Here is a 57409-nt window from a genome sequence, read left to right on the forward strand (position 1 = left end):
GCGGCGGTGGCGAGCGGCGTAGGCGGCGTCGCGCGCGCGGGCGGCTCGGCTGCCGTGCAGGCGATCAGCAGCCCGCTGCGGCGAGCGCCGGCGGCGATGGGCGAAAGCTACCGCTCCGGCGCGGGTAGCGCGTCCGGCGCCGCGCCGGCCGCAGCAGCGGCTGACTCCATTGCCTCCTCCGGTGAACCCGGCTGGGCGCGCGCCATGCGCCGGCGCCAGTCCGTCCACCAGGGCGCTTCCACCGCCGCTCACGCCGTTCGCGCAGGCGACGGCTCCGGCTCCGGCTCCTCCGTTTCTGTCAGCGAAGGCGAGTGATGTTCTTCAAGCGATCCGACGTGCGCTACGGGCGCACCCCCGAACCCGAAACGCCCTACCAGCGCGCCGCTCAAGCGTGGGACGACCGCATCGGGTCCGCTCGCGTTCAAGCCAAGAACTGGCGCCTGATGGCGTTCGGCTCCCTGTTCCTTTCCGGCGGCCTCGCCGCCGGACTCGTCTGGCAGTCGGCAACAGGCTCGATCGTGCCCTGGGTCGTGCAGGTCGACCGCCTCGGCCAGGCGCAGGCCGTCGCGCCCGCCGACGCGGCCTACCAGCCGACCGATCCGCAGGTGGCATGGCATTTGGCCCGGTTCGTCGAGGAAGTCCGCTCCGTTCCGGCGGATCCCATCGTCCTGCGGCAGAACTGGCTTCGCGCGTACGATTACACGACGAGCTCAGGCGCCTTGGCACTGAGCGATTACGCCCGCACCAACGACCCGTTCGCCAAGCTCGGGCACAGCCAAGTCTCGGTCGAGATCGGCAGCGTCATTCGGGCCTCGCCCGCGAGCTTCCGGGTCGCATGGACCGAGCGCCGCTTCCAAGACGGCGCTCTCGCCGCGACCGAACGCTGGACGGCCATCCTGACGGTCGCGGTCCAGACCCCCCGCGACGCCGAGACGCTCAAGAAGAACCCCCTCGGTGTCTACGTCACCGCCCTCAACTGGTCCAAGGAGCTCGGCTGATGCGCTTGCCGTTACTCGGGGGCGTGCTGCTTGCCTCCGCTTCGCTGTCCGCCTGCGCGCACAAGTTCACGCCGCCGGAAATTACCTACGACGAAGCGCCAAAGGCGGCGGTGCTCGAGCCCGACCCGCCACCGCCGGTGCAGATCGTGGCGGTGCCCCAGCCTTTGCCCTTGCCCGGCCAGCTGAAGCCATTGCCAGGACCCGGCCGCACCGCGCTGTCCGAGCGGGCCGATCCCCGTGCGCGGGTCGAGGCGGCGAACGGCGCCGCGCGCATCCAGCCGACCCGCGCCGGCTACCTCAACGCCGTCCAGGTCTACCCCTTCACGGACGGGGCGCTCTACCAGCTCTACGCCGCGCCGGGGCAGATCACTGACATCGCCTTGGAGCCCGGCGAGCAGCTCGCGGGAACGGGGCCGGTTGCCGCCGGCGACACGGTGCGCTGGATCATCGGCGACACCGAGAGCGGGTCGGGCGCGTCCAAGCGCGTCCACATCCTGGTCAAGCCGTCGCGCGCCGATCTCCTCACCAACCTCGTCATCAACACCGACCGCCGCACCTATCATGTCGAGATGCGCTCGACCGAGCGGACGTACATGGCCTCGGTCTCCTGGTCCTACGCCGCCGATCAGCTCATCGCCTTGCGCCAGCAAACCGTCCGGGCAGAGGCGGCGCAGCCTGTGGCGAGCGGGATCGATGTCGACGCGCTCAACTTCCGTTACCGGGTCGAGGGCGACACCCCGGCGTGGCGTCCGCTGCGCGCCTATGACGACGGCCGGCAGGTGTTCGTCGAATTCCCCCGTGGGATCGCCCAGGGCGAGATGCCGCCCTTGTGGGTCATCGGCGCAGCCGGCGGCGCCGAGCTGGTCAACTACCGCGTTCGCGGCCGCTTCATGATCGTCGACCGCCTGTTCGCCGCCGCCGAACTGCGGCTGGGTAGCGACCACCAGAAGAAGGTGCGGATCGTCCGGACCGACGGAAGGCCGGCCTCGTGAGCGGCCCGGACGGCGAGCTCGAGCCTGACCACGAAGAGGAAGGTCAGGATCCGTTTCCATCCGCAGCGTCCGGTCGCCTGGACGGTGTGCGGACGGACCGGGAGATCGCGGCCGAGCTCCGGCTCCGCCCGGAACGGCCGCGCGTGATGCGCCTGTCCCGGCGGGTTCTCGCGACACTCGCCGGAGTGTCGGCGATCGCCGTGGCGGGCGCGCTCAGCTTCGCATTGTGGCCGCACGGGGCGAAGGCACCGACGCAGGAGCTCTACAGCACCGGCACCAGGCAGACGCCCGATGGGCTGAACGGCCTGCCACGCGACTATAGCGGGCTGCCGAAGCCGGTCCCGCAGCTTGGGCCGCCGCTGCCGGGCGATCTCGGCAAGCCGATCCTGAACGCGGGTGCGTCGGCCCCGGGGATGCCCGCGCCCGCTCAGCCCAACCCTGAGGCGCAGCGCCTCGCGCAGGAACGGCAACGGCTCGTCCAGGAGATCGAGGCCGCGCGGACCAGCCGGCTGTTTGCGAGCGAGGCACGCGCCGCCACGCAACCTGCCGCGGCTGCTGGCTCTGGTCCGCCGGGCGGAACGGCGCCGCTGGTCGACCAAGCCGCGCTCGGCTCCATAGTCGGTGGTGCTTCCCAGCCAACGGAGAGCGACCGCAAGCTTGCCTTCCTGAATGGTCCCGTCGACCGCCGCGTGACCAGCGCAGATGCCGTTCAAGCTCCTGCCGCCAACAGCGTTCTTCAAGCCGGCGCGGTCATCCCCGCCGCGCTGTTGACCGGACTGCGCTCCGATCTCCCCGGCCAGATAACCGCGCAGGTGACCGAGGCCGTCTACGACAGCCCGACCGGCAAAATGCTGCTCATCCCCCAAGGTGCGCGGCTGATCGGGCAGTACGACGCCGAGGTGACATTCGGTCAGAACCGGGCGCTGCTTGTATGGAACAGGATCGTCATGCCGAACGGGCGGTCCGTCGTCCTGGAACGCCAGCCCGGCGCCGATGCCGAGGGGTATGCCGGACTGCAGGACCGGATCGACAATCATTGGGGCGCGCTGTTCAAGGCGGCGCTCCTCTCGACCATCCTGTCTGCGGGATCGGAGGCCGGAACGTCGAACGACGAGAACAGTCTCGTCGACGCGATCCGGCGCGGCGCGTCGGACTCCATCAGCCAGACAGGCCGGCAAGTGGTCGGGCGTTCGCTGCAGGTTCAGCCGACGATCACCGTGCGGCCAGGGTTCCCGGTTCGCGTAATCGTGACACGCGACCTTGTGATGGAGCCCTACGCGGGCTGACGGGGGAAATATGTCGAAGCTCAAGCTCGGTGCGATTGCGGACGAAAAGCCGGTACGGGTCACCCACGAGCTGCCGCCTGTCGTGCATCGCGACCTCGTCGCGTACTCAGAGGCGCTGGCGCGCGAGACCGGCGCCTTTGTCGAGCCGGTCAAGCTTATCGCTCCGATGCTCGAGCGGTTCATGGCGACCGATCGCGCATTCGCCAAAGCCCGGAGGACCTTGCCGGCCGCGCCAGCTACGACGATGGGTGTGTCGCCCGGCGCTCCGCGGCCCGCAGGCGAGCCGAACTCAGAAAGCGCCTGAATCCCGGATTGTCGTTCGATTGCGACCAGACGAGGCTGAACGGAATCTCCTCGTGGTCCAGAGGTCGGAACGCCACTCCAGGGTAGGTCACGCCGGCTTCAGCCTCTCCGACAAGGCTGAGCCCTTGGGCGAGACCGACCAGCGCCAGCAGCGTCTCCCGTTGTACCGAGAGCTGTTCTACATTGGGGTGCCTCCCGAGGTCGGCCAAGCTGCGGATGATATAGTCCTGGATCTCCGGGCCGGGGTCCACGTGGCTGACGATGAACCGCTCATTCTCCAGCTGCTTCCAAAAGATCAGCTTCGCCGTGGCCAGATGATGATGGTCCGGCAGCGCGACCATGACGCGCTCGCGCCAGAGTTCTTCGAGCTCGCAGCGTGGAGAGAGCGGCGCCCCGGCGACGAAGGCGAAATCGAGCGTGAGCGCCCGGACGGCGGCGATGTTCTCTGCAGACGAGCCCTCCACCACCTCGAGCTCCAGCCCCGGATGATCACGGACGAAAGACGCCAACAGATGCCGCGAGAACCCGCACGCGATTGAGGCAACGACTCCGAGGCGCAGGCGGCCTTCAGCCCCTGTGCTGTTCTGCAGCGCCGTCCGCTTCAGCGCCCCGACGTCCGACAGGATCGAACGTGCCCGCTTCAGCACCCGCAATCCCGCAGTCGTCGCCTGCACGCCCCGGCGCGTCCGATGGAACAGGGATACGCCGAGCGTATCCTCCAGCGAACGGACGCGACGACTGACAGCTGAGGTGCGAACGCCGAGCATCTGCCCCGCCAGGCGGAAACTCCCGTTCTCCGAAACCAGAACGGCATAGGCCAGCGACGTCAGGTCGAGCGTGTCTTCGGACACTGAAGCTTTGGGCATCCCGCTCCTGACCTATTGCACCGTTGATCGCTCAACGCATTGAGGGCACGTGCGTATGCCGGTGAGCGTGCCGTTAGGCACCTTTGTGCAAGCCACGGAGGTTCGGCGGCGGCTCCACTCTTCAGCTGACCGGAGACGGCCCAGCTGTTCGTATAGCGTCACTTGACACCGCACGGTGGAATGCTTAGCTGATCCCGTGCGAATTCGAAACGTCATCCACAAGGGATTGCGGCGCTTCATCGCGGACGAGGACGCCAGCGGGTTGCAACCGGCTGTGGTGGAGAAGGTCCGCCGCATGGTGTCCTTCCTCCAGGACATGGAGCGCGAGGACGAACTGCGGACGGTTCTGAGCTGGAAGGCTCACCAGCTCACCGGCGACCGCAAGGGCGTCTGGAGCCTGTTCGTGACGAAGAACTGGCGGATGACGTTCCGGATCGACAGGCGAGAGATCGAGATCATCGACCTGGACTATGAGGATTACCACTAGGAGGTGGCCATGAACGCGAGCGCAGGCATCCGCATGAAGCGGCCCGCCCACCCCGGCGGGTTCGTCAAACACGAGATCATCGACCCGCTGGGCCTTTCGGTGACCCGCGCGGCGGAGGTGCTGGGCGTAACCCGCGCAACGCTCTCCACCCTGCTCAACGAGCGTGCCCACCTTTCGTCCGACATGGCGGTGCGGATCGAGAAGGCGTTCGGCGTGTCGATGGACACGCTGATGCGAATGCAGAACAGCTACGACATCGCCCAGGCCCGCGAACGGGCAGGGCAGATCAACGTAGCGCCTTTCAACGCTGCCGCCGAGCCACCGCGCGCAGCTGCGGTTTGATGCGCCCTGATAAGTCGGCTGTGAAATACTGGTACTGGGCTGACCGGCTGATTTCGAGGTTAAGCTGGTGCTGGGCAGACCGTCTGCTCTTGAGGTGATTCTGGTGGATAGCCGCCCGTCCGCTTTGGAGTTGCGATTGGCGTAAACGGACTTTCATTCAGGAGGCGGGGCAGGGGCCTGCTCAACCGCTCTAACGGTGATAACGGCCTGCCTACTATCGCACGCCAGCAAGCTCAAAAACCGGACCATTGTTCATTTGGCGAATTAGCCTGAATCGATATCACCAAGTCTACCGACCGTTCGCCATTGCCGGTTGAGCGTGCCAGCGTTCTGAGCTTGTCCCGTCACCACCCGCGCAGTTTCGAATGACGAGCAACGTCGCTGTTCGACGGTGGGCGGTCGTCCAGTCGGAACGTCGTCCGCGCGGGATCGTCGGGATCGTTGGGCACGCCGTCGAACACGCCCAGCCGGACGCGGATGCTCCGGTCGGTATCGTCCAGCCAGCCGACCGCGCCCAGGCCGCTGTTGGGATAGATCGAGGGGCCGTTGAGACCGCTGTGCGACAGGCTGGGGCCGACGCCGAACGACGAGTTGACGAACAGCGCCGCCACATTGTGCACGTCGAACTGCGAGTTGAGGTCGATCACGCCCGCCTCGACCCCGCCCAGGCTGCCGCTCGCGCTGATCCAGGCGTTGTAGATGCGGAAGCCCCGTACGCCCTCGATGTTGTCGATGCCCTGGATGTCGCTGACCAGGTCGCCGCTGATCTTGCGTCCGTTGGTCAATCCGACGTCGGCGCGGGCGGCGAGCCACGGCGCGCCGAGCCGCGTGCCATCGAACTCCGCCACGCCCTCCAGCTTGTCCAGCAGCCGGTTGCCGCGCGCGATGCCGCCCGACACGTCGGCCACCTCGTCGAGCGTCAGCTGCGCGCTCGCCGTCACCAGCGGCGGCGTCGGATCGGCCTGCGCCGCTGCCGAAGGTGCGGTCACCGCCAGCGACGCCAGCAGCGCGCCACAGGCGAGCAGCGGCCGGCTAGAGACCCGAGCCTTCCGGATCGGACTGGGAGGCGGCCGGATTGTGCGATAGGCAAGGATCATGATCGCTCCCGAAACACTCGCCGCCGTCGTCGCCGCGCTGGGGGTGCTTGTAGCGCCGACGGGCCGGACGTCACCCTCCGCCGTGCCGGCGATCGCCGCGCCGCGATGCGAGAGCGGCTATGCGAGCGGCGCCGACCTCGACGAGCGGCTGTCCCGCGCGACACGCGACCTCCTCGCCTGCCTCCGGCGTGACGCGATCGAGCCGCGGGTCGCCCGCCGGGCACTGGCGGCGATCGCGACGTTGCGCGACACGTCGGCGTACGACCAGCGGCGCGGCTGGGGCAATCTGACGATCGGTCGCGAGCGACGGGGCTCGGCTCGGCTCGCGAGCATCATGCGCTCGGCCGGGCTGTGATGACGTCGACCCGGCACGTGAGCGATGGCGCGGACGCCAAGCGCCGCGCAGGCGCCGCATCCACCCGGTCGTGAGCCGTCATACCAGCCGATCGGAAAGCAAACCGGAATGGAAAACCTCTTGCGCTCGACCAGCCTCCTCGCCGTCGCGCTCCTCCTCTTCGTCCTCCTGCTGGTCGCGACCCAGGCGGGGCGGTTGATCGGCAGGCGCCAGCGCAGCAAGGGGGAGGACAAGGACTCGAGTTCGCTCGCGACCGGGATGCTCGGCATCTTTGCGCTGCTGATTGCGTTCACCTACTCGCTGTCGCTCGCGCGCTACGACGCGCGCCGGGGAATGGTGCTTCAGGAGGCGAACGCGATCGGAACGACCGCGAATTACGCACTGATGCTGCCGCCGCAGCATCGCTCACCGGTCATGGCGATGCTCAGAGACTATACGAAGCTTCGGATCGGCCTGGGCGCGCCGTTCGACGATGCGAAGTTCGCGCGCGACATCGCGACATCCAACGCCGTGCTGACCCGGCTGTGGGGGCAGGCGACCGCGATCACCGCCGAACAGCCCCAGTCGCTGCCCGCCTACCGGTTCGTCTCCGCGCTCAACGAGCAGACCAACATCGCCGAGGCGCGGCTGACGGCGCTGCGCAACCACGTGCCGGTCACCGTCCTCGTCGTGCTGACCGCGATCGCGATGCTGTCGCTCGGATTCGCGGGCTACAGCGCGACGTTGGGCGGGTTCGACCGTTACGTCGGGCTGACGATCATGGCCGCCGCGATCACGATGCTGATCGCGCTGACGATCGATCTCGACCGGCCTGACCGGGGCTCGATCGAGATATCCGTCCAGCCGCTGACCGATGCGCTGGCCGCGCTGCCCGACGGGAACCAGACCGCTCCCTAGCTTCGACCGATCGGCCGCGCTGCCGGCGGCGACTTGCCCGCCGGCCAGCCCTCGCGCTGTTTCGTGCGATCGCCGTCGTTCGCGTCGGTCTGGTCGTGGAGCAGCACGACCTGGGTCGGGAACGGCAGGTCGATGCCCGCGCCGGCCAGCGCCTGCGCCACCGCCTCCAGCACGCGGCCTCGAAGTTCGACAACGCCGGCGCGGTGCGGCTTGCTCCACCAGCGCACGCGCAGGTTCTGCGAAAAGTCCGCAAGCTCCCACAGGACGACGTCGGGTGCCGGATCGGCGAGCACGCCGTCCACGCCCTTCAACGCGTCGAGGATCAGGCCGCGGGCCGCGGCAACGTCGTCGCTGTTGCCGATCCCGAAATCATAGTCGCTGCGCAGCCGGCCGTAGGCGGTGATGACGGTGACGGGCTGGGTATAGACGATGCTGTTGGGGACGATGATTCGCTGGCCGTCATAGGTGCGGATGTAGGTCGCGCGGGTCTCGATCGATTCCACCACGCCGGTGAAGCCGCCGCTGGTGATCTCGTCGCCGGCGCGGAAGGGATGACGGATCAGCAGCAGGATGCCGGCGACGAGATTCTGGAAAATGTCCTTGAACGCAAAGCCGATCGCGACGCCGCCGACGCCCAGTACGGAGAACAGCTTGGCAGGCGTGACCGACGGGAACGCGACCGTCACCGCGATCAGCAGCCCCAGCAGCATCATCGCGATATAGGCGAGCCGCCCGAATGCCTTGCCCGCGCCGGGATATTCCGATCGCTGCGACGTGACGCGCTCGATCGCATTGCGCGTGCCGACCGCCGCCCCCCAGAAGATCAGGAACACCACCAGCGCGGCACCCAGCAGCGGCAGCATGGCGAGGAACCCGTTGATCATGCCGTCCACCGTCGCCCAGATCGCGGACGGGTTGATCGACGGGGCGGCGGGAGTGGTCGTCGTCATGGGGTCTCCTGTGGCATCAGGCGGTGCCGCCGAGCCATGCCGTGCCGTCGCGCAGCCGTCGCTTGTAATCGGGTTCGGCCAGCGCGTGGCGAAGCTGCGCCGATCGCCGCGACACCTGCGCCAGGTTATAGGCGTCGAGATACTTTGTCGCGAGTGCCTCCAGACGATCGACATAGGCCGTGATCGCCGCGAGCCGGCCCGGATCGTCGCAGTCCAGCGACACCTCGCCGAGCGCGGTCAGGAAGCGCAACGCGGCGATCATGTCCGCCGCGCAATATTGGATCAGCGCGCCGAACGAGCGGTCGAGAAACGTCGCGAACGTCTGCGAATGCGCGATCACCCGCAGCGCGCCGTCCTCGTCGACCCGCAGGTGCGACGGCAGATCGCGCGCGACGAGGTCTGACAGCGCGGCGCTCAGCCAGTCGAGGCAGGTCAGCGCGGTGAAGGGGTCGTTGACGCCCGGCGACATCGCACGCGCCGCGATCTCGACGAGCTCGTCGATCGGAAAGCGCAGGTCCTGAAGCGTCGAGCGGCTCTGCCCCGTGGCAAAGGCGTCGCGCAGCGCGTCGACGGTATCGTCGTCGCACCGCTCGGCCGGCCATGCCTCGATCATCGTGCGGCCGATATGAACGAAGTCGCCCGGCTGATACTGCATCCGCAGCACCAGATCGCGGTCGCGCGCGATCTGCAGGATATCGTCGTTGTCGACCGTCTGGATGTAGCCGGTCGAGCGGGAGTCTATCAGCCGCCGGCTTTCGGCCTCTTGCCGGGTGCAGTCACGCCGAAAGGTGGCGGGCACGCGCTGTTCGTCCGACAGGTCATCGTCCGGCCGGGCGGAGCCGACGTGGCGGGGAAAACGGTGCCCGATTTCGCGCAGCAGCCGCGCGCCGATATCCTCGATCACGCTGTTGATGTGGATCTTGCTTGGCACGTGATGGATGAAAAAGATCAGCACGCCGATCGAACACACCGCCAGGACGACCGCGACGAGAAGCGACAGGTTCGGGACGAAGCTGTAGCCGCCGTTTTCCTCGGCCGAGCGGATCGTCCGCAGGATCAGCAGGCAGTAGAGATAGGTGGCGATGAAGGTCCCGAGCGTGAACTGGTTGCCGCGATCCTTCATGAAGTTGGTCAGCAGCCGCGGGCCATACTGGCCCGACGCATACACGACGGCGGCGATCGTCACGGAGAACACGGTGCCGGCGACGGTTATCATCGATCCGCCGATCGACGACAGGAGGCTGCGCGCGCCGCTGGGCCGGGCGGCGTAGAGCCACGGCACGCTGTCCATCCACTGCGAACCCTCGTTCGTGTCGAGGACGATCATGCCGCCGGCTAGCAGGACGGCCAGGAACGCCATCACCGTCGGCACAAACCAGTAGCTAGCGCCCAGCTTCTCGGCGAACCGTTTCAATCCGATGGTCAAGACGTGATCCTGTCGACTACCGGCCCGTCGATGACCGGCATCGGTGGTGAGAGACGCTGGCGGCGACCGGGGCGCTACCCCACACGGCGCCTCGGCCGGCAGGAGGAACGCACATCCTTGGTTGCGCCCTGTCCTGCCTCAGGCTGCCTTAGCGACACCGCGCGTCGTTACGACCGATCGCCCGTCCTGCAAGTCCGCCACCGCCAGCTCCGAGCAGCGTGCCAAGCGTCTTGGATCCACCCGGTGCGATGATGTTGCCGAGGACGCCGCCAGCGAGCGCACCCACGATCAGACCGGTGGTGCCATCGTTGCGCTTGCAGTAATAGCGGCCGTCCCGACCGCGATACACCGCATCGTTACGCCGCAGCCGCCGCTCGCGATAGGACGGCCCGTCGCGATAATATTGGTCGGCGTAATAAGGCTGGCCCGACGGCGGGCCATAGCCTGCTGACGGCCCCTGGCCATAGCCGGCACAACCCGACACAAGCGTGGCCCCGGTCATTGCGCAAAGCCCGATCATCCGTCGCGAAACGCTTTTCATGATATTATTCCTGCCCGAACATGCCGTATCGGCGGAGCCGCTCAACGAACCGCCGGCGCCGCACCGTTGACGATCGCATCCTTATGATCGCCGCTCATCTGCGCGGTGTTGAGGTTGGCGGCATCGATCGCATCGCCACGCTGTTCGCCAGTCTTGCGAACCTGCTTGGCCTGCGCCTGCAGCGCATCGGCCCGGTTCTCCATCATGTCGGCCTGCGCATCGGCATGATTCTCGACGCGGTCGGCGAGCTTCTCGTCACCGCTCTTGCTGCAAGCGGCGAGCGGCATCATCGCGCAAAGGGCCAGTGCCCCGATCATCATCTTCATCGATCGATCACCTTAGTAATGGAAGTTGAGCGATCCGCCGCATCAGGCGGCGGGTCGGCGGGGGTGGCTCAGTAGAAATTGGCAACGCGCGGCGTCGGCGCCTTGCACGCGCGATGGTCGCCGTGATGACACGCGTTCACCTGGCGCCGCCACGACGCCATCGCGGCGGCATAGGCGTTCTGCTGGTGCATGACACGCCGGTCGTACCGGTTCACGGCGCGCCGATGATTGCGACGCATCGCCTCGCGCATGTAGAAACGTTGGTCGCTGCGATACTGCGCCCGATCGTCCCGCCGATCCTGCCGCATCCGGACATGGTTCATCGACGCGCGGTTAGCGTCACGCGCGGCCGAGCCGTTCTGGTCCGTCATCGGGCGTCCGTCCTGCGGGCGATCGCCCCGCCCCGACATGCCCGGCTGCATCTGGCCCGGCTGCATCTGGCCACTCTGCGCCGGCGATGCGTTCGCCGCCGGGATCGCGGCGATCAGGGGCGCACCCAGGAGCGCCAGAGCGGCCGCACTGATGGTTGTTCTCATCGACATGATCGTGGTCCTACGCTGCGAGCACCGGGATCGTGGTGCATCGACATGTCGCCAGACATAGCCGCACCGACCCAGGCACTCTTAACCACAATCAAGACGCCGCCGCCCTCCCGTGGTCGACCCCATCACAACACGGGCGCGATGAAGAAGAACGACAGCGCGAACAGCGCGTACACGCCGATCAGCAGCAACCCCTCGAACCAGTTCGTCTCCCCGTCCGCGGCGATCGAGCGCGCGACGAAGGCGGCGGCCGCGATCGCGAACAGGTCGAGCAGGCTGGTGAACACCAGGCTCAGCGGCGTTCCCATCGCCCATGAGATCAACACGAGCAGGGGCGCGACGACCAGCCCGACCTGGATCGACGAGCCGACGCAGATGCTCATCACCAGGTCCATCCGGTCCTTGCGCGCAAAGCTCACCGCCGCGAACAGGTCGGCCGCGGTGCCGACGAGCGCCAGCGGGATCACACCCACGAACAACAGCGGCAGCCCGAGCGTGCCGGCCGCGTCCTGCAGCACGCCGGAGACGGTCTCCGCGCAGAAGGCCACGGCGGCCGTTGCGGCGATCAGGACCGCGATCGAGCGCGGCAGGCCCCAGCTGTCCGTTCGCGGTTCATCGCGCGCGCTGGCGAACACGTCGCGGTGGGTGACCAGCGTGAAGACGAGATTGCCGGCATACAGCAGCAGCAGGACGATCGAGACGCCGATGCTGAGCGCCTGTTCGCCGGCCAGCCGCACCGCGCGTCCCGCGCCACGCGCCAGGTCGGCATGATCGAACACCGCCGGCAGCAGCAGCGCCACGACCACCAGCAGGAAGAGCGTGGACAGCAGGCCTGCCTTGTCGCGCGAGAAGGTCTGCTGCTCGCGCGCCCAGCCGCCGATCAGCGCCGCCAGCCCGAGGCCCAGCAGGCTGGTGCCGATGATCGAGCCGGTGATCTGCGCCCGGACGATCTCGCCGTGGCCGCTCGCGATGACGAACAGCGCCAGGATGAGCTCGGCGGCACTGCCGAAGCTGACGGTAAGCAGTCCGCCGATCGCCGATCCCGCGCGCGATGCGATATGCTCAGTCGCGCGTCGCATCCATTCGGCCAGGATCGCGACCGCGACGCCACCGACCGCGAAGATCACCAGCGCCGGCGCGTGCAGGCCATAGCGGAGCAGCGCCAGCAACGGCACGATCAACGTCAGCAGAATCATCGTCATCGACCGGCTCCGTATCGGCGCCCGCCGCCGCGATCTTGACCACGGTTAATAGCCGGGTGCTGCCGCGATGCTAGCCGACGATCTTGGCGTCGTTCGGCGACCGGAGCGATCGGACCACCATGACTGGCGTGCATGCCACCTTCATCTCGATCGCGATCCTGACCATGGTGCCGTCCGCGGCATCGGCCGAGGGTCGCGCCACCGCCACCGCCGTCCCTGCAGAGACCGCCGCGTTGAAGTCAGCCGTCCACGACGATGCGGTAAGGGCGTTCTACCGGAACGCCGGATGGCGTCCGGTCTGGTCGGCCGCAACGTCGGGGGCGCTGGACGAGGCACTGGCCGGTCGGGCCGACCACGGGCTCGAGCGGGTCGCGTTCCTTCCCAACGACCTCGCGTCGATGTCTGCTGCCGGGCAGGATGTTGCGCGTACCGGCGCTGCGCTCGACTATGCGCAGGCACTTGCGCAGGGCCGTGTGGATCCAGCAGCGCTGCACCAGGTCTACACGCTGCCGCGTCCGGCGTCGGACCTCGCGAACGGCCTCGCCGCCGCGCTCGCCAAGGGCGATCTGCCCGGCTGGTTCGCGGGGCTTGCGCCGCAGGATGCGGCCTATCGCCAGCTGTCGCAGGCGTATCGGCACGAAAGCGCGCAGACGCAGCAACCCGCGCCCGCGATGATCGGGACGGATCGATCAATCCATGTCGGCGACAGCGATCCGCGGGTGGCCGACATCGCCCGGCAGCTGACCGACGGCGGTTATCTGAGCATCAGCGTGGCGTCAGGCTCGGATCAGGCAATCTATACGCAGCCTGTCGCCGATGCCGTCGAGCATCTGCAGCGCGACTATGGCATCGTCGCCGACGGGATTGTCGGGGCCGACACGCTGGAGGTGCTCAACCTGCGCCCCGGCGATCGTGCCCGGTCGCTGGCGGTGGCGCTGGAGCGACGGCGCTGGCTGTCGCGAACGCCGCCTGCGACGCGCATCGACGTCAACACCGCGGCGGCCCGTCTGCAGTATTTCCGCGACGGCAAGCTGGTCGACGAGCGCAAGGTGATCGCGGGCAAGCCGGGCAAGGAGACGCCACCGCTTTCCGCGCCGATCTATCGCCTCGTCGCCAATCCCACCTGGACGGTGCCCAAATCGATCCAGAACGGCGATCTCGCGCATGTCGGCTCGGCCTACCTTCGGTCGCACAACATGAAGATGCACGGCGGCTGGATCGTTCAGCAGCCCGGGCCGGACAATGCGCTCGGCGTAGTCAAGTTCGACATGAAAGACGACCAGGCGATCTATCTTCACGACACGTCCAACCGGACGTTGTTCGATCGAAGCCAGCGCCACCTCAGCCACGGCTGCGTGCGCGTGCAGGACGCGCCCGGCTTCGCGCAGCGACTGGCGAGCGACGAGGGGATCGCCGACAAATGGCAGACCGCGACGGCGACGGGCAAGCAGACGTTCGTGCCCCTGCCAACGCAGATCCCGGTCCGGCTGCTCTACCAGAACGTCTTCGTTGACGATGGCGGCAAGGTCGCGTTTCGCACCGATCCCTATGGCTGGAACGAAGCAGTTGCCGAGCGGCTGGGCTTCGCTAAGAGCGGCGGCAAGACGGCCAAGGCCGATGACGTGGATGTAGGGCCGTGAGGTCAGCCGTCACAGCTTTGCGCATGGATGACAATCGACCAGTTTAATGCAATGGCGCTCACGCGCCGATCAGGGGAGTAAAAAGATGCTTTGGTTACTGGCTGTCATTCTGGTCGTTCTGTGGGTCCTGGGCTTCGCGATATTTCACATCGCGGGCGGCCTCATTCATATCCTGATCGTAATCGCCGTCATCGTGGTCGTCTACAAGCTGTTCTTCGGCCGGGGTTAGCGGCAATCCCGCCCGAGCTTTGGTTTCAAAGGGCGGGAGTGGGCATCTGGCTTTCCTCGGAGGCCAGGCGCCGCTGGAGATAGGCATCGTCGAAGCCGGCGATCCGCATCAGCTGCGCAATGTCCGAAATGACGAGATCGCCCTGACGCAGCGCCATGATTCCGGCCGCCTTGAACCGTCGCAACACGCGATTGACATGTACCGGCGTCAGCCCGAGCGCGTCGGCGAGCAGGATCTGGCTGAGCGGCAGCGCGCATTGCCCGTCCTCGACGGGACGCAAGGCGCGTGCACGCAGATACAGTTCGCACATCAGATGGGCCACCCGCTCAGTGCTGCCGCGCCGGCCGATGCTGGCAATCCACGATCGCGCCACACCCAGATCGACGAGCTGCATCAGCCAGAACGCCCGCGTGATGCCGGGCCGAAGGTCGAGCAACTCCTGCATCCGCGGACGCGGGATCGTGGCGACCAGCGCCGGCGTCACCGTCGCGATCGTATGGTCCATCTCGTTCAGGACCGAGGTATGCATGTCGCAGAAGTCACCCGGCATCATGATCGCCAACACCTGCCGACCGCCTTCGGGCATGATCTTGTACCGGCAGCCCCAGCCTTCCAGGAACACGAACACCGGCCCGGGATCGTCGCCTTCGCGTATCAGATCGTGCTTCGCCGGATAGCGACGCCCGGGCCCGCAGGCCGCCTTTAGGATCGCGATGTCCTCAGGTGATAGAGCGACGCGGTGGCTAATCTTGCTGATGAAGGCGTTTGGCACGCGTGTGTCCCCCAACGGTTGATCGTGCAGGCCTATACACGGGCGACCCCGATCTTGATCGTGGTTGTGACACGTCGCCGCGTCCGCGCTACGGCAGCGCATCGTCGGCATGCGGTCCCAGGCCGCCGACGACCGGGAGATGCCCGTTCTCCCGCCTGCGACGAAGGCGATGCCCGTGCAGTCAGGCGACAATGATCCGAACCGCCGGCGCGAGGCCGCCCGGCCGGATCCCGATGCGCATGGACAGGCGGCGCTCCTGCTGGTCGAGAGCCTGCTGCACGGCCTGCTGGAGAAGGGCGTGCTGAGTAACGGCGAGGCGATCGCGATCGTGACCGCGGCGGCGGAGGTGAAGGAAGAGATCGCGGCGACCGCGTCCGAGGCGCAGGACACGGCACGACAATCGCTCGACCTGATCGGCCGCATCGTCGCCACGCTGGAGTTGGACGACGACGGCGACCCGCAGGACCGGCCGATCGCCGGCCTGGCCGACGAATAGCGGGTCGCGCACGGAGGAGGAAGACGCATGATCCCTAGGATCGACCTGAGATGACGAGCGGGACGATACGCGATGCGGTGAGCGGCGCGATCCTCGCCCTTGCCTGTGCCGCGCTCGGCGAGACGCTGGTCAGCCTGATCGACTCGAACCAGTGGTGGATCCGGGTTCGATTTTCCGCGCTGGCTGAGCCTGATCGCGATCGGCGTGATCGCGCTCGCGGGCATCGTGCTCGCCCGGCGCTGGCGCCCGGCGATCCTGCTCGTCCTCGCGGCGGCGACGAGCGCCCAGTTCTGGCGTATCTATCCGTACGTCCCGTTCGCAGCCGTCGAGGTAGCCGATGACGCCACGACGCCCGGCGTCGATCCGGCGTCGTGCTTCAAGGTGCTCGGCCTGAACGTCCTGCAGCATAACCGCGACTACGCCGCGACGATCGCGACGATCGCGACGATCGACCGCGAGCGCCCCGACGTGCTACTGCTGATGGAGACCGACCAGCCGTGGGCCAAGGCGCTCGCACCCGTCCTCGCGCGCTATCCCCACCGGCTGCTCCGCCCGATCGACAACACCTATGGCCTGATCTTCGCGACCACACTGCCGGTCGACCAGGCGCGGACCAAGAACATCACCGACCAGAACACGCCCACGGTCTATGCGCGCCTGCGCACCCGCGGCGGCCAGCCGTTCGACTATATCGGCCTGCATCCCAGGCCTCCTATCGCGGGGGAGGACACGAACCTGCGCGATCGCAAGATCGAACACGCGGCGCTGCGCATCGCGGGAGCCAAGGTTCCGGCGATGGCTATGGGCGATTTTAACGACGTCGCCTGGTCGCGCACCACTCAATTGTTCAAGCGGGTCGGCGGCTATCTCGATCCCCGGATCGGGCGTGGCAGCTACCCAAGCTTCCCGGCCCAATACGCAGCCGTCGGCTGGCCGCTCGACCAGCTGTTCGTCTCGAAGGCCTTCACTTCCGGTCGCTGCGGATACTGGCAAACGTCGGCTCCGATCATCGGCCGCTCGCCGCGGACCTGTGCCTGGCGCCGGTGACGGCTGCTGCCGCAAACACGGCGGCCCCCGATGCGACCGCGGCGGCACGCCGCGCCGCGCGCCGCGCCGCCCGGCCGCCGGCCGCGCGATGATCGCCGGGAGCCTGTATGGCCTGCTCCGCATCCTGGTGGTGGGGCCGCTTGCGTACCTACTGCTGATCGCGATGCTGCGGATCAGTGGCAAGCGGACGCTCGCCAAAATGAACGCGTTCGATTTCGTGGTCACGATCGCCCTCGGGTCCACGCTCGCGACGGTGCTGCTCTCCAAGGATGTGCCGCTGCTGGAGGGCGTGCTGGGCTTCGTGGTTCTCGCGGCGCTGCAGTTCGTGATCGCGTGGAGCGCACTCCGGCTCGAGCCGGTCGAAGCGGCGATCAAGTCGCAGCCGCGCATCCTGCTGCGGGATGGTCGCATCGATCATGCCGCGCTGCTCGATGAACGCGTGACGCAGGAGGAGCGCAGGTCCGCGGTGCGCAAGGGCGGTCTGGGCGATATCGCGATGGCCGCCATCGTCGTTCTCGAAACCGACGGCAGCTTCAGCGTGATCGCCAGGGACGCTGCCGGTGATCGTTCCGCCTACCCGGACGGAGACCGCGACCCGCGGCCGTGAGGGATCAGGCCGCGCGTCAGGTCGTGGACGGCGGCACCTGACTGCGGATGTGGATGTCGCGTTGCGGGAACGGAATCTCGATCCCATTTTCCCGGAACGACAGCCAGAGCCGGTTGAGCACATCGGACCGTACGTTGCCGACCCCGGCCTCGGGATCGGTGATCCAGACGAGGATCTCGTGGTCGACGGAGCTGTCGCCGAAGCCGGTCAGCCAGACGGCGGGTTTGGGTTCCTTCAGCGCGCGCGGCGAGGCGAGCGCCGCCTCAATCATCAGCCGCTGTGCGAGCGGAAGATCGCTGTCGTAGCCGATGCCAACCTTGATGTGGATGCGCACGTTGCGGCTTGAATACGACCAGTTCTCGACCGGCTGCGTCATCAGCTGCTCGTTGGGGATGAGGTGCTCCTTGCCGTCGCGGGTGACGACGGACACCGCCCGCACGCCGATCTTGGTCACCGCGCCGAACGTTTCGCCAACGACGATCACGTCGCCCGGCTTCACCGATCGATCCATCAGCAGGATCAGGCCGGCGATGAGATTGCCGAACGTCTTTTGCAGCCCGAACCCCACCGCGATTCCGACCGCGCCCGAAAAGACCGTCAGCGCGGTGAGGTCGATGCCTAGGACGTCGACCCCCAGCAGCACGGCGACGACGATAACCAGGATGCTCGCCAATTTCTGCACCAGCGCGCGCTGCGAGATGTCCAGCGCCTTCATCCGACTGATCGAGTGGAGCGTGATGCGGTTGGTGAGCCGCGCCGCCACATAGAGCACCGCCACCACGACGATGAAATTGGCGACGCCGAGCACCGTGATGCGGTGCGTGCCGACATCGAGGCCGACGCCCCTCATGCCCGTGAGCAGCGGTTGCATCCCGCCCAGCGTGCCGGCCGTCGTGCCGACGAACGCCAGCATGGCGATCACGCACGCGATGCCGCTGCCCACCCCCATCGCCCTGGCGATCCGCTGAACGATGACCGCGACCGCGCCGCCGAGCGCGATAGCGACGATCAGCGATCCCAGCGGGCTGAACCGGGCGGCGTTCCCCGCGACCAGCAACAGCAGCGCGACGAGGCCGTAGTTGGTGATGGTGTCGGCGAGATGGTCGCCAAACTGATCGACGCGACCCATCCAGTGCCGGACGATCCGTGCAATGCGCGGGCCCAGTCGCTTCCCCAGGAACCAGCCGATCGCATAGGCGCCGATCACCACGACGAGTGCCAGCACGATCGAGCTGAAATCGGGTGACCGCGGCACCGGAAGGCCCCAGTCCTGCAACAACTGCTGCCAGTTCATCGGCCTGTCTCCCCGTCGTGACGCGCCTCATGCCGTACCCTCGCGGTGGATGTCCGCCGCCGGGCGATCATGCCACCGATCGGCAGCACGCTGGTAGCGGCAAGCGTCGGGAGAAGGAAAGCCCGGGACGTGGTCGATGGGCGACGATCAGGCGACGATTAAGCGTGATGGACCCAAGCGAACGAGTTAGCGGGTTTGGTCGCCTGCGAGCGGCGGCTGATCTGGCCCCGGTGATGCCGGGAGCATTACGCGGGCAGGGATGATGACGGACGTGGTCTTGCGGTTTTTTTCGCTTTTGTGCTTCGTCTTCATTGCGGGCTGCGGCAGTCGGCCGATCCGTGATCCGTTGTCGATCCGTTCGCCCAATGGCCGGGTGACGGTTGTCGCAGGGCTGCTGCCCGGCGGTCAGCTGGCGGTGCGGGTGCGCCATGAAGGCTCCGACGTGATCGCGCCGTCGCCAGTCGGCCTGCGGCTGGCCGACGATCCGCTCGGACCAGTGCGGATCGTGACGACGCGCGTCGAGGCTCCCGCCGTCGCGCCGGATCGACGGACACCGCGCTATGGCGGATTGGCGGTGCACGTTCGCGAGCGCGGCGGCGCCCGAAGATCCTTTGACCTGCGGCTGCGCGCCTATGACGGCGGCGCAGCCTTCCGGCTCGTCCTGCCGCGCCGGCCGGGCGCTTCCTATCGCATCGCGGCGGAAACCACCGAGCTGCGCTTCCCGCGTGATTATGACTGCCTGGCGGTGGCGCACAGCGAGTACCTCAACAGTCATGAGGGCGACTATGCGCCCGTGCGCGCCAGTGCTCTACGCGCCGGCGCGCTGTACGACCTGCCGCTCAGCTGCCGCACGGGCCGGAGCGGCGAGGCGATCGCGCTGGCCGAGAGCGACGTGGAGCATTATCCCGGCGCCTATTTGGTAAAGGCCGGGTCGCTAGGCGCCGCCATCCGGCTGACGCCGCTGCCGGCCAACGATGCGTTGGCGGCGGTCATCGACGGCCCGGTCGTCACGCCCTGGCGCGTCGTGATGATCGCGAACCGGCCCGAGCAGCTGATCGCGAACACGCTGGTCGACGATCTCGCCACCCCGTCGCGGATCGGCGACGCACGCTGGGTCCGGCCGGGCAAGGCGGCCTGGGGCTGGTGGGCGGGGCTGAAGGCGTCCGGCGTGCCCGATGCGGGCTACAACAACGCGACGTACCGCGCCTATGTCGATTTTGCTGGCCGGTTCGGGTTGCTGTATTTCGTCATCGACTGGGGCTGGGCGGCACGGCCGGACGGCGACAAGCACCTGGCGGACATCACCCAATTTCGCTCCGGCGTCGATATCCCGGCGCTCGCCCGCTATGCGGCGCAACGGCACGTTCGCCTGTGGCTATGGACCAACTGGGACGCGCTCGGCCGGCGAATGGACGAGGTGTTCGCGCTCTACGAGCGGTGGGGCATCGCCGGCGTCAAGGTGGACTACGTCTATCGGCAGGACCAGATTGCGATCGGCTATTACCACCGGCTGCTGGCGACGGCAGCGCGGCATCATTTGATGGTAAATATTCACGGCGCGCCGGTGCCGCGCGGACTGGAGCGAACCTACCCCAACTTCATTACCGAGGAAGGCGTAATGGGCGCCGAATACAACAAGTGGAGCCGCAAGGTGACCGCCGGGTACAACGTCCGATCGGCCTACAGCCGCGCCGTCATCGGCCCAATGGACTATACGCCGGGCGGCTTCCGCAACGTCGCGCCGGGCGCGTTCGTCGCCCGCCATGCCTTGCCCGAGGTCATGACCACGCGCGCGCAGCAGCTGGCGATGTTCGTCGTCTATCCAAGCCCGCTCCAGTCGCTGTGCGATTCGCCCGGCGCGTATCTCAACGCCGCCGGGCGGCCTATGAAGGGTGCCGCGTTCCTGCGCATCGTTCCCGCCACTTGGGACGAGACGCGCGGGATCGCGGGCGACTGGGGCCGGTGGATCGCCGTCGCCCGGCGAAGCGGGGGGCGCTGGTTCGTCGGCGTGATGGGGGACGAGGCACCGCGCACCGTCGCCCTGCCGCTCGGCTTTCTGGGGAATGGCCGCTGGCGTGTGCGGGCGCTAGTCGACGGATCGCAGCCGACCGATGTCGCCGGGCATAAGGGCGTCGTCGACGGCGGCGGCACCCTGTGGGTGCCACTCGCCGCGCGTGGTGGTGCGGTTCTGGTGCTTGATCGCGCGCACTGATCCGGGTTGGTATAGCAGGCCCGCTTGCTTAAGAAGAACGGGCGCCGCCCGGACCGTTCCGCACCGGATCCTCTGAGTGACGGATTTCGGGAGAACCGCGCGGATGAACGACCACCCCGTTTCCGGCACGCTGCGTAGCGATGGCGCGTTCGTGGCAGCGTGGCGGCAAGCGTTCGTGTCGGGCGTCGACCACGATAGCGTGATCGCGCGCGTCAACGCTGAAAGTGGCTGGAGCGGGCGCTACCTGTTTATGATCGCGATGTCGGCCGGCATCGCCGTGCTTGGCCTGCTGTTGTCGTCGCCGGCGGTGGTGATCGGCGCGATGCTGATCTCGCCGCTGATGAGCCCGATACTAGGGCTGGGCTTCGGATTGACGCTGTTCGATTTCGTGGAGGTTCGCCGGGCGGGGGCGGCGCTGCTCGGCGGGGCGGTACTGGGCGTCGCATTTGCCGCGCTGATCGTGCTGGTCTCCCCGCTCAAGGAGCCGACGGCGGAGATCCTGGCACGCACGCGGCCGAACCTGTTCGATCTGCTGGTCGCGCTGTTTGCGGCGCTGGCGGGCAGCTTCGCCATCATCCGCGGGCGCGGCGAGACGATCACCGGCGTGGCGATCGCGACCGCGCTAATGCCGCCGCTGGCGACCGTCGGGTATGGCCTGGCGACCTGGAACATGCCAGTGCTGGGCGGCGCGCTGGCGTTGTTCGTCACCAACTTCGTGACGATCGCGCTGTCAGCGACGGTGATGGCGCGGCTCTATGGCTTCGGCCACACGCTGTCCCCGCGGCAGAGCTGGGCGCAGGTGATGGTATTAGTGACGGTGTTCGTCGCGATGGCGATCCCGCTTGGCTATGCGCTGGCGCGGATCGGGCGCGAGGCGGTGACGGTGACGCAGGTCCGCGCGCTGCTCGGCGACCGTTTCGGCGCGCAGTCGCGGGTGACGCAACTCGATGTCGATTTCGCGGCCCGGCCGATCGCGGTGCGGGCGGTGGTGATCGCCCCGCGCGACCGGTCGGTGCCCACACCGAAGGTGCGCGACGAACTGGCGACGGCCCTCGGCGAACCGGTGACGCTCCAACTCGATCAAGTGCTGCTCCAGCCCGGCAGCAGCGCGCTGGACGCCCAGCTCGTTGAACTCGCGCAGGCCAAGGCAGCCGAGGCGAGCGCCGGCCGCGAGACCGAGATCGCGCATCTCGTCGCGCTGGTCGCGGGCGTCGCGGACGATCAGGTGACGATCGACCGAGGTCACCAGCGTGCACAGGTTACCGCGCATCCGCTGCCGGGTGCGAGCGTCGTCAGCTATCGGGCGCTGGAGGCGCGCGTCCGGGCGGTGGAGGACGGATGGGACATCACTGTCGTACCGCCGCTCCAACCGCTGCCCGAGATCACGTTTGCCGACGAGATCGATGCGCTCGACGATGCGGGACGGCAGTCGGTAGAGACGTCGGCCTGGGCGGCGCACCGGTGGAACGTGAGGGCGCTGGGCGTCCCCGGAATGTCGGCCGGGGCGACGCCTGCCCGGCCGGGCCTCGCCGAGCGACGCGCGCTGGCCATCGCCGCGGTTCTGAACCGGAACGGCATCCGGGCGCAGCCGCAGCCCGCGGCCGGCCAGCATTTTCGTCTGGCGCTCGTCGATGATCAGGCAGGAGATCAGTAGATGCTCATTATCGTCGTCGCCGTGCTGGTGTCCGTCGTCATGACGGCGTTCCTGAGCTTCGCGCGCTTCACGCACCGGGACGCCTGGCGCGCGACGGTGACGCCGCTCGCCTCGATCATTGGCAGCGGGTTCCTGATCGCGGGGCCATTGCTGGCGAAGGATTTTGGCGGCGCGGCGATCGGCGCGATGGCCGTGCTGCTGCTGCTCGCCTATGCCGTCGGCGCGGTGGTGCGGTTCAATATCGTCCATGTTGAGGATTTTGTCGCCAGCGCGCGCCTGCACGATCCGGTGCAATGGCTCGGCCGGGTCACGCAGGTGGTGCTGTCGGTGGCCTATGCGATCTCCGTCGCCTATTATCTGAAGCTGCTGGCCGAGTTCGCGCTGAAGCCGCTCGCGATCGACGGGGCGTGGCACGTCGTGATCGCCAACGGGATGGTCACCGCGATCCTGCTGCTGCTCACCGGCCTGGCGTTCGGCGGCGATCTGCGGCGGGTGGAGCATGTCGCGCACGGCACCGTGTCGCTCAAGATCGGCATCATCGCCGGGCTACTCGTCGCGCTCGCATTGTGGTGGGCAATATACGCCGGCGCTACCGCCCCGCTACCGCCGGTGCGCGTGTCGCTCGGCAGCGTGCCGATGCTGCTCGGCCTGCTCATCACCGTGCAGGGGTTCGAGACGTCGCGCTATCTCGGCCACGCCTATCCACAGGACATGCGGATCGCCACGATGCGGCGGGCGCAAATCATCGCGTCGATCATCTATCTCGCCTTTCTGGGCCTGCTGACTCCGCTGCTCGGCCGCGCGGCGCACACGCAGGGCGTGGCGGGCATCCTCGATGTGATGGCGCTTGTCGCGCCGGGCCTGTCGGTGCTGGTGCTTGTCGCGGCGCTGGCTAGCCAGCTCAGCGCGGCCGTTGCGGACTCGATCGGTTCGGGTGGGCTGATGAGCGAGGTGACGCGGCGCACGCTGAGCGTGCCGGCCGCGTTTGCGCTCGCCAACGCGCTGTCGGTGGCGGTCGTGTGGCTGACCGATCCGCTGCAGGTCGTGGCGATCTCCTCGCGAGCCTTTGCCATCTATTATGCGCTCCAGTGCGCACTGGCGGTCGCGGTCTCGCGGCGGTCGGGGGCGGCATCAATGGCGCGACAGGCGGGCTTCGTCGCCATCGGAATCGTCTGTGTCGTCGCTGCGCTTGTCGGCGCGCCGGCGGAATAGAGCCAGCGCGCGCCACCCGCTTCACCGCACCAGCACGACGACCGCCATCGCGACCATCATGAGGTTCTCCGTCATCGACACGAAACCCAGCGGCACCTTGCCCGATCCTCCGACGCAGGCGCATTTAATCTCGCGCTTGTCGACATACACCGCCTTGAACACGGAGACCGCGCCGATCCCGCCGATGACCAGCGCCACTGGCACCGACAGCCAGGTGAGGACGCCGGCCGCCATCAACACCCCCGCCAGTGCTTCCGCGAACGGATAGATGTAGGCATAAGGGCACTCACCGCCTCGCCAGCATGTCGTACCCCACGAACATGCTCGAGAAGGTCTCGATATCCTGCAACTTCAGGATCGCCAGCACGCACATGCTGAACGAGACGAGCCACAGCGCGGCGAGCACCGTGAACGGGCTACGCAGCATCGCCGTACTCGTAGCCAGCGCCATCAGTGCAGTCATCGCGAACACCGCGATCACCGGGCGATAGCTGTCGCGCCGGGATCGCGCACCGGTTTGCCGAAGAAGCGTCGTACGTCGTCATATCCGCCGATCCGCTCGCCACCCACGAAGGTCTGCGGCGTCGTCTTCACATCGTGCGCGGCCTTGAAGGCGTCAGTCTGCTCGCGCGTCTCCAGCCAGCGATCGTCGACTTGGTAGCCTTGGCTGTGCAGCAGGTGCAGCGCCTTCAGCCCAAATGGGCAGACATGCTCAGGCATAATCATCCGATAAGAATGGCGCACTTCACATGACGTTCGCTTGAGGCGAGCTTTTCGTTTGTTGTCTGGATCATACTGCCCAAATGGGGTCTGTACCATAGTACGGAGTCAAGGCGTGGCGACGATGACGATTGCGGGGCTCGCGCGCGAGGGCGGTGTGGGCGTCGAGACTATCCGCTACTACCAGCGTCGCGGCTTGCTGGCGCAACCGCCGCGGACGGCTGGATCGGGCGTGGCTGGCGGGATCCGCCGCTATGACGCCGAGGCGGTTCGGCAGCTTAAGTTCGTCCGCTCGGCGCAAGCTGCCGGGTTCACGCTTGAGGAGGTTAGCGAACTCCTGAAGCTCGACGCCACAGACAACCGTAGCAAAGCGCGCGCGATGGCTAGGTCCCGGATAGCTGCGCTCGATCGGAAAATACACGAACTCGAGACCGCGAAGGTTTGGCTTACCCGACTTGCCGACGAATGCGGCGCGTCCGACGTCGGTCGCTGCCCAATATTGCGGGCTTTCGAAGCAAGCTAAGCGATGGTCATTGCGCGAAATTCTTGCGAGGCTGATATGAACGATAGTCCGCTTTCGGCGCGCGCGAGCTTGGCCCTTAATGACGGCATCTGGGTCATCCAGGTCGTGATGAAGCAAAACCGAGCCATCGGCGCGCGCCAGGCAGGGCTCGCAAGGCAGTCGCATCGACAAGCAGGACAAGAAGCAGCGTTAGCCCGAACAACGGCATATATAGCGCTAGCGTGCAGATCGTCACGACAAGTCCCGCACCGAACCGTGGCCGGGACAGCGGCAACGGTGCGCCAAGCAAGCCCTGAGGGCGCCTTCGCCACCACAGCACCGTTCCTGAAACAGCGAGGACAAAAAGCAGCAGTGCGGTCGCTGTCCCGATCAGCTGATTGGCGATCCCGAACAAGGCGCCCTCGTGCACCGCGATGCCGTAACCGACGATCCGATCGATCCAGTGACGCTGCGCGAAGTCGGTCCGGCCAATCAACTGTCCCGTGGCACCGTCGATTTGCAGGTCTGACCGAAGCGGTCGATCGGCGGCATCCGACGCGATCGACCACGGTGCGCCGCGCGTCTTCGGTGGTGAAATGAGCACCGGCGGCGCGACCCGAAGCGGTCGGACGGCTGCAACCACCCGATTCAGCTCGCCAGGAACGACGGCGGGGGCCGGCATCATCATGCCCTCATGCCCGGCGTGGACGCCCAGCATCGCGTCGGCCTTGGGTGCCGGTGCCTTGCCACCAATCGTCCAGTCAACCGGACCCTGTTCGGCGCTCGTGAGGTGGCGCACCTGTGCGAGATAGCCGCCCCATCCCGAGGCCCAGGGCAGCCCGGTAAGGATCAGCCCGAGCGCGAAGACGGACACCCAGATGCCCGCGACCGCGTGGATGTCGCGCCAGAAGAGGCGGCGCCCGCCACGCAACCGAGGATAGAGGATACCGGCAAGCCCACGCCCCCCCCGGGGCAACCAGAGGTACAGTCCGGTCAGCAGCATCACAACCGCCCAGCACGCCGCAATCTCGACCACATAGCTGCCGATGTCGCCCAAGAGCAGCTGGCCGTGGAGGCGGGACACTACCGGTTCGAATCGCTGATCTTCGAGGGCAACATGCAACACCGCCAGCGAATGGGGATCGACATAGACACGTCGGTCGACGCCGTCCGCCATCACCAGCACGCGGGTCGCTTGGTTGGCGCTTTGGGACACGATGTAGCGGTCGAGGTGCGACCCCGGCACGGCGCGCAGCGACGCCGCGACCTGTGCCTCCGGCGAGGTGACGGGACCCGCGGTCACGAGACGGTCGTAGGGCCGATCGAGCCAAGCCTCGACCTGTGGGCGCCAGAGATAGATTGTGCCGGTAATCGCGAGCCAGACGACGAACGGCACGCAGATCAGGCCAGCATAGAAGTGCCAGCGCCAGACGGCGTTGTACCAGCGGGTGCCCGGCGCTTGGACGCTCATCGCCGGTTCTCCACGGGGGCAGGATGCGACTGCGGCATCAGTCGACCCTCACCCTGATGCCGCCGGTCGCGGTGAAAGGCTTGCCATACAGCGGCGCGGTGAAGCCGTCGTTGGTGCCGATATAGCGTCGGTCGAACAGATTCTCGATCTGCACGAACGCTTCAATGCCCTTTCGCAGCGGGGCGCTGGCGGCGAGGTCGGCGATGAAGTGCGCGTCAGTGCGATAGATCGAATCCGGGTCGCCGTTGGTTGCCGAGACGTAGCGGATACGAGGGCTGAACTTCAGCCGGAGCGGACCCGTCCAGTCCAGCCCGGCACTGACCCGGTGCCGCGGGATGCCGGCCTGTTGGACGCCGATGCTGGCGGGGTCCTCGGGGTTCTGCGTCACGATCGAATCAGCGAAGGTGTAGGCGAGCGTGCCGTTGAGCCGCGGGGTTGCCCGCCACGTCAGCTCTGCCTCGACGCCGCGGCTGCGCGCGGTGCCGGCGTTGATGAGCCGGGCGCCGATGTCGAACCCGGCCGGCAGCGTCGCCGGGTCCAGATAGCGATAGGTCAGGAAATCGCGGATCGTGCTGCTGTAGGCGGTGGCCTGCACGCGGACGCCGCCGCGAACATAGTCGAACCCGACTTCGCCGCCCTCGAGCGTCTCGGGCTTGAGCGCAGCGTTGGCGTAGAGGATGTAGCCCGGCACCGACGCCGGGCGGTAGAGGTTGTCGAGCGTCGGCGCGCGGAACGCGCGATAATAGGCGCCGCGCAACGCGAAACCTGCGGGAAGCTGGTAGCGGATCGACAGGCGCGGATCGATATCGCTGTCGTGGCGGCTTGCGACCCGGCCGAGGCCACCGGGTGAAGCATCCAGCCCGTTGAAGTTCAGGAAGTCCTGGTAGCGCAGGCTCGCGAGCACCTGAAACTGCTCGACCGGACGCAGATCGGCCTGTGCGAAACCGCCCAGGAAGCGTTGGTCGCCTGAACCGATGTCCGTCCGGATGTAGGCGCCGGTCTGAGCGAAGATCGAGGCGCGATCGCTGCCGCCGACGCCATGATAGTCCGCCCCTGCGGATAACGAGCGAAGCAACCCGTCGAAGCGCTGCGTCCAGACCAGCGACGCCCCCCAGTCGTTGGCGCGGGTGAGGTGCCGGTTCTGGACGAACTCGGCCTCGTTGGGGTCGGCGCCGTCGGGTGCGCCGGTGTTGTTGGTGACGAAACGCTCGTCGACGTGGAAGCCGGTCAGGTCGACGCTGCTCCGCTCGGTTGGCGTCCAGCTGAGCGTGCCGGTGTAGCGCCAGTTGCGCTGGGTGTTGGTCTGAAGCCGCGTCAGGAAGTTCTGGTCGTTGTCGTAATAGCTCACCCGTGCGCGAGCGGTCAGATCGGGCGCGATGTCGGCGTTGCCCGACACCGCTGCCGTTCGCGCGGTGAACGAGGTGGGCACATCGATCGAGCCGCGATAGCCCAGAGCCTGCTCGAGATAGCCGTCGCTGTGGCTGATCCCGCCATCGACGCCGATACCGTAGCCGCTGCCCGCCAGTGCTGCCGTGCCGTCCACTCGGTAACTGCCGCGGCTGCCGCCCGCCGCCTCCGCATCGAGCTCGGTCTTGGCAATGGGTCTGGTCAGGACGTTTATGACGCCGCCCATCGCGTAATTGCCCCATAGCGTCGCGCCACCGCCGCGCACCACCTCGACGCGGTCGATGGTGGCGACCGGCACCTCGCTCCACTGCACATAGCCGAAGAAGCTGTCGTTGAGCGGCACGCCGTCGAGCAGCACCAGCGAGCGGATACCCGATAGGCCGCGCATCGACACGATGGTGTCGGTGGGATGCTGCTCGTTGGTGCTGGCGATCGGCAGGTCCACGGAGGGCACCCGCCGCAACACGTCGTCGATCGAGCGTGCGGGGATATCGGCGATCTGATCGGCGGTGACGACGCTGACGCTGGCCGGCACGTCGGCAAGAGGCAGGGCGGAGCGTGTGGCGGTGACAACGATGTCGCCGCCCGGAGCGGCGGTCTGGGCGACGGCGGGAAACGCCCATAGGAGGCCGGGCGCGACAGCACCCGCCAGCAAGAAAGATCGGAACATGATGATACCTTCGATCGGCCCGGCATCCACGATGCGGGCCACAATTCACGGGGGCGGCGACGAAGCCAGCGCGCGATCTCGGATCAAAGGAAAGCTGGAGGTCCCCTCAGCGGCGGCCGAAAGCGGCGGCAGCGAAGAGGGTCGGGCAGCAGAAAGCCGACGAACCCCAGCGCCATGACGAAGGCAATCAGGGCGTCGAGTTGGATCGGATCAATCGCACTCAGCGCAGCGGCTGACAGACTGGAGAAGGCGCAGGGCATCTCGGCCTTGCCATGGTCCTTCGATTTGCGGGGATCCGACCCGTCGCCGTGCATGGCCGGCATGTCCCTCATCGGGCCGGTGCCCGAGCACATGATGATGCCCATGCGGCCACCATCGCTATCGATCATGTAGCCGGTCGGAACGAGCAGCTTCAGGAGCAATGCCGCCGCGCAGATAACCAAGGCGATATGGCGTTGCGCAATGAGGTGCCGGACGGAATGCACGGCTCGCCAGATAGCCGCTGTAGCTGGAAATGTCACCCAGGCATGCCGGTCAGAGAGTGTTCAGTCGACCTGAACGAATGGCGAGAAATGGAAAGCAATTAGAAGGCCGTAAACGGCCGGAACTGGGTCGTCGCCGACGTGAACAGAAGGGCAGCTGAGCCATCAGGCTACCGTTAGGCATGCGTTCAGCGCTGGCCTGTAAGTCGTTGGAGCGAATTTGGGGATACCGCGCCCCCGCGGTCAATGCTGGAGGTGAGCTATGTTTCCGGTTTAAGGTTGCGCCGGAGAGGTCTGGCTTGGGGCCCCGCCGCTCAAATTCAATCCAGCTCGTTTACTTCGGATTGAAATATCGACGCCTACCACAGGGCTAGACCTGCGCCTGCAGGGTTCGGTCGGTACCGGCAGGGGGTAAACGGGATGGCAGCTTATCACGGGTCGCCAGCTCCAACCGTGCTGGAACAACAGGGTAGACTAGTTCGACGTTTTGGGAGGCATGGCTTGGCGCAAGCGAAAGGCTCGTCTTTTTATGGCGGGCTCGCGTGGTTCATCATCAGCATCGTGACGTTGAGCTATCTTGCCAGCCTGAGCGATCAGTGGCTGGAACTGGCGCAGACGAGATCAGGTTCTTCTGCGCTTTATTTTCGACCGGGCAGTCCTGATACGATCACGTTCTGGATACCAACGATCTTGGCTATGATCGTGCTCAACCTCAGAATGGAAGCGGTCACTAAGCTGGCGGTACTGATCCTGCTGTTCGCCGCAATGATTGGCTCATCAGCGATGGCGATGACCGGCTACGACGTGGTGACGGGTGATCGCGTGCTAATCCACTCACCGGTGCCTTGGCATCGCGATGTTCGTTTCTTCCTTGCTGATGCGCGGGTGACGGCAAAGGGATGTCACTACTGGCATACTAGAAGCGGCACGCACCGTCGCATTATCTTCCAGGTACAAGGTGGTCCGGGCGGTGAGCAGACGGTAGATTTGGGCGATGCCGTCGAGGGCAACCTCGGTAATTGGCTAGCTGTGATGCGAGGCTACGATGATGGATCACTGCCACTGGCAGCGGCGGCGGGCACCAACACGCCCCACGATCCTGACTGCTTGCGATTCTGGTCCACCGACCTTGATCAACAGCAGCAAGCGGAACTGTCCCGCCTGTTGAGCTAGGTGGCATGCCGTTGGCGGGTAGCGATGGGACTCTCGCATGCCGCGATAACGCGCGGGCAGTCAAAGGGAAGTTCGCTTCGTCATCCGCTATGAAACTCCAGGTGTTCAATCGGCAGTTCCGTCCCCTGTGATCGGCTTCAAGCCGATCCTGAACAAACGGCAGATGTTGGGGGTTCGGCAAGATAGTCTGAGTGGCTGAATCTGGGTCGACGCGGCGGTGAGCAGCGTCGGCAGATTTCGACGCGAGCGGGACGTTGGCATTCAGCGGGCAAAGGTAAGTATCGTTGGCTTGAACCCGCCTCAGGGTTGGGACACGATAGTCCATCGGGCAAGATCCGAGAGCGTTCTCGTGGAGCGTGGCATGGAAGAGCTTAACCAGGTGGCGGGCGAAGGCTTGTGTCGGGAGTCTAGTCTCTATCCCGCCGTGTTCGGGTCAATGCTCGCCGCAACGATCGCGCTCGTGCTCGCGCTCTGCCTGGGCTATCTCTGAGCGGCGACTGTAGAGGTTACGGCGCTGTCCGCGTTGCCGGTCCAGCCCCCCGCGGTCGCGACATACAGACGCGCGACGTTTAGGAACTGACGCGCACGCGACTCGACCAGGTTCGAGGTGGCCCGCTGGTAGAGCCGTTCCGAGTCGAGCGTCTGCAGGATGCCGGTGTTGCCGACTTGGAAACTCCGCCGCGACAGACCGAGCGAGCGGCTCGCGACGTGGACGGCCTCGCGCTGGTTGGCGACCGAACGCGCATCGCTGTCGAGCGACTGCAACAGGTCGGCGACCTGGCGGAAGGCATCGAGCACGGTCTGGCGGTATGTCGCGTCCGCTGCCCGCGCACGCTCGACGGCGGCTTGCTTCTCGGCCTTCAGCGTCCCGCCGTGGAAAATCGGCGCGGCCAGCCCGGCGAACAGATCGAAGCCGCGCGTCGCGCCCGAGAAGAGGTCGCCGATCCTCGGTGTGCCCTGCGTAATCGTCGCGCCGAGCGTGATGTCGGGATACAGGTTCGCGCTGGCGACACCGACCGCGGCGGTCGACGCATGGAGGTTCGCCTCCGCCTGCAGGATATCGGGCCGCTGATGGACCAGCGCGGACGGCAGCGTGACCGGGACGGAGCGCGGTAGCGTGAAGCCGTTCAGGTCGAACTCGGTCGCGCCGAGATCCGCCGGTGGGGTGCCGGTAAGCGTCGCGAGCAGGTGGCGCGCCTCGGCAAGCTGTTGCCCGAGCTGCGGAATGTCCGATCGATCGGCTTCGTACTGCGCCTGCGCGTTGAGCACCTCGACCAGCGTTCCTTCGCCCGCATCCTTGCGCTTCTGCGTCAGGTCGACGTTGCGGCGATCCTCGGCCAGCAGCTGGTTTGCGGTCTCGATACGCGTACGGATCGCGGCGATAAGGAGGACCTGATTGACCACCTGGCCCGCGATCGAGAGATGTGCGGCCTGCGTCTGGCGGAGTTGCGCGTCCGCTTCGGCACCGACCTGCTCGGTCTCGCGGCGGCGCCGGCCGAACAGGTCGAGCGGATACGAGATGCCGCCGCCAACCGAATAGAGATCAAATTCCGGATTGTTCCCGGGGAAGCCGAACGCCTGGAGATTGACCTGCTCGTGCTCGACGCGGGCGTTGGCATCGACCTGAGGCAGTTGTCGTCCGCGCGCGGCCGTCAATTCCTGCCGCGCCGCCGCTAGCGTCGCGTTGCTGGCTTCCAGCGAGGCGTTGTGTGCGATCGCCCGATCGACGAACGCATCGAGCTGGGACGATCCGAACGCGCGCCACCAGGCGAGTTGCGGTCCCTGTCCGGGCATAGCGGACGGGCCCTCGGTATCGCGCGGTGCAGGATCCGCGGGCGATACATAGCCGGTCTGGCCAGGGGCGGCGGGGCGCGTGAAATGCGGGCCGACGGTGCAGCCGGCAAGTGCGAGTGCGGCGCTCGCCACAAGGAATGGAGTGCGACACGTCATTGGCTCAGTCCATGTGCATGGTCGGCGCCGCAGCCCCTTTTCGAGGCGGGCGCATGAGGAAGATCAGCGGGGCGGTGATCAGCGTCACCACGAACAGCGCGTAGAAGGCATCGATATAGGACACCATGCTGGCCTGGCGGGTGATCTCGCCGTTGAGCCGGGCGAGGTCCGACAGCGAAGTGAAGTCGAAATCGGGCATGGCGGCGGTCATCGCCGGGTTGTCGGGTCGCACACCCTCGACGAGCCGTGCGTGCACCGTGTCGGTGTTGCGGATCGTCATGAACTGCAGCACCGAGATGCCGATCGCCGAGCCGATGTTGCGGATCAGCGTGAACATCGCCGCGCCTTCGTTGCGCAGACGGCTGTCGAGCGTGGCGAACGCGACCGTCGACAGCGGCACGAACACGAGGCCCGTGCCCAGCCCCTGGATGAACCCGGTACTGACGATCAGGCGCTCGTCCATGCCCAGCGAGAAGCCGCTCATCCGCCACGTCGAATAGGCGGCGATCATCAGCCCGGTGCCGATCAGCAGGCGCGGATCGACCCGCTTGATGAGTTGCCCGACGGTGATCATCGAGATCATCGTCCCGAGGCCGCGCGGCGCGGTGACGAGCCCGGTCAGGACGACGGGATACCCCATCAGCCCCTCCAGCATCGGCGGGAGCAGCGCGAGTACCGAAAAGATCAGCACGCCGAGAAAGAAGCCGAGGACCGAACTGGCGACGAAATTGCGGTCCGCAAACAGCGCGATGTCGATGAACGGCTTTTTCGCGGTGAGCGTCTGGACGATGAAAAGATAGAAGAAGAAGACCGCCAGGGCCGCCTCGATGATGATCTCGCGGCTGGAGAACCAGTCGAGCTGTTGCCCGCGATCGAGCATCACCTGGAACGAGGCGATCGCCAACGCCAGCATCGCAAAACCGAACAGGTCGAGCTTGATCTTCTCGATCGACTTTGTCTCGGACAAGAAGAAATACAGCCCTGCAAAGGCGAGCACGCCGATCGGCAGGTTGATGAAGAACACCCAGCGCCAGTCGTAATTGTCGGTCAGCCAGCCGCCGAGCGCAGGGCCGACGATCGGCCCGAGGATCGCGCCCATCCCCCAGATCGACATTGCCGAACCGTGATCCTCGGGCTTGTTGATGTCGAGCAGGATCGCCTGGCTCATCGGTACCAGCGCCGCGCCGAATACGCCCTGGAGCAGGCGGAAGCCGACCAGTTCGCCGAGGCTGGTGGCCACGCCGCACAGCCCGCTGGCGATCGTGAAACCGATGATCGAATAGAGCATCAACCGCTTGCGCCCGAACCGCCCCGCCATCCAGCCGGTCAGCGGCGTCACGATCGCGGCGGCGACGATATAGCTCGTCAGTACCCAGGTGATCTGGTCGGCGGAGGCCGAGACGCTGCCCTGCATGTGCGGGAGCGCGACGTTGGCGATTGTCGAATCGAGCGAGTTCATGACCGTAGCCGCCATCACCGACGCGGTGATGAACTTGCGCGTCGTCGGGTCGGGAAGGCCCGTATCGGCTACGGTGTTTGCCACGACATTCGTCACCGGACAGCGTTGCCCGGCGGGGCGGAGGGCTGTGCGGGGGGCGGTGCCGAGGGCGGCGTATCGGCGCCGAACAGGTGACGGACATGCCCGGTATCGACATCGACCTCGACGCTGAGCCCGGCATGGAGCGGCACGTCGGTCGGAATGCGGTCCAATGTCAGCTCGACCGGCAGCCGCTGGACGACCTTCACCCAGTTACCCGTCGCATTCTCCGCGGGCAGCACCGAAAAACTGTTGCCCGTACCGGGGCTGAAGCTCGTCACGCGCGCGGTCAGATGCTGGTCTGGAAACGCGTCGATCTTCACGGTCGCCGGCTGGCCGAGCCGCATGTACCGCAGCTGATCCTCCTTGAAGTTCGCCTCGACCCAGATGCGCGTGCCGGCCAGGCTGAATACGGGGCGGGCGACAGTGACGTAGTCGCCGACCTGAAGCTGATCCACCTTGGCGACGATCCCGTCCTGTGCGGCACGGATGACCGTGTAGCCCAGGTTGAGCCGTGCGCGGTCGAGCGCCGCCTGCGCACGCTGCACGCCAGGCTGTCGGCCGAGCGGCGCATTGACGTCGCCGGACAGCTGCGCCTGCACGCTCGCATTCTGTTGCTGCGTCGTCTGGATCGCCTGGCGCGCGGTCTGCGCGGCGAGCTGTGCCTGGTCATATTGCGCCTGACTGGAGATGCCCTCGCCGACGAGCTGCTTCTGTCGCGCCGCCTCGCGTTCGGCAAAGAGGACGCGAGTACGCGCCGTCGCCAGCTCGGAGGCGCCTTGCGCATAATTGGCACGCAGCGATCCCACTGCGGTGACCGCCGCCGCCAGCTGCGCCTGCGCCTCGGCGACCTCCGCCTTGAACGGGGCGGGATCGAGTTGGAACAGCAGGTCACCTTTGCGCACATGCTGGTTGTTGCGCACCGCGACCGCGACCACGCGGCCCGGCACGTTGGGGCTAACCGACACCAGCCCCGACTGGAGATAGGCGTTGTCCGTCGTTTCGTAGCGACCCCCGTGCAGGTAAAATGCAAGCGCGCCGACGATCAGGATGATCGGCGCGATCAACAGCAGCGGCTTGCGCCACCGCCGCCGCGCAGGTTCGGTGGAAACCGCGGGCCCCGTCTCGGGCGCGGTATCCTCCGATACGGTCTCGCCCGGAACGAACTCGTCGCCCATGAGGCCGTGGCCCTCGGCATTACGGTCAATCTCAATGCGGGAAGCGTCGTCCGCCATCGGCTGCCTCGTCTCAAAGCACCGTATCGACAGCTACCTGGTTCATCGGCACGGCATACATATTACGTATGGTAGCCTGACCTAATTAATGCTGATGGGCGTAATGTAAATGAGAGGTGGCTCGGGAAAACTGAACAGCGTGGATAAGTGGATTGTCGATCTGACAGCGGCCATGCTGGCCGCGAGCAGGAGGCAAGATGAGCAAGCGACCCCGCCGGAACCACAGCCCGGCGTTCAAGGCGAAGGTGGCCCTGGCCGCCGTGAAGGGCGAGAAGACGCTGGCCGAGCTGGCGCAGCAGTATGACGTGCATCCGAACCTCATCAACCAGTGGCGGGCGCGGCTGCTGGAGGGCGCCGCGGACGTGTTCGGCGCGGAACCCGCCCCGGCCGAGCCGGCGATCGACGTAACGGTGCTGCACGCCAAGATCGGCGAGCTGACGCTGGCGAACGATTTTTTGGCTGGTGCGCTCGGGAAGGCCGGTCTGTTGCCGAGCGCAAAGCGATGATCGACCGTGACCATGCGATGCTGCTGGCCCGTCAGGCGCAGCAGCTCGGGATCAGCCGCGGCAGCATCTACTACCTACCTCGGCCCGTGGCGGACGCCGACCTGGCGATCATGCGGCGGATCGACGAGCTGCACCTGCTGTACCCGTTCGCCGGCAGCCGGATGCTGCGCGATCTGCTCCGGCAGGAGGGCGTGAGCGTCGGCCGGCTGCATGTCGCGATGCTGATGAAGCGGATGCGGATCAAGGCGATCTATCGCCGGCCGAACACGTCGAAGCCGGCACCTGGGCACAAGATCTACCCGTACCTGCTGCGCAACCTCGCGGTGACGAAGCCCAACCAGGTCTGGGCGACAGACATCACCTATATCCCTATGGCCCGCGGCTTCGTCTACCTCGTCGCCATCGTCGACTGGTTCACCCGGCGCGTGCTGGCGTGGCGAATGTCCATCTCGCTCAATGCCGGGTTCTGCATCGAGGCGCTGGAGGAAGCGCTGGCACGCTGGGGCAAGCCGACGATCTTCAACAGCGATCAAGGCTCGCAATTTACGAGCACCGCGTTCACCGCCGTCCTCCTGCGCGAGAAGATCGCCATCAGCATGGATGGCAAAGGGTGCTGGCGTGACAACGTGTTCGTGGAGCGCTTCTGGCGCTCGGTGAAATACGAGGAGGTCTACCTCAACGCCTACGCCTCGGTCCTCGAAGCCCGCGCTGGCATCGGCCGCTACATCGCTTTCTATAATGCCGTCCGGCCGCACTCCGCGCTTGGCGGCCGCATGCCTGACCAGATATACTTCCACCAACCGCTTCTCGCAGCGGCATGATCAACCAGCGGCAATCCACTTATCCGAGCCGCGAGCCTGTTCAGACGAACCGAGCCACTTCTATGGGACGCTTAAATTGTTGGGAACTCACGCAAACTCGATGATCGGCATGTCGTTATGGGCGTCAGTCACCTAGCCGGTTACCTCGCTGACCAGACATGCTCGCGTGTGATGTAGGGACGGGAACCCGGTCGATCTCGCACGTTAACGAATGTCGGAAGTCGGGGAGGCGAAACAGCCTCCTGGATGGCGGCTTATGGGTCATCTGGTGATAGTGCATCGCCGTAGAAGAATGATTTAATGCAGCGCCAGATTAAATGAATTTCACTGGCCTTCTCGAAGGAAAATACGACGACTCCTATCGTTCTACCGCAGTAACAAGAGGAGAAGTCGCGTGAACAAGGTAGCCGTATCGTTAATCGTCGGTGGTGCTCTGGCGATTGCGGGAGCGGGAGTGGCCGATGCCCAGATGAAGACGAGGACCGTCGAGTCGACGACGGTCACCAGGCCGAGCGGTACTATGAGCAAGGTCGAGCTGCTCAAGACCGGCAAGCGTCTGGATACGGTGAGCTGCCGCGACTACAACATGCTTGAGGAGACCTATCGTCCGCAGGCGATCGTGTACGGCGCCAACTACGGACCGCGCGGTCATGCCCACCCGACCGTCGCCGTCGACGGGGTCGAGCGAATCGTGCCGGTGGTGACCGCAAGCTGCCGCGCGCGTCCCGGCGACCACTTCACGGCGGCCGTGAACCGGGCGATGCTCCCGGCGCGATAGGGCGGAACGCCGGCCGCGTCGCGCTCGACGAAGGTGGCTTGCGGCGAGCGTGGCGCACAGGGAGGAGTGCGGCATCACGGCGCGTTCCTCCCTGTGCCGTTGCGCGCTACGGCGTTTCCCAGGCGCGTTCCCGACTACGAAAGGCGAACATGGCGGCGGTGATGGTGGTGGAAGACGACCCGGCGACCGCGGCGGCGATCGCGGCCGAGCTCGTCGGCCGAGGCCATGACGTGACGTGCGCGGCGACGGGCGGGGAGGCGATCGAGCGGGCGCTTGAGCGGCCGTTCGACGTCATTACGCTGGACCGCATGCTCCCGGACACGGACGGGCTCGCGGTGGTTGAGCGGCTGCGCCGGGCGGGCGTCGGTGCACCGGTGCTGATGCTGAGCGCGCTCAGCGACGTGGACCAGCGCATCGCCGGCCTGCGCGCGGGCGGCGACGACTATCTGACCAAGCCCTTCGTTCCCGACGAACTCGCCGTCCGCATCGAGGTGCTGCTGCGCCGGACGCGGCCTGAGCGGGAGACGGTGCTGCGGGCGGGCGGGATCGAGATGGACCTGATCCGCCGCGAGGTGCGGGTCGACGGCGCGCTCGTGCGCCTGCTCCAGATGGAGTTCCGGCTGCTGGAGTTCCTGATCCGTCACGCGGGTCATACCGTCAGCCGTCGCACGCTGTTCGAGCAGGTGTGGCACTACCATTTCGACCCCGGCGCCAATCTCATCAACGTCCACGTCGCCCGGCTGCGCCGCAAGCTCGACATGCAGGGCAGGACGTCGCCGATCGCGACGGTGAAGGGCGAGGGGTATCGGTTCGATGCCGGCTGAACGGCTGCGCTGGCGCGATGTGCGGTGCACCACGCCGTTCCGCCTGACGCTCCTGCTCGGCGGGCTGTTCCTCGCCGCGCTCTGGGCGACGCTCGCCTTCAGCTATCTGCTGACCGCCCGCGAGCTGACGGCGCGCAGCGACCGCATCCTGTTCGCCAGGGCCGCCAGCCTGCTCGCAGAGCCTCCGGCTCGGCTCCCCGCCCGCATCCGCGCCGAGATCGCCAACGGCACGCCGGGATTCAGCTGGTTCGCCCTGATCGGCGGCGACGGCGAGCTGGTTGTGGGCAACATCCACCTGTCGGGGCGGGTGCGACCGGGCAACGCGTTCAGCATCCCCGGGCAGGCCGGCGGACACGCGCCGGTGCGCGTGCTGACGGAGCGGACGGCGGCGGGCGAGACGATCGTGCTCGGCCGCGACATGTCGCAGATCCGGGACCTGAGGCGCCACCTGCTGCTGATCCTGCTCGGCAGCGGGATCGCCGGCAGCGTACTGGTGCTGATCGCCGCCGTCGCGCTCAGCCTGGCGCCGTTGCGCCGCGTGCAAGCACTCGCCAGGGCGAGCGGCCGGATCGCAGCGGGGGACCTGGCGCAGCGGATGCCGATCACCGGCCGGCACGACGAACTCGACCAGTTCGCCGGTACGGTCAATCTGATGGTGGACGAGGTGTCGCATGTCGTCGCGCAGGTGAAGATCGCGACAGACGCGATCGCGCACGATCTACGCACGCCGCTCTCCCGCACGCGCGCCACGCTCTACCGCCTCCGGCAGCGCGAGTCGCTCCCTACAGCCGAGGCCGGGATAGTCGTCGATGCGCTCGCCGACCTGGACACCGTGATCGAGCGGTTCGGCGCGCTGCTGCGGATATCGGAGCTGGAGGCGGCGGGGCGGCGATCAGGCCTGCGCCAGCTCGCGCTCCCGCCGCTGCTGGACGAACTGGTCTATCTGTACCAGCCGCTGGCGGAGGATCGGGGCGTCGCGCTCGTCCTGGAGGCCGGCGCGGTCCCACCGGTCTATGCGGACGGCGACCTGCTGTTCGAGGCGGTCGGCAACCTGCTCGACAACGCGATCAAGTTCGCCCGCTCGACCGTCCTGCTGCGCGCGCGACAGGATGCGTCGGGTCCGGTGCTGGAGGTGGTGGACGACGGCCCCGGCATCCCGGCGGCCGAACGCGTCGCGGTGCTCCGCCGCTTCCACCGCACCGCGACCGCCGCCGCGGTCGAGGGCACGGGCCTGGGCTTGGCGGTGGTGAGCGCGATACTGCGGCTGCACGGCTTCGCGCTGGAGCTCGACGATGCGGGCGTGGGGGAGGAGGCCGGCGCCGGCCCGGGCCTGCTCGCGCGCGTGCGGCTCGCGCCCGGCGGCGGGGTGAACTTCATTTAATTCGCCTCGCCTGTCTGCGGAGCGCAGACGGGCGGCAGGCGGCGCCGCCGCGCGAGGGTCGCGCGATGCGGTGGCCGGATCGACACCCCTTCCGCCGGACCTCGCGCCCATGCTCCAGCTCGTCAGGATCGCGCTCGCCCGGCCGCTCACCTTCGTGGTGCTGGCAATCCTGATCGTGCTGGGCGGCGGCATCGCCGCGGTCACGACGCCGACCGACATCTTCCCCGACATCCGCATGCCGGTGATCGCGGCGGTGTGGACCTATCGCGGCCTGCCGCCCGAGGACATGGCCGGGCGCGTCGTCTATTACTACGAGCGGCAGCTCTCCACGACGGTCAACGACATCGACCATATCGAGAGCCAGAGCTTGGCGGGCATCGGCATCGTCAAGATCTTCTTCCGCCCCGGCGTCGACATCCGCACCGCGACCGCGCAGGTGACGAGCGTCAGCCAGACGGTGCTGAAGCAGATGCCGCCCGGCATCACGCCGCCGCTGATCCTCAACTATAACGCTTCTACCGTGCCGATCCTGCAGCTCGCGCTGTCGTCGCCCAGCCTGTCCGAGCAGAAAATCTTCGACCTCGGCCAGAACGCGATCCGGCCCGCGCTCGCGTCCGTCGGCGGCGCGGCCGTGCCCTCGCCCTATGGCGGCAAGGAACGGCAGATCCAGATCGACCTCGATCCCGCCGCGCTCGAAGCTCGGCACCTGTCTGCCGCGGATGTCGGCACCGCGCTCGCAGCGCAGAACCAGATCGTACCTGCCGGCACGACCAAGATCGGCGAGTACGAGTACAACGTCCGCCTCAACAACTCTCCGGCGGTGGTGGATCAGCTTAACAACCTGCCGATCCGAACGGTGGACGGTGCCACCGTCCTAATTCGAGATGTGGCGCACGTCCGCGACGGCTCGCCGCCGCAGCGTAACGTCGTGCGCGTTGACGGACGGCGCGCGGTGCTGATGACAATCCTCAAGAGCGGTGCGGCCTCCACCATCGCGATCGTCGACGGGGTGAAGGCGATCCTGCCCCGGCTCGCCCAGACGCTGCCGCCCGACCTCAAGGTCCAGCCGCTCGCAGACCAGTCGCTGTTCGTGAAGGCGGCGGTGTCGGGCGTGGTGCGCGAGGGCGCGATCGCCGCCGCGCTGACCAGCCTGATGATCCTGCTTTTTCTTGGGTCGTGGCGCTCCACCGTCATCATCGCCGCCTCGATCCCGCTGGCGGTACTGGCCGCCGTCGCCGGGCTCGCCGTGGCGGGGCAGACGCTCAACATCATGACACTGGGCGGGCTCGCGCTCGCGGTCGGCATCCTAGTCGACGACGCGACCGTCACGATCGAGAACATCAACTGGCACCTCGAACAGGGCAAGTCGGTGCAGGACGCGATCATGGACGGTGCGCGCCAGATCGTGCAGCCGGCCTTCGTCAGCCTGCTGTGCATCTGCATCGCCTTCCTGCCGATGTTCTTCCTGCCCGGCATCGCGGGCTTCCTGTTCGCGCCGATGGCGGAGGCGGTGGCGTTCGCGATGATCGCGAGCTTTGTCTTGTCGCGCACGCTGGTGCCGACGATGGGCAACTTCCTGCTGCGCACCCACGCGGGCCCGCACACCGCCGAGCATCTTGCGAGCCACGACGCGGCCGCGGGCATGCCGGGGACGCGCAACCCGCTGCGTCGCTTCCAGCACGGGTTCGAGCGCCGGTTCGAGGCGACGCGAAGGTATTATGTCGCGCTGCTGGAGTTCGCGCTCGCAAGGCGCCGTGTGTTCGTGCCGAGTTTCCTCGCGATCGTGCTCGTATCGTTCGCGTTGGTGCCGATGCTGGGCCGCAACTTTTTCCCGACAGTGGACGCGGGCGAGATCAACCTTCACGTCCGCGCGCCCGTCGGCACCCGGATCGAGGAGACGGCGGCGCTGTTCGACCGGATAGAGGATCGCATCCGCAACGTGATCCCGGCCGACCAGCTCGTCTCGATCGTCGACAACATCGGCCTACCGGTCAGCGGCATCAATAGGGCCTATTCTAACACCGGCGGGGTCGGCCCGCAGGACGGCGACATCCTCGTCACGCTCGCTAAGGACCATCGGCCGACGGCGGGCTACGTCCGCTCGCTGCGCCGCGCATTGCCGGACGCGTTTCCGGGCTCGACCTTCTCGTTCCTGCCGGCGGACATCATCAGTCAGATCCTCAACTTCGGCGCGCCAGCCCCGATCGACGTCCAGGTCACGGGGCCGAACAGCAAGGCAGGCGAGGCCTATGCCCACCTGCTCGCCGCGCGCATGGCCGGCATTGCCGGCATTGCGGACGTGCGCGTGCAGCAGGCGAACGACTATCCCGAGCTCGGCTTCGACGTCGACCGCGCGCAGGCCGACCGGCTGGGCATTACGGAGAACGACGTGACGCGCAGCCTGTCGGTCAATCTCGCCGGCAGCTCTCAGGTCTCGCCCGCCTTCTGGCTCAATCCGAAGAACGGCGTCTCCTACCCCATCGTCGTTCAGACGCCGCAATATCGCACCGACACGATGGGCGCCCTGCGCAACCTGCCCATCACGGGCAGCCGCCCCGGCCAGTCGCAGCTGCTGGGCGCGCTGGGTACGCTGCACCGCGAGCCCAGCGCCGCGGTGGTGTCGCACTACGCCGTGCAACCGGTGTTCGACGTGTATGCGACGACACAGGGCCGCGACCTGGGTGCCGTCGCGGCGGTGATCGACAAGGTCATCAAGGACACGGCGGGGCAGGCGCCCAAGGGAGCGACCGTCAATCTGCGCGGGCAGGTGCAGACGATGAACGCCGCCTTTTCCGGCCTGATCTTCGGCCTGCTGGGCGCGATCGTACTAATCTACCTGCTGGTGGTCGTCAACTTCCAGTCTTGGGTCGATCCGGCGGTGATCATCTCCGCGCTGCCCGCCGCGCTCGCAGGCATCGTCTGGATGCTGTTCGCGACCGGCACGCCGCTGTCGGTACCCGCGTTGACGGGGGCCATCATGTGCATGGGCGTGGCGACCGCCAATTCGGTGCTGGTCGTCAGCTTCGCGCGCGAGCGGCTGGCGGAGACCGGCGACGCCTTGCGCGCCGCGGTGGAAGCGGGCGAGACGCGCTTCCGCCCGGTGCTGATGACCGCGCTCGCCATGATCATCGGCATGGCACCGATGGCGCTCGGCCTCGGCGAAGGTGGCGAGCAGAACGCGCCGCTCGGTCGTGCCGTCATCGGCGGGCTCGTCTGCGCGACGCTCGCGACGCTCGTCTTCGTGCCCGTCGTGTTCAGCCTCGCGCACCGCCGCGCGAAGACCACACCGGCCGTATCGCCGGATTACCAGAACCGTGAGCTCGTCCATGCAGAGTGACACCCTTTCCGCCCGACCGGCAGAGGCGCCCACGCCCCGCGGCCTGAAGGCCGCCGGCGGCATCGCCGCGCTGGTCGCCGTCGGCATCGTCGCAGCGGGCGTGCTCAGCCGATCGCACGAGGCCGGCGAGGCACAGCACTGGTCTGACGCTCGCTCGATTCCCGTCGTGCACCTCGTGCCCGTGACGACGGCCGCGGGGACGGGCGCCTTGTCGCTACCCGGCACGCTGGCGGCCTGGAATGCAGCCCGGCTCTACGCGCGGGTGAGCGGCTATGTCGCCTCGTGGGGCAAAGACATTGGCGCCGTCGTGCCCGCGGGCACCGCGCTCGCGCGGATCGACACGCCCGAGCTCGACCAGCAGATCGGCCAGGCGCGCGCCGACCTGCTGAGCGCGCAGGCGCATGCCCAGCTTGCCCGCAGCACCGCGGCGCGCTGGAACGACCTCCTGTCCACCCATTCGGTCTCTCAGCAGGAGGCGGACGAGAAGAACGGCGAGCTCGCGGTCCGTAACGCGGCAGTGACGGGCGCTCGCGCGAACCTCGGCCGGTTGCTCGCGCTCAAGGCGTTCGCGACCGTGCGCAGCCCATTCGCCGGCGTCGTGACCGCGCGCAACGCCGAGATCGGCGACCTTGTCGGGCCGGGCAGCAGCGCGCAGCCGCTCTATCAGATCGCCGATCTGTCGCGCATCCGCGTGTACGTGAACGTGCCGCAGAACAACTCGGCCGCGATCCGCAGCGGGATGATCGCGACCTTGACCGTGCCCGACTATCCGGGCCGTACCTTCCAGGCGCGGGTGCTCGGATCGTCGGGGGCGATCAGCAACCAGAGCGGTGCGTTTCAGGTCCAGCTGCTCACCGACAATCCGGGCGAGGTGCTGAAACCGGGCGGCTACGCTCAGGTGAGCTTCGACGTACCGGGCGGTACGGGCGTCCAGATCCCGTCCAGCGCGCTCGTGTTCCGCGCGGCGGGCACGCAGGTCGCAACGGTGGGCCCGGACGGACGCGTGCGGCTGCGGCCCATCCTGCTGGGGCGCGACCTGGGCCAGACGGTCGAGGTGGCGAGCGGGCTGTCCGCATCCGATCGCGTTGTCGACAACCCGCCCGATTCGATTGCCGAGGGCGAACTCGTCCGTGTGCAGCGCCGGCATGCGTAAGACTGTCGCCCTGGCCGCGGTCGCAATGCTCGCCGGCTGCTCGCTGGCGCCGCCTTACCGGCCGCCCGTCACACCATCGCCGGTCGCCTTCAAGGAAGCGGGACCGTGGACTCCGGCGGCTCCCGGACTCCCCGCGGACGGTACGTGGTGGACGCTTTTCCACGATCCCGTATTGAACGGACTGGAGGCGCAGGTCGCCTCCGGCAATCCGACAATCCAGGGCGCGCTGGGTCGGTATGAACAGGCGCAGGCCTATCTGGGCGAGGTCCGTTCCGGCCTGCTGCCGACGATCGGCGTGCGTGCCGACATCACGCAGAACCGCCAATCCGATCACCGCCCGCTGCGCAGTGCCAGCCAGCCGACCTATTACGCCGCCGACACGCTCGGCGGAAGCGTCGCCTGGGACCTCGACCTGTGGGGCGGGCTACGTAACCGCGTGGCTGCCGGCCGGGCGGAGGTGGCGGCGAGCGGCGATGACCTGGCGGCGATCCGTCTCGCGCTGGAGGCGCAGCTAGCGCTCCAATACGTCGAGCTGCGCGGCCTCGACGCGCAGGCGCGGCTGCTCGCGTCCACCGTGGAGGCGTACCGGCAGGCGGACGATCTAGCGCAACGCCGTTTCAAGGGCGGTATCGCGTCGGAGATCGATATCGCGCGTTCGGGCGCGCTGCTGGCGGACGCACGGGCGCAGCTCGGCGACGTGGCGGCGGCACGCGCGCTGGTGGAGCACGCGATCGCCAGCTTGGTCGGCCGGCCCGCGTCGTCGTTCACCCTCGCCGCCGCACAGACGCAGCCCGCCCTGCCGGACGTCCCTGCTGGCATACCCTCCACCTTGCTCCAGCGCCGCCCCGACGTGGCGGCGGCGGAGCGACGTATGTTCGCCGCCAACGCGGGCATCGGGGTCGGGCGCGCGGCCTTCTATCCCTCGCTGACGCTGGGCGGCGGCGGCGGCGTGCAGAACACCGCGCTTGCCGGGCTCGTCTCTGCACCTAACACCTTCTGGAGCATCGGACCGAGCCTCGTCCTGTCGATCTTCGATGGTGGACGCCGACGTGCGCAGCTGGCGGTCGCGCGTGCCGCATGGACACAGGCGACGGCCGACTACCGCGGCCGCGTCCTTCAGGCCTTTCAAGACGTGGAGGACGGCCTTGCACAGCTTCACCATTTCGCTGACGAAGCCCAGGCCCAAGACATGGCGACACGCGATGCGGCCGAGGCGGAGCGCCAGGCACTGATCCGCTATGACAAGGGCGTGGTCACCTATCTTGACGTGTCCACCGCGCAGGAGACTGCGCTCGGCTCGCGCGAGCGGGCGCTGAGCCTGCGGACGCGGCGGCTGGAGGCGAGCGTACGCCTGATAGAGGCGCTGGGCGGCGGCTGGCAGGCAACGCCGGCCGCCATGCAAGGGAGCGCAGCCGCACCTTTCACCTCGGGGAGGCGCAAGGGATTTTAGATCGTCGCGCCGAGCGGTACCACACCTGTCCTAATGCCGTTCGTCCGAACACGATTTGGTGCTACTCTCCTATAGTCGGTCTGGCGACAAGCTCAGTCTGTCCGCCGCCTACCCCGTAGCTGTCATGCAAACTGTCTAAGCGGTCGGCCGAGGGCCCGAGAGCGGGTGATATTCTCACCTGAACGAGTGACCGGATTCGGGAAGCGCGAACGGCGTCATGAACGACGGGAATTGGGTCATGATGGTCGATGATCTAAGCGTCAGCCCACGGAGGATAGGGGGATGTACCGGCGCCACACGAGCGATGGCTGGTGGGGTTACTTGCGCCGGTTGTTAGAAGCAGCCAGACGACGGCTTTGGGGGTGGAGACGCCGTGATGATCAGATATATTTTGGCGCTCTTGGCTGCCGTGCCAGGTTTCGCGGCGGCACAGGAGGCGCCTTCATCAAGCTCTATTTTCCGCACTCGGCTCCTACAGGCTGAGAGCTCGTTTCAGCTGGGCTCGCCCGGTTTCCAGGGCTCAGGTGCCGCTGTCCTGGCTGAAGCGGTGGACAAAGCTCAATATGTTTTGGTCGGAGAAGCGCACTTTTCACAGGAAATACCGCATCTCACCGTCGCGCTATGCCACCAGATGGCAACCAAGGGGCTGCGCGCCATGGCGGTGGAAACGGGCCCTGAGGCCGTTCGTATTCTCAACCGAGACCTTCGCCGCTCAGATCGGCAGGCGCGCCTCGCCTCATTCATGCAAAGCCACCCCGACGCGATGGCGTTCCAGAACAACAGCGCGGAAAGCGCGATGTCCTCCGAATGCGCAAGCGAAGCCGGCACAGCATTTGAGCTTTGGGGATTGGACCAGGAATTCTTCGGCGCCAGCGGGTTCATGTTGGAGGAAATGGCTGCCGCCGCACGAGGCCCAGCGGCGAAGCAGGCGATCGCACGATTGAGCAAGCTTGATCAACGCGCGGAAGCTGAGGCGGTGAGCTCCGGGTCACCGAGTAAGCTCCTGATCTACACCATCGGCGATGCCGAGATGAACACGGCACGAGCGGCGATTGCCCGGGATGGGGGGCGCCGCGCACTGCAACTATTTGACGCAATGGCCGAGACACGTGCGATTTTTCTGGCATCGAGCAGCGGTGTCGGCGACCCGAACGGACGGCGAGCACGGCTGATCAAGCGTACGTTGAGCAATTATCTTCGAACTGTGCCGGACGACAGCCGCGTGCTCCTTAAATTTGGTGATGTGCATGTTGCAAAGGGTGTGAACAGCTTGAGGCAGCGCGACCTTGGCAACTTTGTCGCTGAATATGCCGAGGGAAGAGGCTCTTCATCGCTCCATGTTCTGGCAATGGGTCAGGAAGGCAGCTTGGGCGGGTACAACGGGTTCGGCCGGCAGGTTAAGGTCGAACCCTACACTCCGAGAAGCGACGGAGATTATCCCTGGCTCGCCGATGCGCTAGCGGTTCGCCCAAAGCAGATTGCTTCATCTGACTGGCTTTTGATCGATTTGCGAAAGCTCCGAAGTATTTCTACTCAGGAAACGCCAACGGCTTGGCGACAACTCGTACTACGCTATGATCTCGTCGCCATCGCCCCAAAACTGACTCCTGCCTTCCTGATAGGCGCCGATGTAGCGGCAAGACCTGTTAGTCGTTGACCAACGCTCGCGCGTTAATTCGTGACCTAACATGGCAGCCAAGCCGTACTGACCCAGCGAGTGCCAGGTTGCTGGCATCGTTGAGGTCGATCGATCCGGATCCGCCGCGATAATCAACCCTGCGACATTCCAGCACATTGCGGATTTCAAGCCCATCGATTCAGGTGCCAGAAGTGGTCATAATCCAGAGATGAACGAGCGTCCGGAGTCGGGGAGCGGTAAAGCGGACGCGAATGGCCGCATGTGGGTCTGCCCGGCCGTCGAGCTACCAGTCGGCTGTCAACCCAAAACTGGTCGCTCACTCTAATTGCTGCGAACGTCCGGTGCGGACGGAAGCTGCCAATTGCTTCGGCAAAGGTGGACGATCGGCAATGCGCTCCGTCTTGCCATGAAGCCACGCCGCAGATTTGCCCCAGAACGTACGCGAACCTATTCCATAGATACAACGCGACCGGCCGATCATTTTTAGGGAATTTATGAGCCATCCCGGTCAACCAAAATCAGCCCCAGCTTGGTATCGAGACCGAGGTCCATCCTACATCGAGAAGCAGTTTTCAGCTGAGCTCGGGGACTTGGCGGGGCGTTTCCGGCGATCCGATCGATCATGACCGGCAGCAGAAGCGTCAGCAGCGGCAGATAGCCGATCGTTCCTCCCGCATTCGCAAGCGAATAGGCCAGCAGGAAGGCAGTGGAGCGCCGGTCGGTGGAAGGGCGGGACGCGGTAATCAAGGTCCATCTGTGCGCCCAACCGCTGCCGCCCGCAATCGGTCGCGGCGGCGAAGAGGGGTCATGGCTCGGCGACGCGGCACGAACCAGGCCCATCAAAGGCCTCGGCAGGTGCGGCGTCCCTCTGTACAAGCCATGTCGATTCAGCATCGGAGACGCGCATGATCGGTATCGCCACCATGCTGGCACAAGCCGCGACGCTTGCCGCCAGCAACTATGCCGCTGATGTGCCGATGCGTGCGCCAACCACGCGGCCGGCATGGGCGGACGATTTCGGCACGTCGATCGACTCCGCACGATGGCGCTTCGACACCGGACGCAACCGTGACGGCTGGTTCAATCACGAACGGCAATATTATGCAGCCGATCGGCCCGAGAATGCGCGTGTCGAACATGGTGCGCTGGCGATCGAGGCGCGCCGCGAGACGTTGCCGACGCGCGCGGACTGGGGCGGGCAGGGTTATACCTCGGCCAAGCTCGTCAGCCGCGCGGCCTTGGGTTACGGCTTCTACGAAATTCGCGCGAAACTGCCCTGTGCCCGCGGCACATGGCCCGCGATCTGGCTGTTGCCCGATACCGGCACCTGGCCCGACATGGGCGAGATCGACCTGATGGAGATGGTCGGCTGGCAGCCGCAGGTGGTGCATGCGACGCTGCACACGGTGGCGTTCAACCACCGTCTGCGCACGCAGCGCGGCGCGGAAGCGCGCGTGGCGGGCGCCTGCACCGGATATCACCGCTACCAGCTCGACTGGCAGCCGCACGCCATCACGATCGGCGTGGACGGCCATGGCTATATGCGCGTGGCGGACGACCAGCCCGGAGGACATGCCGCCTGGCCGTTCACCGTGCCCTATCACCTGATCCTCAACGTCGCCATCGGCGGCGACTGGGGCGGCGCCAAGGGGATCGGCGATGCCGCGCTGCCGCAGCGGATGCGGGTGGATTATGTCCGCTACTGGCGCGCGGGGTGACCAGGCCTTCGATCACGGTGCACCATGTGGGTGCCGAGGCGCAGCCACTCGTCGTCATCGACGGTTTCGCGGCCGATCCCGATGCGCTGCGCCACGTGGCGATAGGCCGGACGTTCGGTCCCGCCGCGCATCATTATCCGGGCATTCGCGCGGCACTCCCCGACACCTATCTGCCCGCGCAACGGGCGGTGCTCGCGGACGTGCTCGGCCCGGTGTTCGGGCGGACCGGCCGAATCGAGACGATCGACGCGAGTTTTTCGATCGTGACGACGCCGCCCGCCGATCTGGGCATCCCGCAGCGCCTGCCGCATTGCGACGCGTTCGGAGCCGATCGGATCGCGCTCGTCCATTATCTGGCGCCCGAGGGTGGCGACGGCACCGCCTTCTTCCGACACCGCTCCACCGGATTCGAAACGGTGGACGAGAGCCGCGCACCGATCTTCTTCGGCCAGCTGGAGGCCGAGCTGCGCCTTGGCGGCGTGCCGCCTGCCGCCTATGTCGCCGGCGATACGCCGCTGTTCGAGCGGACGATGACCGTTGAAGCACGCTATAACCGGGCATTGATCTACCCGAGCTATCTGCTCCACAGCGGGGCGATCGCGCCGGGCGCAACGCTGTCGGCCGATCCCGCGCGCGGTCGGTTGACGGTTACCGCCTTCCTGTCGGTTGGCTAGGGCTTCATCGTCGCCGCCTTGACCGTCGCGCTGGACACCAGCGTCCGATCGTTCGCATCGCGCGCCAGTGCCACACGGTAGCGACCGCCGGTGATCCGCCAGCCGGGCAGCTTCGGATCGTAGTCGGCGAGGATGCGCGGTTCGGCGACGAGCGTGACGCGGCGCGATTCGCCGGGTTTCAGCATCACGCGGGTAAACGCGGCAAGCCGCATCGGCACGTTCGATCCGTCACGCGTCACATACATCTGCGGCACGTCGGCACCCGCCATCCGGCCAGTGTTGACCAGCTCGAAGCTGACGCTGAGCGTCGCCCCGCCGGTGACCACCGGGTTGCGGTAGACGAAATCGGTGTAGCTCAGGCCATGGCCGAACGGGAACAGCGGCTTTGCGCCCGTCTTCTCGTACCAGCGATAGCCGACATTAGCGCCCTCGACATAGTCGACCGGAAAGCTTGCGAGTTGATGGTCGCTTGCATGCGCCGGATCGGCGGCGGCTTGCGCGTCGGCCGCGGTCATCGCGTTCAACCCGACGGGGGCCGGGCGGGGCGCCTGCGCGGCGGCAGCGGGGAAGGTGATCGGCAGCCGGCCCGACGGGTTCACGCGCCCGGTGAGGATGTTGGCGATCGCGGTGCCGCCGCGCTGCCCCGGATACCAGGCCTGTACCACGGCGGGCACCGCGGACAGCCACGGCATCAGCACCGGCCCACCCGTTTCCATCACCGCCACCGTCTTCGGCTGTGCGGCCGCCACCGCCGCAATCAGCTCGTCCTGATGATCGGGGAGAGACAGATCGGGCACGTCCTGCGCCTCCGTCGTCCACTGCGTGGCGAACACGATCGCCACGTCGGCGGCTTTGGCAGCAGCAGCGGCGGCGGCCACGTCGCGCCCGTCGATCCACGTGACCCGTGCCTGGGGCATGGCGGCGCGGATCGCCAGCAGCGGCGAGGACGCATGCCACGTGATTCGCGCGAAGGACGCCGCGGCGCCGCTCGTCAGCGGGATCTCGACGGGCGCCCCGCCGACCGATCGAACCTGGCTCGATCCGCCACCCGACAGAACGCCGACATCCGCCCGGCCGCCGATCAGCACGACGCGCTTGGCGGTTCGCGCCAGCGGCAGCATACCGCCATCGTTCTTCAGCAGCACGATGCCGGCCTCGGCGGCGCGCTCCGCCACATCGGCGTGCGCGGCATAGGGGATCGGCTGCGCGACGCTCGCGGGCGCGTCATAGGCGCCGGTTTCGATCAAGCCGGTCAGATAGCGTGTCACCATGTCATCGAGCCGCGCCATCCGCACGCGACCGCCGACGATATCGGCCTTCAGGGCATCGGCGAAGTAGACCGCACGATCGAGTTCCTGCCCCGATTCCTGGTCGAGCCCGGCATTCGCAGCCTTGGCGGTGGAATGGACCGCACCCCAGTCGCTCATCACCCAGCCGCGATAACCCCAATCGCGCTTCAGGATGTCGGTCAACAGATGAGCGTTCTCGCACGCCCAATCGCCGTTCACCTTGTTGTAGGCGCACATCACCGAACCGGGCCGGCCTGTCTCGATCGCGATCTGGAACGCCAGCAGGTCGCTCTCCCGCAGCGCCGCTTCGCCGATCCGCGCGTCCACCACGGTGCGGCCGGTCTCCTGCGAGTTGAGCGCGAAATGCTTGATCGTGGATACGATGTGGTTCGACTGGACACCCGAGATATGGGCTCCCGCCATCGTGCCCGCGAGCAGCGGATCCTCGCCGAGATATTCGAAATTGCGCCCGTTCCACGGATCGCGCGTCAGGTTGACGCCACCTGCCAGCAACACGTCGAACCGCTTGGCGCGCGCCTCCGCGCCGATCATCGCGCCGCCCGCACGTGCGATCGCGGGATCGAACGTGGACGCGGTGGCAAGGCCGGAGGGAAGCGCGGTCGCCACGTCGCCCTTGCGCTGCTCGACCTGATTGGCGACGCCGAGCGAGGCATCGCTTTCGCGGATCAGCGGCACGCCGAGCCGCGGGATGCCGTCGATATGCCCGGCCGACGGGATCAGTTCGTTGACGGTCTTGCCCTTCGCCATCGGCGGGAAGAGGCCGTGGACGAGTGCGATCTTCTCGTCGATGGTCATCCGGGCGACGATCGCCGCGGCACGTGCGCGTGCGTCGCTATTGTCGGGTGCATCCGCGCTCGAAGAGGGCGGGGCCGCCGACATTGCCCCGGTAGCACACAGGAGCGAAGCACCGAGCAGCCAGCCGTGAATTGTCGTCGCCATTGCCGATCCTCCCTGGGCGCCCGCGCTTTTGTCGGGCTTGATCGCAGACCGCATCGCGGCCGACCTCGCGCAAACAGCACATCCCGATAACGTTCACAACCGTGACATCACACGACGTTGCCGACTTGACATTTTTCACCGACCCGAACAAGTGAACGTTCTCAAACAAGGCGGCGCTGGATACATCGCGTCGCTACAGGGAGGATGATGATGGGGGGCTTCAGCAGCCGCATGGCTACGCGTCTGGCATTGGGTGCGTCCGCGTTCGTGATCGCGGCATACCCGGCACTTGCGTCGGCGCAGGATACGTCATCGACCATGGGCAATCCGGTTCCGTCGAGGATCCAGGATCAACCGGCCACGAACGACGCGACGACGACGCAGAGCACCGCGGTGGCCGATGGCACCGATGCGAGCGGCGGCAACGACATCGTCGTCACCGGCATCCGCGCCAGCCTTCGCAACTCGATCAACCTGAAGCGCGACGCGCAGGGGATCGTGGATGCCATCTCGGCGGAAGACATCGGCAAGTTCCCCGATACCAACCTTGCCGAGTCGCTGCAGCGCATCACCGGCGTGTCGATCGATCGTTCGAACGGCGAAGGGCAGTTCGTCACCGTGCGCGGCTTCGGTCCCGAATATAACCTGGTCACGCTCAACGGCCGTCAGCTCGCCACCTCGGTCATCGGCGACGGCAACAGCGCGCCGGTCTCGCGGTCGTTCGACTTCGCCAATCTGGCATCCGAGGGCGTGGCGGCGCTCGAAGTCTACAAATCGGGCCGGGCGAGCGTGCCGTCGGGCGGCATCGGCTCGACCATCAACATCCGCACCCCGCGTCCGTTCGACAAGGACGGCCTGCGCGGCTCGTTGTCGGCCCGCGGCGTGGTCGACACCTCGCAGAATGGCGGCAAGGACGTGACGCCCGAAGTCTCGGGCATCATTTCCGACACATTCGCTGACGATCGGATCGGCGTCCTCGTCCTCGGATCGTTCCAGGAGCGTCATTTCAGCGCGAACCAGGCGAATATCGGTTTTCGCGACGGCTATCTGGGTTCGGAAAACAACTGGGGTTCGCTTGCGCAGCCCGGCGATCCGCGCGCCGCGAACATCACCAACCGGCCGGGCGCGAACGACGTCTATCAGGTGCCGCAGAATGGCGGCTACGACGTGGTCGACGGCAAGCGCCAGCGCATCAACGGGCAGGCGGTGCTGCAGTTCAAGCCGACCGATTCGCTGACGGCGACGATCGACTATACCTATTCGCGCAACACCGTGGACATCCGCGACAACAGCGTCGGCATCTGGTACAATCACAACGACACGTCGAGTGCATGGACCAACGGTCCCGTCGCCGGACCGCTGTTCTACACCGAGCGTTTTCAGGCGAACGAGACCAAGGACCTCGCCTATTCCGCCTCGCAGACCTCGGCGCGCAGCGAGAACAAGGCACTTGGCGGCAATCTGACGTGGAAGGCGCCAGGTGGCGTCACCATGGTGCTCGACGTCGATCACTCGACCGCGGAGTCGAAGCCCAACAGCCCCTATGGCAACAGCAATTCGGTCGGCACGGCGGTGTTCGGCATCCAGAACCAGACGATCGACTTCACGCACCAGTTGCCGGTGCTCTCGTACAGCATGTACCCCGGCATCGATCCGCTCAATGCCGCGAACATCGTTCCGACGGGCAACGCGTTCCGCAATTCCTATTTTCGCGACGAGATCAACCAGGTCCAGCTGAAGGGTCATTACGACCATGACGGCGGCTTTCTCCAAAGCCTGGATTGGGGCGTGCAATATACCGACAACAAGGTGCGCTCGGCATACAGCGTGCTGCAGAACGACACATGGGGTGGTGCCGGCGGCAGCTCCGACGCGCAGCGTGCCGCGGCAGCGGCGCTGCTGCCCGACAGTCTGTTCAGTCTCGTCAGCATTCCGGACAAGTTCTCGGGGATCAGCGGCGCGGACAGTGCCAACATCATCAAGTCGTTCTACACGTTCGACCTTCCGAGCGTCGTCAAGCTGCTGGATCAGGCCTATCAGACCTGTGGTGGCAACGGTCAGTGCCTGATCCCGTACACCACCGACTCCCGCGTCCGCGAAAAGACGATTGCGCCGTATTTCCAGTTCAACGGCAAGTTCGACATCTTCTCGCTGCCGGGTCATATCATCGGCGGCGTGCGTTACGAAACCACCAACGTCACGGCTTCGGCGCTGGTGCCCACCCCGACCGGCGGCCAGCAGAATTCGCAGAACGAGTTCAACGTGCTGTTCGCCGGTACTGGCTTCACGACGTTCCGGGGCAGCTACCAGAATTGGCTGCCATCGGTCGATTTCGACATCGAACCGATCGACAGCGTGAAACTGCGCGCCTCGTACAGCCACACCATCACGCGCGCGGATTATGGCAGCCTTCAGGGCGGTCAACGGCTCGATACGCTGTTCCGCGTGGGCGGCGGCACGGGCTCGGTCGGCAACCCCAACCTGATCCCGTTCAAGTCGAAGAACATCGATCTGTCGGCGGAATGGTATTACGGCAACGAGAGCTACATCTCGGTCGGCTATTTCCACAAGGACGTGCAGAACTTCATCAGTTCGACGCAGATCAACACGACGATACCGGGCGTGACCTCGCCGACGACCACCTTCAACGGCGTGACCCAGAACGGACCGCGCTATCAGGCGGCGCTCAACGCTCTCGGCGCCAATGCCACCTTCCAGGCCATCCAGGCCTATTACGCCGCCAATTTCCCGGCCTATGTCGGCAAGAACGGCGTGCTGCTTGCCGGCCCTGGCGATCCGTCGGTGAACTTCGTCATCACGACGCCGTTCAACAGCGCCAACACGGCGTCGGTGGACGGGTTCGAATTCGCGATCCAGCATAATTTCTGGCACACGGGTTTCGGCACGATTCTCAACTACACGATCGTCAACGGCAACCGGAACTACGACAACCGTCTGCCCGCCAGCGTCTCGCCCGCGCAATTCGCGATCACGGGCCTTTCGGACAGCGCCAACGCCGTTCTGTTCTATGACAAGAACGGCTTTCAGGCGCGCGCGGCGTACAACTGGCGCAAGGGATATCTCTCGGCGTCGGGCGTGAACCCCTTCTATATCAATACCTATGGACAGCTGGACGTCAGTGCGAGCTACGCGATCACGAAGAGCATTTCGGTATTCTTCGAAGGTATCAACGTGAACAGCGAGGATCGCAGCGGTCATCTGCGATCGGACAACAACATCGCGTTCGTGACGAAGCAGGATCCGCGTTATTCGGCGGGTGCCCGCATCGCGTTCTAACAAACCGGAATAGGGCCATCCTCGCGACCGAGGGTGGCCTTTTTTCTGTCCAGGCGGCAGAAGCGGCGTCGGCGGCGGCCCAAGGTGCCGACGGCAATGGAGCAGCTTTCCTGATGGCCAACCACGCAATCCTCACGGCCGACGATCACCGCACGCTGCGCATCGTGCCCGAGGCGAGCGCTGCACTGGGCGACGCGGTGATGTCGTGTCTGGTCGTGCCCAACGAATTCCGGCGCGTGCAGAATGAATACCCGATCCTGTTCCGCCTGACCCCCGAGCGTGATCGGTTCCAGATCATGGCGATGTTCGGATTCGTGCCGGGCGAGAACCTGTTCCTGGAGGACGGTCGATGGGATGCGCGTTACCGGCCGCTCGCCATGCAGATCCAGCCGTTCCTCATCGGCCGGCCGGCGAACGAGGGCGACGACCGGCAGGTACATGTCGATCTCGACAGCCCTCGCATTGCACGAGGCGACGCGGGTGTCCGCGTGTTCGACGATGTCGGCCAGGCGACGCCTTATCTGGAGGCGATCGTCGGGCGGCTCGGCGATCTGGATGCGGGCTGGCAAGGAACGGAGCCCTTTCTTGCCGCGCTCCAGCGATACGAACTGCTCGAGCCGCTGACGCTGGAGATCACGCTGGACGACGGCTCGACGAACAGGCTGGTCGGCTATCACGCGATCGACGAAGAGCGGCTGCAACAGCTCGACGCCGCGGCGCTTGGCGAACTTCATGCTGCGGGCCATCTGATGCCGGTGTTCATGGCGCTGGCGTCGCTTTCCAATGTCACCGAGCTGGTGGCCCGCAAGAACCGGCGCGATCGGCGTGGCTGACGCCGATCCGGGTATCTTCGCGGGGATGGCGTCGGTGCCGGAGGTGGGCGTCGTGGATGCGGCCGATCTCGACTCCCGTCTCCGGGCTGCCGATACGCCGTTCGTCGTGCGCGGATTGGTGAAGAACTGGCCGTTGGTCGAGGCTGGGCGCCGCTCGGGCCGCGAAGCGCGGGCGTATCTGCTCGACCATCACCGCGGCCTCGCATTTACCGTGTCGGTCGGTACGCCCGGCAGCGACGGCCGGCTGTTTTACGACAACGCCATGGCGATGAATTTCCAGACGCTGCGTGCGACACTGCCCGACATCTTCCAGCGGATCGATGCGATCGAAGGAAAGGCGGGGGCGCCTCCGGTCTATCTCGCCTCGATCGACATGCACCAGTTCTTCGCCGGCCTGTACGAAGCAAACCATGTCGATCTGGGTGATCGCACCTGCCTCGCCAGCATCTGGATCGGCACTAGGACGCGGATTTCGGCGCATAACGACCTACCGCACAATCTCGCCTGCGTGGCGGTGGGGCGGCGGCGCTTCACGCTGTTTCCGCGCGACCAGTTCCGAAACCTCTATCTGGGCCCGATCGACAACACTCCGGCGGGGCGCGCCGTGAGCATGGTCGATTTCCACGCGCCCGATTTCGATCGCCACCCGCGCTTTGCCGAGGCCCTGGCGCATGCGCAGGTCGCCGAGTTGGAGGCGGGCGATGCGCTCTACATCCCCGCCATGTGGTGGCACCATGTCGAGGGGCTGGCCGAATTCAACGTCCTGGTGAATTACTGGTGGCGCGAGACGCCGCGCTGGCTGGGGTCGCCGCAGGACGCGCTGAATCATGCGCTGCTGGCGATCCGCGACCTGCCTGCGGACCAGAAGGCGCATTGGCGCGACATGTTCGACCATTATGTCTTCGAAAACACCGACGATGTCGCCGCCCATATTCCGGAGGAGGGCCGCAGCGTGCTGGCACCGCTGACCCCAGATAGCGCGGGCCGTATCCGCGCGTTCCTGTTGCGGAGCCTCAGCCAGTGACCGTGCGGCCACGCCGGATCGTGATCGCCGGGGGCGGCACCGCGGGCTGGATGGCGGCTGCGGCGATCGCGCGGACGATGGGGCGCACGGTTACGGTGACGCTGGTGGAATCGGACGCGATCGGCACAGTGGGGGTGGGCGAATCCACGATCCCGCCGCTCGTCACCTATAACCGGCTCCTGGGCATCGGCGAGGCGGAGTTCATGCGCGCCACCCAGGCGACATTCAAGCTCGGCATCCTGTTCGAAGGATGGAAAGACGGCACCGACCGGTATTTCCATTCGTTCGGAGTCACCGGCAAGGATCACTGGTCGGCCGGCTTTCAGCATTTCTGGCTGAACGGCCAGGCGCGCGGTCATGCCGAGCCGTATGACGCCTATTGCCTCGAACTCGCCGCCGCCATGAACGGGAAGTTCGCGCACCTGCCCGACGACGGCATGAACTATGCCTATCAGCTCGACTCCACGCTCTACGCCAAATTCCTGCGGCGGATGGCGGAAGGCGATGGCACGACGCGTATCGAGGGGCGGATCGCGCGCGTCGCGCTCGACGACGAAACGGGGGATGTCGCCGCGCTACACCTCGAATCCGGTGCAGTGATCGAGGGCGACCTGTTCCTCGACTGCACTGGATTCCGCGCGTTGCTGATCGAACAGGCGCTCCACGCGGGCTATGACGACTGGAGCCATTGGCTGCCCTGCGATTCCGCGATCGCCGTGCAGACCGAGAGTGTCCGTCCCCCGGTGCCCTATACGCGCGCCATGGCGCATGATGCCGGTTGGCAGTGGCGCATTCCGCTCCAGCA

51 protein-coding genes and 2 pseudogenes (1 of these 53 cut by a window edge) are annotated in these 57409 nt (G+C 66.6%); 34 read left to right on the forward strand and 19 right to left on the reverse strand.

The genetic code is table 11. From position 1 onward, the window contains the following. The 5 genes and pseudogenes from L8H00_RS16385 to L8H00_RS16405 form a co-directional block, all read left to right on the forward strand. Window positions 1-315 (forward strand): annotated as a pseudogene (locus L8H00_RS16385) (P-type conjugative transfer protein TrbL); the annotation flags it as partial. Continuing rightward, the gene (trbF, locus tag L8H00_RS16390) at window positions 315-998 is read left to right on the forward strand and encodes a conjugal transfer protein TrbF (RefSeq protein ID WP_242098381.1); all 684 of its coding nucleotides are present in this window, start codon (window positions 315-317) and stop codon (window positions 996-998) included. The pseudogene L8H00_RS16385 and the gene trbF, both read left to right, overlap by 1 nt. After that, a complete protein-coding gene (gene trbG, locus L8H00_RS16395; protein ID WP_242098382.1) occupies window positions 998-1990 on the forward strand; it encodes a P-type conjugative transfer protein TrbG in 993 nt (330 codons plus the stop codon). Before trbF ends, trbG begins: the two co-directional genes overlap by 1 nt. Window positions 1991-2136: 146 nt before the next feature. Next, entirely contained in the window at window positions 2137-3276 is a 1140-nt protein-coding gene (locus L8H00_RS16400) for a TrbI/VirB10 family protein (protein ID WP_242098428.1), read from the forward strand. Window positions 3277-3286: 10 nt separating this feature from the next. Next, window positions 3287-3580 carry a DUF2274 domain-containing protein gene (locus L8H00_RS16405; RefSeq protein ID WP_242098383.1) on the forward strand — a complete coding sequence of 98 codons (294 nt, stop codon included), beginning with the start codon at window positions 3287-3289 and terminating at the stop codon, window positions 3578-3580. On the opposite strand, the gene L8H00_RS16410 is transcribed toward L8H00_RS16405, so the two are convergent. Continuing rightward, entirely contained in the window at window positions 3513-4445 is a 933-nt protein-coding gene (locus tag L8H00_RS16410; protein ID WP_242098384.1) for a LysR family transcriptional regulator, read from the reverse strand. The genes L8H00_RS16405 and L8H00_RS16410 overlap by 68 nt on opposite strands. 196 nt (window positions 4446-4641) lie before the next feature. Between L8H00_RS16410 and L8H00_RS16415 the strand changes: the two genes are divergently transcribed. Together L8H00_RS16415 and L8H00_RS16420 are read left to right on the forward strand one after the other, a co-directional pair. Then, the gene (locus L8H00_RS16415) at window positions 4642-4932 is read left to right on the forward strand and encodes a type II toxin-antitoxin system RelE/ParE family toxin (RefSeq protein ID WP_242098385.1); all 291 of its coding nucleotides are present in this window, start codon (window positions 4642-4644) and stop codon (window positions 4930-4932) included. A gap of 9 nt (window positions 4933-4941) precedes the next feature. After that, complete coding sequence (locus tag L8H00_RS16420) at window positions 4942-5274, forward strand: HigA family addiction module antitoxin (RefSeq protein ID WP_242098429.1); 333 nt, start codon at window positions 4942-4944, stop codon at window positions 5272-5274. A gap of 344 nt (window positions 5275-5618) precedes the next feature. On the opposite strand, the gene L8H00_RS16425 is transcribed toward L8H00_RS16420, so the two are convergent. Next, window positions 5619-6371 (reverse strand): carbohydrate porin, encoded by a 753-nt coding sequence (locus L8H00_RS16425; protein WP_242098386.1) that lies wholly within the window; start codon window positions 6369-6371, stop codon window positions 5619-5621. Between L8H00_RS16425 and L8H00_RS16430 the strand changes: the two genes are divergently transcribed. Then, window positions 6370-6726, forward strand: coding sequence for a hypothetical protein (locus L8H00_RS16430; protein WP_242098387.1), 357 nt, complete (start codon window positions 6370-6372; stop codon window positions 6724-6726). The two genes, L8H00_RS16425 and L8H00_RS16430, sit on opposite strands and share 2 nt — an antisense overlap. 108 nt (window positions 6727-6834) lie before the next feature. Further along, on the forward strand, window positions 6835-7623 hold the full coding sequence (locus L8H00_RS16435) for a hypothetical protein (protein ID WP_242098388.1): 789 nt from the start codon (window positions 6835-6837) through the stop codon (window positions 7621-7623). On the opposite strand, the gene L8H00_RS16440 is transcribed toward L8H00_RS16435, so the two are convergent. The 6 genes from L8H00_RS16440 to cax all read right to left on the reverse strand — a co-directional run bounded on the left by L8H00_RS16440 (window position 7620) and on the right by cax (window position 12610). Next, a complete protein-coding gene (locus L8H00_RS16440; RefSeq protein ID WP_242098389.1) occupies window positions 7620-8573 on the reverse strand; it encodes a mechanosensitive ion channel family protein in 954 nt (317 codons plus the stop codon). The two genes, L8H00_RS16435 and L8H00_RS16440, sit on opposite strands and share 4 nt — an antisense overlap. 16 nt (window positions 8574-8589) lie before the next feature. After that, window positions 8590-9999, reverse strand: a complete 1410-nt coding sequence (locus L8H00_RS16445; RefSeq protein WP_242098390.1) for a DUF2254 domain-containing protein — start codon at window positions 9997-9999, stop codon at window positions 8590-8592. A gap of 148 nt (window positions 10000-10147) precedes the next feature. Further along, on the reverse strand, window positions 10148-10540 hold the full coding sequence (locus L8H00_RS16450) for a hypothetical protein (protein ID WP_242098391.1): 393 nt from the start codon (window positions 10538-10540) through the stop codon (window positions 10148-10150). A gap of 41 nt (window positions 10541-10581) precedes the next feature. Next, window positions 10582-10866 carry a hypothetical protein gene (locus tag L8H00_RS16455; protein WP_242098392.1) on the reverse strand — a complete coding sequence of 95 codons (285 nt, stop codon included), beginning with the start codon at window positions 10864-10866 and terminating at the stop codon, window positions 10582-10584. Between the two features lie 68 nt (window positions 10867-10934). Continuing rightward, window positions 10935-11402: a hypothetical protein gene (locus tag L8H00_RS16460; protein WP_242098393.1), complete on the reverse strand. Its 468-nt coding sequence runs from the start codon at window positions 11400-11402 to the stop codon at window positions 10935-10937. 131 nt (window positions 11403-11533) lie between these two features. Beyond that, a complete protein-coding gene (cax, locus tag L8H00_RS16465) occupies window positions 11534-12610 on the reverse strand; it encodes a calcium/proton exchanger (RefSeq protein WP_242098394.1) in 1077 nt (358 codons plus the stop codon). Between the two features lie 119 nt (window positions 12611-12729). Between cax and L8H00_RS16470 the strand changes: the two genes are divergently transcribed. Both L8H00_RS16470 and L8H00_RS16475 read left to right on the forward strand, forming a co-directional pair. Then, a complete protein-coding gene (locus L8H00_RS16470) occupies window positions 12730-14250 on the forward strand; it encodes a L,D-transpeptidase family protein (RefSeq protein ID WP_242098395.1) in 1521 nt (506 codons plus the stop codon). 85 nt (window positions 14251-14335) lie between these two features. After that, window positions 14336-14479, forward strand: a complete 144-nt coding sequence (locus L8H00_RS16475) for a lmo0937 family membrane protein (protein ID WP_242098430.1) — start codon at window positions 14336-14338, stop codon at window positions 14477-14479. 25 nt (window positions 14480-14504) lie between these two features. Here L8H00_RS16475 and L8H00_RS16480 read toward each other — a convergent pair whose 3' ends face one another. Next, the gene (locus L8H00_RS16480) at window positions 14505-15362 is read right to left on the reverse strand and encodes a Crp/Fnr family transcriptional regulator (protein WP_242098396.1); all 858 of its coding nucleotides are present in this window, start codon (window positions 15360-15362) and stop codon (window positions 14505-14507) included. 58 nt (window positions 15363-15420) lie between these two features. On the opposite strand from L8H00_RS16480, the gene L8H00_RS16485 reads away from it, so the two are divergent. The 3 genes from L8H00_RS16485 to L8H00_RS16495 all read left to right on the forward strand — a co-directional run bounded on the left by L8H00_RS16485 (window position 15421) and on the right by L8H00_RS16495 (window position 17401). Next, window positions 15421-15747: a hypothetical protein gene (locus L8H00_RS16485; RefSeq protein WP_242098397.1), complete on the forward strand. Its 327-nt coding sequence runs from the start codon at window positions 15421-15423 to the stop codon at window positions 15745-15747. 204 nt (window positions 15748-15951) lie between these two features. Next, a complete protein-coding gene (locus tag L8H00_RS16490; RefSeq protein ID WP_242098398.1) occupies window positions 15952-16794 on the forward strand; it encodes an endonuclease/exonuclease/phosphatase family protein in 843 nt (280 codons plus the stop codon). A gap of 88 nt (window positions 16795-16882) precedes the next feature. Next, window positions 16883-17401 carry a YetF domain-containing protein gene (locus tag L8H00_RS16495; protein ID WP_347340748.1) on the forward strand — a complete coding sequence of 173 codons (519 nt, stop codon included), beginning with the start codon at window positions 16883-16885 and terminating at the stop codon, window positions 17399-17401. A 16-nt stretch (window positions 17402-17417) separates the two neighbouring features. Here L8H00_RS16495 and L8H00_RS16500 read toward each other — a convergent pair whose 3' ends face one another. Then, the gene (locus tag L8H00_RS16500) at window positions 17418-18695 is read right to left on the reverse strand and encodes a mechanosensitive ion channel domain-containing protein (RefSeq protein WP_242098400.1); all 1278 of its coding nucleotides are present in this window, start codon (window positions 18693-18695) and stop codon (window positions 17418-17420) included. Between the two features lie 346 nt (window positions 18696-19041). Between L8H00_RS16500 and L8H00_RS16505 the strand changes: the two genes are divergently transcribed. The 3 genes from L8H00_RS16505 (at window position 19042) to L8H00_RS16515 (ending at window position 23773) form a co-directional block, all read left to right on the forward strand. Further along, window positions 19042-20907 carry a glycoside hydrolase family 97 protein gene (locus tag L8H00_RS16505; RefSeq protein WP_242098401.1) on the forward strand — a complete coding sequence of 622 codons (1866 nt, stop codon included), beginning with the start codon at window positions 19042-19044 and terminating at the stop codon, window positions 20905-20907. Window positions 20908-21010: 103 nt separating this feature from the next. Next, complete coding sequence (locus tag L8H00_RS16510) at window positions 21011-22561, forward strand: DUF389 domain-containing protein (RefSeq protein ID WP_242098402.1); 1551 nt, start codon at window positions 21011-21013, stop codon at window positions 22559-22561. Further along, window positions 22562-23773: a hypothetical protein gene (locus L8H00_RS16515; RefSeq protein WP_242098403.1), complete on the forward strand. Its 1212-nt coding sequence runs from the start codon at window positions 22562-22564 to the stop codon at window positions 23771-23773. 21 nt (window positions 23774-23794) lie between these two features. Here the strand turns inward: L8H00_RS16515 and L8H00_RS16520 are convergent. Further along, window positions 23795-24499: pseudogene (locus tag L8H00_RS16520) on the reverse strand (glutaredoxin). 118 nt (window positions 24500-24617) lie between these two features. Between L8H00_RS16520 and L8H00_RS16525 the strand changes: the two are divergent. Then, complete coding sequence (locus L8H00_RS16525; RefSeq protein WP_242098431.1) at window positions 24618-25016, forward strand: MerR family transcriptional regulator; 399 nt, start codon at window positions 24618-24620, stop codon at window positions 25014-25016. A 94-nt stretch (window positions 25017-25110) separates the two neighbouring features. Here the strand turns inward: L8H00_RS16525 and L8H00_RS16530 are convergent, their stop codons facing one another. From L8H00_RS16530 to L8H00_RS16540, 3 genes are all read right to left on the reverse strand, one after another. Beyond that, window positions 25111-26466, reverse strand: a complete 1356-nt coding sequence (locus tag L8H00_RS16530) for a PepSY domain-containing protein (protein WP_242098404.1) — start codon at window positions 26464-26466, stop codon at window positions 25111-25113. A gap of 37 nt (window positions 26467-26503) precedes the next feature. Further along, the gene (locus L8H00_RS16535) at window positions 26504-28543 is read right to left on the reverse strand and encodes a TonB-dependent receptor (RefSeq protein WP_242098405.1); all 2040 of its coding nucleotides are present in this window, start codon (window positions 28541-28543) and stop codon (window positions 26504-26506) included. Window positions 28544-28626: 83 nt separating this feature from the next. Beyond that, window positions 28627-29028, reverse strand: coding sequence for a DUF2946 family protein (locus L8H00_RS16540; RefSeq protein WP_242098406.1), 402 nt, complete (start codon window positions 29026-29028; stop codon window positions 28627-28629). A 498-nt stretch (window positions 29029-29526) separates the two neighbouring features. On the opposite strand from L8H00_RS16540, the gene L8H00_RS16545 reads away from it, so the two are divergent. Then, window positions 29527-30198 (forward strand): hypothetical protein, encoded by a 672-nt coding sequence (locus L8H00_RS16545; protein ID WP_242098407.1) that lies wholly within the window; start codon window positions 29527-29529, stop codon window positions 30196-30198. A gap of 361 nt (window positions 30199-30559) precedes the next feature. Beyond that, window positions 30560-30688 carry a hypothetical protein gene (locus L8H00_RS18900; RefSeq protein ID WP_267382890.1) on the forward strand — a complete coding sequence of 43 codons (129 nt, stop codon included), beginning with the start codon at window positions 30560-30562 and terminating at the stop codon, window positions 30686-30688. On the opposite strand, the gene L8H00_RS16550 is transcribed toward L8H00_RS18900, so the two are convergent. The 3 genes from L8H00_RS16550 to L8H00_RS16560 are packed head-to-tail and all read right to left on the reverse strand — an operon-like array spanning window position 30679 to window position 34920. Further along, window positions 30679-32148, reverse strand: coding sequence for an efflux transporter outer membrane subunit (locus L8H00_RS16550; protein WP_242098408.1), 1470 nt, complete (start codon window positions 32146-32148; stop codon window positions 30679-30681). The two genes, L8H00_RS18900 and L8H00_RS16550, sit on opposite strands and share 10 nt — an antisense overlap. A gap of 4 nt (window positions 32149-32152) precedes the next feature. After that, window positions 32153-33691, reverse strand: coding sequence for a DHA2 family efflux MFS transporter permease subunit (locus L8H00_RS16555; protein WP_242098409.1), 1539 nt, complete (start codon window positions 33689-33691; stop codon window positions 32153-32155). Window positions 33692-33699: 8 nt separating this feature from the next. After that, entirely contained in the window at window positions 33700-34920 is a 1221-nt protein-coding gene (locus L8H00_RS16560) for an HlyD family secretion protein (RefSeq protein WP_242098410.1), read from the reverse strand. A 197-nt stretch (window positions 34921-35117) separates the two neighbouring features. Here L8H00_RS16560 and L8H00_RS16565 point away from each other — a divergent pair. The 8 genes from L8H00_RS16565 (at window position 35118) to L8H00_RS16600 (ending at window position 46827) form a co-directional block, all read left to right on the forward strand. Next, window positions 35118-36247, forward strand: a protein-coding gene (locus L8H00_RS16565; RefSeq protein WP_242098411.1) for an IS3 family transposase whose coding sequence is annotated in 2 segments (ribosomal slippage) — window positions 35118-35402 and window positions 35405-36247 — 1128 coding nt in all. Because the reading frame shifts where the segments join, the coding sequence is not laid out codon by codon here. A 394-nt stretch (window positions 36248-36641) separates the two neighbouring features. Then, window positions 36642-37025 carry an HdeA/HdeB family chaperone gene (locus L8H00_RS16570; protein WP_242098412.1) on the forward strand — a complete coding sequence of 128 codons (384 nt, stop codon included), beginning with the start codon at window positions 36642-36644 and terminating at the stop codon, window positions 37023-37025. A gap of 149 nt (window positions 37026-37174) precedes the next feature. After that, entirely contained in the window at window positions 37175-37849 is a 675-nt protein-coding gene (locus tag L8H00_RS16575) for a response regulator transcription factor (protein WP_242098413.1), read from the forward strand. Continuing rightward, window positions 37839-39230, forward strand: coding sequence for a HAMP domain-containing sensor histidine kinase (locus L8H00_RS16580; RefSeq protein WP_242098414.1), 1392 nt, complete (start codon window positions 37839-37841; stop codon window positions 39228-39230). Before L8H00_RS16575 ends, L8H00_RS16580 begins: the two co-directional genes overlap by 11 nt. A gap of 109 nt (window positions 39231-39339) precedes the next feature. Next, complete coding sequence (locus L8H00_RS16585; RefSeq protein WP_242098415.1) at window positions 39340-42567, forward strand: efflux RND transporter permease subunit; 3228 nt, start codon at window positions 39340-39342, stop codon at window positions 42565-42567. Then, entirely contained in the window at window positions 42557-43720 is a 1164-nt protein-coding gene (locus L8H00_RS16590; protein ID WP_242098416.1) for an efflux RND transporter periplasmic adaptor subunit, read from the forward strand. Before L8H00_RS16585 ends, L8H00_RS16590 begins: the two co-directional genes overlap by 11 nt. Further along, window positions 43713-45170 carry an efflux transporter outer membrane subunit gene (locus tag L8H00_RS16595; protein ID WP_242098417.1) on the forward strand — a complete coding sequence of 486 codons (1458 nt, stop codon included), beginning with the start codon at window positions 43713-43715 and terminating at the stop codon, window positions 45168-45170. Before L8H00_RS16590 ends, L8H00_RS16595 begins: the two co-directional genes overlap by 8 nt. Window positions 45171-45546: 376 nt before the next feature. Beyond that, window positions 45547-46827 carry a hypothetical protein gene (locus L8H00_RS16600; RefSeq protein ID WP_242098418.1) on the forward strand — a complete coding sequence of 427 codons (1281 nt, stop codon included), beginning with the start codon at window positions 45547-45549 and terminating at the stop codon, window positions 46825-46827. Window positions 46828-47301: 474 nt separating this feature from the next. On the opposite strand, the gene L8H00_RS16605 is transcribed toward L8H00_RS16600, so the two are convergent. Continuing rightward, window positions 47302-47556, reverse strand: a complete 255-nt coding sequence (locus L8H00_RS16605) for a hypothetical protein (protein WP_242098419.1) — start codon at window positions 47554-47556, stop codon at window positions 47302-47304. A gap of 158 nt (window positions 47557-47714) precedes the next feature. Between L8H00_RS16605 and L8H00_RS16610 the strand changes: the two genes are divergently transcribed. Together L8H00_RS16610 and L8H00_RS16615 are read left to right on the forward strand one after the other, a co-directional pair. Beyond that, window positions 47715-48527 (forward strand): glycoside hydrolase family 16 protein, encoded by an 813-nt coding sequence (locus tag L8H00_RS16610; protein WP_242098420.1) that lies wholly within the window; start codon window positions 47715-47717, stop codon window positions 48525-48527. Next, the gene (locus L8H00_RS16615) at window positions 48524-49201 is read left to right on the forward strand and encodes a DUF6445 family protein (RefSeq protein ID WP_242098421.1); all 678 of its coding nucleotides are present in this window, start codon (window positions 48524-48526) and stop codon (window positions 49199-49201) included. Before L8H00_RS16610 ends, L8H00_RS16615 begins: the two co-directional genes overlap by 4 nt. Here L8H00_RS16615 and L8H00_RS16620 read toward each other — a convergent pair. Beyond that, window positions 49198-51390: a beta-glucosidase gene (locus L8H00_RS16620; protein ID WP_242098432.1), complete on the reverse strand. Its 2193-nt coding sequence runs from the start codon at window positions 51388-51390 to the stop codon at window positions 49198-49200. The genes L8H00_RS16615 and L8H00_RS16620 overlap by 4 nt on opposite strands. A 291-nt stretch (window positions 51391-51681) precedes the next feature. Here L8H00_RS16620 and L8H00_RS16625 point away from each other — a divergent pair, with 291 nt between their 5' ends. The 4 genes from L8H00_RS16625 to L8H00_RS16640 all read left to right on the forward strand — a co-directional run. Then, the gene (locus tag L8H00_RS16625) at window positions 51682-54747 is read left to right on the forward strand and encodes a TonB-dependent receptor (RefSeq protein WP_242098422.1); all 3066 of its coding nucleotides are present in this window, start codon (window positions 51682-51684) and stop codon (window positions 54745-54747) included. A gap of 113 nt (window positions 54748-54860) precedes the next feature. Continuing rightward, window positions 54861-55580: a SapC family protein gene (locus L8H00_RS16630; protein ID WP_242098423.1), complete on the forward strand. Its 720-nt coding sequence runs from the start codon at window positions 54861-54863 to the stop codon at window positions 55578-55580. Next, window positions 55573-56604 carry a cupin-like domain-containing protein gene (locus tag L8H00_RS16635; protein ID WP_242098424.1) on the forward strand — a complete coding sequence of 344 codons (1032 nt, stop codon included), beginning with the start codon at window positions 55573-55575 and terminating at the stop codon, window positions 56602-56604. The genes L8H00_RS16630 and L8H00_RS16635 overlap by 8 nt, the downstream gene beginning before the upstream one ends. Then, window positions 56601-57409, forward strand: the 5' portion of a protein-coding gene (locus L8H00_RS16640) for a tryptophan halogenase family protein (protein ID WP_242098425.1). The gene runs 670 nt beyond the window's last position; 809 of the gene's 1479 nt are visible here — the first part of the coding sequence; it begins with the start codon at window positions 56601-56603; the stop codon falls past the right edge of the window. The genes L8H00_RS16635 and L8H00_RS16640 overlap by 4 nt, the downstream gene beginning before the upstream one ends.

Origin of the sequence: Sphingomonas sp. CROZ-RG-20F-R02-07, assembly GCF_022662335.1 — a bacterium.
Classification (GTDB): domain Bacteria; phylum Pseudomonadota; class Alphaproteobacteria; order Sphingomonadales; family Sphingomonadaceae; genus Sphingomonas.

Excerpts from the sequence above, each read along its gene's own strand:
- L8H00_RS16440 (WP_242098389.1), bottom strand. The coding sequence starts at position 8,573 with ATGACGACGACCACTCCCGCCGCCCCGTCGATCAACCCGTCCGCGATC.
- L8H00_RS16535 (WP_242098405.1), bottom strand. The coding sequence starts at position 28,543 with ATGTTCCGATCTTTCTTGCTGGCGGGTGCTGTCGCGCCCGGCCTCCTA.
- L8H00_RS16525 (WP_242098431.1), top strand. The coding sequence starts at position 24,618 with ATGACGATTGCGGGGCTCGCGCGCGAGGGCGGTGTGGGCGTCGAGACT.
- L8H00_RS16430 (WP_242098387.1), top strand. The coding sequence starts at position 6,370 with ATGATCGCTCCCGAAACACTCGCCGCCGTCGTCGCCGCGCTGGGGGTG.
- trbG (WP_242098382.1), top strand. The coding sequence starts at position 998 with ATGCGCTTGCCGTTACTCGGGGGCGTGCTGCTTGCCTCCGCTTCGCTG.
- L8H00_RS16485 (WP_242098397.1), top strand. The coding sequence starts at position 15,421 with ATGCCCGTGCAGTCAGGCGACAATGATCCGAACCGCCGGCGCGAGGCC.
- L8H00_RS16610 (WP_242098420.1), top strand. The coding sequence starts at position 47,715 with ATGATCGGTATCGCCACCATGCTGGCACAAGCCGCGACGCTTGCCGCC.
- L8H00_RS16405 (WP_242098383.1), top strand. The coding sequence starts at position 3,287 with ATGTCGAAGCTCAAGCTCGGTGCGATTGCGGACGAAAAGCCGGTACGG.
- L8H00_RS16560 (WP_242098410.1), bottom strand. The coding sequence starts at position 34,920 with ATGGCGGACGACGCTTCCCGCATTGAGATTGACCGTAATGCCGAGGGC.
- L8H00_RS16515 (WP_242098403.1), top strand. The coding sequence starts at position 22,562 with ATGCTCATTATCGTCGTCGCCGTGCTGGTGTCCGTCGTCATGACGGCG.
- L8H00_RS18900 (WP_267382890.1), top strand. The coding sequence starts at position 30,560 with ATGGAAGAGCTTAACCAGGTGGCGGGCGAAGGCTTGTGTCGGGAGTCT.
- L8H00_RS16575 (WP_242098413.1), top strand. The coding sequence starts at position 37,175 with ATGGCGGCGGTGATGGTGGTGGAAGACGACCCGGCGACCGCGGCGGCG.
- L8H00_RS16470 (WP_242098395.1), top strand. The coding sequence starts at position 12,730 with ATGACTGGCGTGCATGCCACCTTCATCTCGATCGCGATCCTGACCATG.
- cax (WP_242098394.1), bottom strand. The coding sequence starts at position 12,610 with ATGACGATGATTCTGCTGACGTTGATCGTGCCGTTGCTGGCGCTGCTC.
- L8H00_RS16495 (WP_347340748.1), top strand. The coding sequence starts at position 16,883 with ATGATCGCCGGGAGCCTGTATGGCCTGCTCCGCATCCTGGTGGTGGGG.
- L8H00_RS16510 (WP_242098402.1), top strand. The coding sequence starts at position 21,011 with ATGAACGACCACCCCGTTTCCGGCACGCTGCGTAGCGATGGCGCGTTC.
- L8H00_RS16475 (WP_242098430.1), top strand. The coding sequence starts at position 14,336 with ATGCTTTGGTTACTGGCTGTCATTCTGGTCGTTCTGTGGGTCCTGGGC.
- L8H00_RS16420 (WP_242098429.1), top strand. The coding sequence starts at position 4,942 with ATGAACGCGAGCGCAGGCATCCGCATGAAGCGGCCCGCCCACCCCGGC.
- L8H00_RS16435 (WP_242098388.1), top strand. The coding sequence starts at position 6,835 with ATGGAAAACCTCTTGCGCTCGACCAGCCTCCTCGCCGTCGCGCTCCTC.
- L8H00_RS16455 (WP_242098392.1), bottom strand. The coding sequence starts at position 10,866 with ATGAAGATGATGATCGGGGCACTGGCCCTTTGCGCGATGATGCCGCTC.
- L8H00_RS16585 (WP_242098415.1), top strand. The coding sequence starts at position 39,340 with ATGCTCCAGCTCGTCAGGATCGCGCTCGCCCGGCCGCTCACCTTCGTG.
- L8H00_RS16595 (WP_242098417.1), top strand. The coding sequence starts at position 43,713 with ATGCGTAAGACTGTCGCCCTGGCCGCGGTCGCAATGCTCGCCGGCTGC.
- L8H00_RS16460 (WP_242098393.1), bottom strand. The coding sequence starts at position 11,402 with ATGAGAACAACCATCAGTGCGGCCGCTCTGGCGCTCCTGGGTGCGCCC.
- L8H00_RS16530 (WP_242098404.1), bottom strand. The coding sequence starts at position 26,466 with ATGAGCGTCCAAGCGCCGGGCACCCGCTGGTACAACGCCGTCTGGCGC.
- L8H00_RS16620 (WP_242098432.1), bottom strand. The coding sequence starts at position 51,390 with ATGTCGGCGGCCCCGCCCTCTTCGAGCGCGGATGCACCCGACAATAGC.
- L8H00_RS16590 (WP_242098416.1), top strand. The coding sequence starts at position 42,557 with ATGCAGAGTGACACCCTTTCCGCCCGACCGGCAGAGGCGCCCACGCCC.
- L8H00_RS16450 (WP_242098391.1), bottom strand. The coding sequence starts at position 10,540 with ATGAAAAGCGTTTCGCGACGGATGATCGGGCTTTGCGCAATGACCGGG.
- L8H00_RS16550 (WP_242098408.1), bottom strand. The coding sequence starts at position 32,148 with ATGACGTGTCGCACTCCATTCCTTGTGGCGAGCGCCGCACTCGCACTT.
- L8H00_RS16625 (WP_242098422.1), top strand. The coding sequence starts at position 51,682 with ATGGCTACGCGTCTGGCATTGGGTGCGTCCGCGTTCGTGATCGCGGCA.
- L8H00_RS16400 (WP_242098428.1), top strand. The coding sequence starts at position 2,137 with ATGCGCCTGTCCCGGCGGGTTCTCGCGACACTCGCCGGAGTGTCGGCG.
- L8H00_RS16580 (WP_242098414.1), top strand. The coding sequence starts at position 37,839 with ATGCCGGCTGAACGGCTGCGCTGGCGCGATGTGCGGTGCACCACGCCG.
- L8H00_RS16425 (WP_242098386.1), bottom strand. The coding sequence starts at position 6,371 with ATGATCCTTGCCTATCGCACAATCCGGCCGCCTCCCAGTCCGATCCGG.
- L8H00_RS16600 (WP_242098418.1), top strand. The coding sequence starts at position 45,547 with ATGATCAGATATATTTTGGCGCTCTTGGCTGCCGTGCCAGGTTTCGCG.
- L8H00_RS16500 (WP_242098400.1), bottom strand. The coding sequence starts at position 18,695 with ATGAACTGGCAGCAGTTGTTGCAGGACTGGGGCCTTCCGGTGCCGCGG.
- trbF (WP_242098381.1), top strand. The coding sequence starts at position 315 with ATGTTCTTCAAGCGATCCGACGTGCGCTACGGGCGCACCCCCGAACCC.
- L8H00_RS16410 (WP_242098384.1), bottom strand. The coding sequence starts at position 4,445 with ATGCCCAAAGCTTCAGTGTCCGAAGACACGCTCGACCTGACGTCGCTG.
- L8H00_RS16480 (WP_242098396.1), bottom strand. The coding sequence starts at position 15,362 with ATGCCGACGATGCGCTGCCGTAGCGCGGACGCGGCGACGTGTCACAAC.
- L8H00_RS16630 (WP_242098423.1), top strand. The coding sequence starts at position 54,861 with ATGGCCAACCACGCAATCCTCACGGCCGACGATCACCGCACGCTGCGC.